This window comes from Roseobacter sp. AzwK-3b, assembly GCF_000170875.1.
In the GTDB taxonomy this organism is placed as follows: Bacteria; Pseudomonadota; Alphaproteobacteria; order Rhodobacterales; family Rhodobacteraceae; genus Roseovarius; species Roseovarius litoreus.
Window position 1 is genome coordinate 55,750 of sequence record NZ_ABCR01000003.1, and the last position, 55,006, is coordinate 110,755.

55 protein-coding genes, 1 tRNA gene and 2 pseudogenes (1 of these 58 cut by a window edge) are annotated in these 55,006 nt (G+C 63.8%); 35 read left to right on the forward strand and 23 right to left on the reverse strand.

The features are described from left to right. Positions 1-48 precede the first annotated feature (48 nt). On the forward strand, positions 49-222 hold the full coding sequence (locus RAZWK3B_RS21110; protein ID WP_007813419.1) for a hypothetical protein: 174 nt from the start codon (positions 49-51) through the stop codon (positions 220-222). A gap of 30 nt (positions 223-252) precedes the next feature. Here the strand turns inward: RAZWK3B_RS21110 and RAZWK3B_RS06545 are convergent, their stop codons facing one another. From RAZWK3B_RS06545 to RAZWK3B_RS20145, 3 genes are all read right to left on the reverse strand, one after another. Next, complete coding sequence (locus tag RAZWK3B_RS06545) at positions 253-840, reverse strand: transglutaminase-like cysteine peptidase (protein ID WP_157132184.1); 588 nt, start codon at positions 838-840, stop codon at positions 253-255. A gap of 447 nt (positions 841-1,287) precedes the next feature. After that, a tRNA-Val gene (locus RAZWK3B_RS06550) sits at positions 1,288-1,362 on the reverse strand. Between the two features lie 19 nt (positions 1,363-1,381). Then, a complete protein-coding gene (locus tag RAZWK3B_RS20145; RefSeq protein WP_007813421.1) occupies positions 1,382-1,882 on the reverse strand; it encodes an HU family DNA-binding protein in 501 nt (166 codons plus the stop codon). A gap of 128 nt (positions 1,883-2,010) precedes the next feature. Between RAZWK3B_RS20145 and RAZWK3B_RS06560 the strand changes: the two genes are divergently transcribed. Beyond that, positions 2,011-2,202, forward strand: a complete 192-nt coding sequence (locus RAZWK3B_RS06560; RefSeq protein ID WP_007813422.1) for a hypothetical protein — start codon at positions 2,011-2,013, stop codon at positions 2,200-2,202. Between the two features lie 243 nt (positions 2,203-2,445). Here the strand turns inward: RAZWK3B_RS06560 and lon are convergent, their stop codons facing one another. Together lon and tgt are read right to left on the reverse strand one after the other, a co-directional pair. Then, positions 2,446-4,857 (reverse strand): endopeptidase La, encoded by a 2,412-nt coding sequence (lon, locus tag RAZWK3B_RS06565; RefSeq protein WP_007813423.1) that lies wholly within the window; start codon positions 4,855-4,857, stop codon positions 2,446-2,448. Between the two features lie 243 nt (positions 4,858-5,100). After that, entirely contained in the window at positions 5,101-6,240 is a 1,140-nt protein-coding gene (gene tgt, locus RAZWK3B_RS06570; protein ID WP_037295227.1) for a tRNA guanosine(34) transglycosylase Tgt, read from the reverse strand. A 153-nt stretch (positions 6,241-6,393) separates the two neighbouring features. Between tgt and rimK the strand changes: the two genes are divergently transcribed. The 4 genes from rimK (at position 6,394) to tpiA (ending at position 9,534) form a co-directional block, all read left to right on the forward strand. Continuing rightward, positions 6,394-7,812, forward strand: a complete 1,419-nt coding sequence (rimK, locus tag RAZWK3B_RS06575) for a 30S ribosomal protein S6--L-glutamate ligase (protein ID WP_007813426.1) — start codon at positions 6,394-6,396, stop codon at positions 7,810-7,812. A 178-nt stretch (positions 7,813-7,990) separates the two neighbouring features. Continuing rightward, a complete protein-coding gene (locus tag RAZWK3B_RS06580; RefSeq protein WP_007813427.1) occupies positions 7,991-8,353 on the forward strand; it encodes an SUF system Fe-S cluster assembly protein in 363 nt (120 codons plus the stop codon). Positions 8,354-8,382: 29 nt separating this feature from the next. Then, positions 8,383-8,733 carry a HesB/IscA family protein gene (locus RAZWK3B_RS06585; protein WP_007813428.1) on the forward strand — a complete coding sequence of 117 codons (351 nt, stop codon included), beginning with the start codon at positions 8,383-8,385 and terminating at the stop codon, positions 8,731-8,733. Between the two features lie 54 nt (positions 8,734-8,787). After that, positions 8,788-9,534, forward strand: a complete 747-nt coding sequence (gene tpiA / locus RAZWK3B_RS06590; protein WP_007813429.1) for a triose-phosphate isomerase — start codon at positions 8,788-8,790, stop codon at positions 9,532-9,534. Between the two features lie 4 nt (positions 9,535-9,538). Here the strand turns inward: tpiA and RAZWK3B_RS06595 are convergent, their stop codons facing one another. Continuing rightward, a complete protein-coding gene (locus tag RAZWK3B_RS06595) occupies positions 9,539-10,000 on the reverse strand; it encodes an Lrp/AsnC family transcriptional regulator (RefSeq protein WP_007813430.1) in 462 nt (153 codons plus the stop codon). Between the two features lie 145 nt (positions 10,001-10,145). Here RAZWK3B_RS06595 and cysG point away from each other — a divergent pair, with 145 nt between their 5' ends. The 6 genes from cysG (at position 10,146) to RAZWK3B_RS06625 (ending at position 15,560) form a co-directional block, all read left to right on the forward strand. After that, a complete protein-coding gene (gene cysG / locus RAZWK3B_RS06600; protein WP_007813431.1) occupies positions 10,146-11,540 on the forward strand; it encodes a siroheme synthase CysG in 1,395 nt (464 codons plus the stop codon). Position 11,541: 1 nt separating this feature from the next. Continuing rightward, entirely contained in the window at positions 11,542-11,850 is a 309-nt protein-coding gene (locus RAZWK3B_RS06605; protein ID WP_007813432.1) for a DUF2849 domain-containing protein, read from the forward strand. After that, on the forward strand, positions 11,843-13,516 hold the full coding sequence (locus tag RAZWK3B_RS06610; protein WP_007813433.1) for a nitrite/sulfite reductase: 1,674 nt from the start codon (positions 11,843-11,845) through the stop codon (positions 13,514-13,516). Before RAZWK3B_RS06605 ends, RAZWK3B_RS06610 begins: the two co-directional genes overlap by 8 nt. Next, complete coding sequence (locus tag RAZWK3B_RS06615) at positions 13,503-14,237, forward strand: phosphoadenylyl-sulfate reductase (RefSeq protein ID WP_007813434.1); 735 nt, start codon at positions 13,503-13,505, stop codon at positions 14,235-14,237. Before RAZWK3B_RS06610 ends, RAZWK3B_RS06615 begins: the two co-directional genes overlap by 14 nt. Next, positions 14,234-14,638 (forward strand): DUF934 domain-containing protein, encoded by a 405-nt coding sequence (locus RAZWK3B_RS06620; RefSeq protein ID WP_007813435.1) that lies wholly within the window; start codon positions 14,234-14,236, stop codon positions 14,636-14,638. The genes RAZWK3B_RS06615 and RAZWK3B_RS06620 overlap by 4 nt, the downstream gene beginning before the upstream one ends. 70 nt (positions 14,639-14,708) lie before the next feature. Next, positions 14,709-15,560, forward strand: coding sequence for a ferredoxin--NADP reductase (locus tag RAZWK3B_RS06625; RefSeq protein ID WP_007813436.1), 852 nt, complete (start codon positions 14,709-14,711; stop codon positions 15,558-15,560). A 95-nt stretch (positions 15,561-15,655) separates the two neighbouring features. Here RAZWK3B_RS06625 and RAZWK3B_RS06630 read toward each other — a convergent pair whose 3' ends face one another. Next, on the reverse strand, positions 15,656-16,423 hold the full coding sequence (locus RAZWK3B_RS06630) for a hypothetical protein (RefSeq protein ID WP_007813437.1): 768 nt from the start codon (positions 16,421-16,423) through the stop codon (positions 15,656-15,658). A 254-nt stretch (positions 16,424-16,677) separates the two neighbouring features. Between RAZWK3B_RS06630 and infC the strand changes: the two genes are divergently transcribed. From infC to RAZWK3B_RS06645, 3 genes are all read left to right on the forward strand, one after another. Continuing rightward, positions 16,678-17,172, forward strand: a complete 495-nt coding sequence (infC, locus tag RAZWK3B_RS06635) for a translation initiation factor IF-3 (protein WP_502685145.1) — start codon at positions 16,678-16,680, stop codon at positions 17,170-17,172. A gap of 197 nt (positions 17,173-17,369) precedes the next feature. After that, a complete protein-coding gene (locus RAZWK3B_RS06640) occupies positions 17,370-17,972 on the forward strand; it encodes an SAM-dependent methyltransferase (RefSeq protein WP_037295295.1) in 603 nt (200 codons plus the stop codon). Between the two features lie 263 nt (positions 17,973-18,235). Continuing rightward, complete coding sequence (locus RAZWK3B_RS06645; RefSeq protein WP_157132185.1) at positions 18,236-18,589, forward strand: dienelactone hydrolase family protein; 354 nt, start codon at positions 18,236-18,238, stop codon at positions 18,587-18,589. 3 nt (positions 18,590-18,592) lie between these two features. On the opposite strand, the pseudogene RAZWK3B_RS06650 reads toward RAZWK3B_RS06645, so the two are convergent. Beyond that, a pseudogene (locus tag RAZWK3B_RS06650) lies at positions 18,593-18,886 on the reverse strand (integrase core domain-containing protein); the annotation flags it as partial. 135 nt (positions 18,887-19,021) lie between these two features. Here RAZWK3B_RS06650 and RAZWK3B_RS06655 point away from each other — a divergent pair. Then, complete coding sequence (locus RAZWK3B_RS06655) at positions 19,022-20,278, forward strand: IS110 family RNA-guided transposase (RefSeq protein ID WP_007813445.1); 1,257 nt, start codon at positions 19,022-19,024, stop codon at positions 20,276-20,278. Positions 20,279-20,514: 236 nt separating this feature from the next. Here RAZWK3B_RS06655 and RAZWK3B_RS20520 read toward each other — a convergent pair. Next, positions 20,515-21,347 (reverse strand): annotated as a pseudogene (locus RAZWK3B_RS20520) (IS3 family transposase); the annotation flags it as partial. Between the two features lie 16 nt (positions 21,348-21,363). Between RAZWK3B_RS20520 and RAZWK3B_RS06670 the strand changes: the two are divergent. Further along, entirely contained in the window at positions 21,364-21,627 is a 264-nt protein-coding gene (locus RAZWK3B_RS06670; RefSeq protein WP_198133260.1) for an alpha/beta hydrolase, read from the forward strand. A gap of 34 nt (positions 21,628-21,661) precedes the next feature. Here the strand turns inward: RAZWK3B_RS06670 and RAZWK3B_RS06675 are convergent, their stop codons facing one another. Next, the gene (locus RAZWK3B_RS06675; RefSeq protein ID WP_007813450.1) at positions 21,662-24,139 is read right to left on the reverse strand and encodes a penicillin acylase family protein; all 2,478 of its coding nucleotides are present in this window, start codon (positions 24,137-24,139) and stop codon (positions 21,662-21,664) included. Between the two features lie 61 nt (positions 24,140-24,200). On the opposite strand from RAZWK3B_RS06675, the gene RAZWK3B_RS06680 reads away from it, so the two are divergent. Next, complete coding sequence (locus RAZWK3B_RS06680) at positions 24,201-25,094, forward strand: NAD(P)-dependent oxidoreductase (RefSeq protein WP_286131799.1); 894 nt, start codon at positions 24,201-24,203, stop codon at positions 25,092-25,094. Positions 25,095-25,245: 151 nt separating this feature from the next. Here the strand turns inward: RAZWK3B_RS06680 and RAZWK3B_RS06685 are convergent, their stop codons facing one another. The 11 genes from RAZWK3B_RS06685 to RAZWK3B_RS06735 form a co-directional block, all read right to left on the reverse strand. Further along, positions 25,246-26,106 carry a sulfite exporter TauE/SafE family protein gene (locus RAZWK3B_RS06685; protein ID WP_353611284.1) on the reverse strand — a complete coding sequence of 287 codons (861 nt, stop codon included), beginning with the start codon at positions 26,104-26,106 and terminating at the stop codon, positions 25,246-25,248. Between the two features lie 154 nt (positions 26,107-26,260). After that, on the reverse strand, positions 26,261-26,779 hold the full coding sequence (locus tag RAZWK3B_RS06690; protein WP_502685142.1) for a YqaA family protein: 519 nt from the start codon (positions 26,777-26,779) through the stop codon (positions 26,261-26,263). Positions 26,780-26,885: 106 nt separating this feature from the next. Beyond that, positions 26,886-27,677, reverse strand: coding sequence for an FAD binding domain-containing protein (locus tag RAZWK3B_RS06695; protein ID WP_007813458.1), 792 nt, complete (start codon positions 27,675-27,677; stop codon positions 26,886-26,888). 13 nt (positions 27,678-27,690) lie between these two features. Further along, the gene (locus tag RAZWK3B_RS06700) at positions 27,691-30,060 is read right to left on the reverse strand and encodes a xanthine dehydrogenase family protein molybdopterin-binding subunit (RefSeq protein WP_007813459.1); all 2,370 of its coding nucleotides are present in this window, start codon (positions 30,058-30,060) and stop codon (positions 27,691-27,693) included. 55 nt (positions 30,061-30,115) lie between these two features. Beyond that, positions 30,116-30,601: a (2Fe-2S)-binding protein gene (locus RAZWK3B_RS06705; RefSeq protein WP_007813460.1), complete on the reverse strand. Its 486-nt coding sequence runs from the start codon at positions 30,599-30,601 to the stop codon at positions 30,116-30,118. A 78-nt stretch (positions 30,602-30,679) separates the two neighbouring features. After that, positions 30,680-31,699, reverse strand: coding sequence for a molybdopterin-binding protein (locus RAZWK3B_RS06710; RefSeq protein WP_007813461.1), 1,020 nt, complete (start codon positions 31,697-31,699; stop codon positions 30,680-30,682). After that, positions 31,696-32,697: an XdhC family protein gene (locus tag RAZWK3B_RS06715; protein WP_007813462.1), complete on the reverse strand. Its 1,002-nt coding sequence runs from the start codon at positions 32,695-32,697 to the stop codon at positions 31,696-31,698. The genes RAZWK3B_RS06710 and RAZWK3B_RS06715 overlap by 4 nt, the downstream gene beginning before the upstream one ends. A 113-nt stretch (positions 32,698-32,810) precedes the next feature. Beyond that, the gene (locus tag RAZWK3B_RS06720; RefSeq protein WP_007813463.1) at positions 32,811-33,392 is read right to left on the reverse strand and encodes a YeeE/YedE thiosulfate transporter family protein; all 582 of its coding nucleotides are present in this window, start codon (positions 33,390-33,392) and stop codon (positions 32,811-32,813) included. Positions 33,393-33,395: 3 nt separating this feature from the next. Further along, positions 33,396-33,947 carry a YeeE/YedE thiosulfate transporter family protein gene (locus tag RAZWK3B_RS06725; RefSeq protein WP_007813465.1) on the reverse strand — a complete coding sequence of 184 codons (552 nt, stop codon included), beginning with the start codon at positions 33,945-33,947 and terminating at the stop codon, positions 33,396-33,398. Positions 33,948-34,175: 228 nt separating this feature from the next. After that, positions 34,176-35,438, reverse strand: coding sequence for a vWA domain-containing protein (locus RAZWK3B_RS06730; RefSeq protein WP_007813467.1), 1,263 nt, complete (start codon positions 35,436-35,438; stop codon positions 34,176-34,178). Between the two features lie 57 nt (positions 35,439-35,495). Further along, the gene (locus RAZWK3B_RS06735; protein WP_007813469.1) at positions 35,496-36,416 is read right to left on the reverse strand and encodes an AAA family ATPase; all 921 of its coding nucleotides are present in this window, start codon (positions 36,414-36,416) and stop codon (positions 35,496-35,498) included. A 197-nt stretch (positions 36,417-36,613) separates the two neighbouring features. Between RAZWK3B_RS06735 and RAZWK3B_RS06740 the strand changes: the two genes are divergently transcribed. From RAZWK3B_RS06740 to RAZWK3B_RS06820, 17 genes are all read left to right on the forward strand, one after another. After that, positions 36,614-37,576, forward strand: coding sequence for a hypothetical protein (locus RAZWK3B_RS06740; protein ID WP_007813476.1), 963 nt, complete (start codon positions 36,614-36,616; stop codon positions 37,574-37,576). Between the two features lie 78 nt (positions 37,577-37,654). Then, on the forward strand, positions 37,655-38,698 hold the full coding sequence (pyrC, locus tag RAZWK3B_RS06745) for a dihydroorotase (protein ID WP_007813478.1): 1,044 nt from the start codon (positions 37,655-37,657) through the stop codon (positions 38,696-38,698). Positions 38,699-38,755: 57 nt separating this feature from the next. Continuing rightward, positions 38,756-39,430 carry an orotate phosphoribosyltransferase gene (locus RAZWK3B_RS06750; RefSeq protein ID WP_007813480.1) on the forward strand — a complete coding sequence of 225 codons (675 nt, stop codon included), beginning with the start codon at positions 38,756-38,758 and terminating at the stop codon, positions 39,428-39,430. 259 nt (positions 39,431-39,689) lie between these two features. Then, on the forward strand, positions 39,690-41,183 hold the full coding sequence (locus tag RAZWK3B_RS06755) for a replicative DNA helicase (RefSeq protein ID WP_007813481.1): 1,494 nt from the start codon (positions 39,690-39,692) through the stop codon (positions 41,181-41,183). A 179-nt stretch (positions 41,184-41,362) separates the two neighbouring features. Further along, positions 41,363-42,403, forward strand: coding sequence for an alanine racemase (gene alr, locus RAZWK3B_RS06760; protein ID WP_007813483.1), 1,041 nt, complete (start codon positions 41,363-41,365; stop codon positions 42,401-42,403). After that, positions 42,400-43,185 (forward strand): MlaE family ABC transporter permease, encoded by a 786-nt coding sequence (locus RAZWK3B_RS06765; RefSeq protein WP_007813485.1) that lies wholly within the window; start codon positions 42,400-42,402, stop codon positions 43,183-43,185. Before alr ends, RAZWK3B_RS06765 begins: the two co-directional genes overlap by 4 nt. Further along, positions 43,182-43,928, forward strand: a complete 747-nt coding sequence (locus RAZWK3B_RS06770; protein ID WP_007813486.1) for an ABC transporter ATP-binding protein — start codon at positions 43,182-43,184, stop codon at positions 43,926-43,928. The genes RAZWK3B_RS06765 and RAZWK3B_RS06770 overlap by 4 nt, the downstream gene beginning before the upstream one ends. Positions 43,929-43,951: 23 nt before the next feature. Then, on the forward strand, positions 43,952-44,410 hold the full coding sequence (locus RAZWK3B_RS06775) for a paraquat-inducible protein A (protein ID WP_007813488.1): 459 nt from the start codon (positions 43,952-43,954) through the stop codon (positions 44,408-44,410). Between the two features lie 144 nt (positions 44,411-44,554). Further along, positions 44,555-45,307, forward strand: coding sequence for a hypothetical protein (locus tag RAZWK3B_RS06780; protein ID WP_007813491.1), 753 nt, complete (start codon positions 44,555-44,557; stop codon positions 45,305-45,307). Positions 45,308-45,358: 51 nt separating this feature from the next. Beyond that, positions 45,359-46,723 carry a DNA repair protein RadA gene (radA, locus tag RAZWK3B_RS06785; RefSeq protein WP_007813493.1) on the forward strand — a complete coding sequence of 455 codons (1,365 nt, stop codon included), beginning with the start codon at positions 45,359-45,361 and terminating at the stop codon, positions 46,721-46,723. Positions 46,724-46,751: 28 nt separating this feature from the next. Beyond that, on the forward strand, positions 46,752-47,363 hold the full coding sequence (locus RAZWK3B_RS06790) for a CvpA family protein (RefSeq protein ID WP_007813494.1): 612 nt from the start codon (positions 46,752-46,754) through the stop codon (positions 47,361-47,363). Between the two features lie 35 nt (positions 47,364-47,398). Next, complete coding sequence (locus tag RAZWK3B_RS06795; RefSeq protein ID WP_007813495.1) at positions 47,399-47,845, forward strand: DMT family transporter; 447 nt, start codon at positions 47,399-47,401, stop codon at positions 47,843-47,845. A gap of 270 nt (positions 47,846-48,115) precedes the next feature. Further along, the gene (gene purF / locus RAZWK3B_RS06800; RefSeq protein ID WP_007813496.1) at positions 48,116-49,570 is read left to right on the forward strand and encodes an amidophosphoribosyltransferase; all 1,455 of its coding nucleotides are present in this window, start codon (positions 48,116-48,118) and stop codon (positions 49,568-49,570) included. A gap of 75 nt (positions 49,571-49,645) precedes the next feature. Continuing rightward, positions 49,646-50,290 carry an SDR family NAD(P)-dependent oxidoreductase gene (locus tag RAZWK3B_RS06805; protein WP_007813497.1) on the forward strand — a complete coding sequence of 215 codons (645 nt, stop codon included), beginning with the start codon at positions 49,646-49,648 and terminating at the stop codon, positions 50,288-50,290. Positions 50,291-50,381: 91 nt separating this feature from the next. After that, positions 50,382-51,164 carry a 5'/3'-nucleotidase SurE gene (gene surE / locus RAZWK3B_RS06810; RefSeq protein WP_007813498.1) on the forward strand — a complete coding sequence of 261 codons (783 nt, stop codon included), beginning with the start codon at positions 50,382-50,384 and terminating at the stop codon, positions 51,162-51,164. Next, positions 51,161-51,817 carry a protein-L-isoaspartate(D-aspartate) O-methyltransferase gene (locus tag RAZWK3B_RS06815; protein ID WP_007813499.1) on the forward strand — a complete coding sequence of 219 codons (657 nt, stop codon included), beginning with the start codon at positions 51,161-51,163 and terminating at the stop codon, positions 51,815-51,817. The genes surE and RAZWK3B_RS06815 overlap by 4 nt, the downstream gene beginning before the upstream one ends. A gap of 16 nt (positions 51,818-51,833) precedes the next feature. Continuing rightward, the gene (locus tag RAZWK3B_RS06820) at positions 51,834-53,036 is read left to right on the forward strand and encodes a LysM peptidoglycan-binding domain-containing M23 family metallopeptidase (RefSeq protein ID WP_007813500.1); all 1,203 of its coding nucleotides are present in this window, start codon (positions 51,834-51,836) and stop codon (positions 53,034-53,036) included. Positions 53,037-53,144: 108 nt separating this feature from the next. Here the strand turns inward: RAZWK3B_RS06820 and RAZWK3B_RS06825 are convergent, their stop codons facing one another. Together RAZWK3B_RS06825 and tatC are read right to left on the reverse strand one after the other, a co-directional pair. Next, positions 53,145-53,981: an ATP-binding protein gene (locus RAZWK3B_RS06825; protein ID WP_007813501.1), complete on the reverse strand. Its 837-nt coding sequence runs from the start codon at positions 53,979-53,981 to the stop codon at positions 53,145-53,147. Continuing rightward, positions 53,978-55,006: the 3' portion of a twin-arginine translocase subunit TatC gene (gene tatC, locus RAZWK3B_RS06830; protein ID WP_007813503.1), read on the reverse strand. The gene runs 36 nt beyond the window's last position; only the last 1,029 of its 1,065 coding nucleotides appear in the window; its start codon lies beyond the right edge, outside the window; the stop codon is at positions 53,978-53,980. The genes RAZWK3B_RS06825 and tatC overlap by 4 nt, the downstream gene beginning before the upstream one ends.

Sequence of the window (55,006 nt, forward strand, 5' to 3'; positions counted from 1 at the left end):
TGAGCCTCAGGCCCGCGTCGCGACGCCCTGTATGGGGCATGGCGCGCTATGACCGAAAAGATGCTGCTGCTGTTGCTTGTGGCCACGCTCGCAACCGGCCTCTACCTCGTCTCCTCGCCCTACGAGAATTGCAAACGCACCTTTGCCCAGGAAACGCGGGACACCCATGGTATTTTTATTCTGCATTACAAGCGGCTCTGCAAGGAACATATGCGGTGGTAGTGCGGCATTGCGGACAGGCAGCGCCTCGCCTCAGCGCGGCCGAAACCCACCGACCCAACGGCGCGGATCCTCGGGATTCTGCATCCTGAGGAAAATATACGCAGAGGCGCGCCAATCGATGACATCATCGGTCAGGTTATCCAGCAGGACATCCCCCTTGGGCGATCTGTAAATCAGAACCGCATGCGGTATGCGGCGCCGGTCAAGCACCGTCGCAAGCAACAGGGTCTTGGGGTCAAGCCCATGCCGGATCAGCTCTTTTTTCTTCAAGAGCGCGTAATCCTCGCAATCCCCGCCCGCTGTCGTCGGCAATGACCAATGATCCGTCCGCCCGTATTGCTGGCGGTCGGATACGGCCCGCACGGCGCGGTTCACCTCGCGGTTGACCATCGCGATCAGCGCCAGTTGCTCGGCCTCGGACGGACCCGCGCCAGCCCTTCGGTCCGTGCAGGCCCAGTCATAGCGCGCGCAAAGCTCTCGTGCCGCATTGGGCGGGTCCATCTGCAATGTGGCTTCAAGATAGGCGTTTGCCGTGGCCCCGGCAGACGCCGTGACAGGTATCGCCGCCAGCAACAGGGCGCATATGCCCGACAGGCGTTTTGACAGACGGAATGGCATCGCAAGACCCATGGAAAGACCCCCATTCGCCCGGCGAAATCCATGGTCCCCGTCGCAATGTCATGCCACGACAGGGGCCATTCCGGGCGCGCCCTCTGCCGTGATTGGCCGGGGGCGCAAGTGCCGAGCAAGGCCGATCCATAACCGGCCCCTCGACTGGAGGTGTCCCTAGCACGGCCCGCGCCGCGCCTCGTGTGCGCCAAAGACATGCAGCTTGAAATATCGCTTCGCCGCTCGCGATCTGGAGACATTTGACGAGGACGCGTGCGGTTTTCACCCTTTGATAGAGCGAAAGCGCCGAAAGTGACCTCTTGCGCCGATCAAAAGAGGAAACAGATCACGCAGCCCAAGCCGTCAGCGAGGCCGCACCTATGAAAGCGCGCAGGCCGCTTTCGAGTCAGAGCATCGCCGGTGTGGCAGGCCATCGGCCTGCCGTCATAGGGGAAATGGTGGGTGATAAGAGATTCGAACTCCTGACATCTTCGATGTGAACGAAGCGCTCTACCACTGAGCTAATCACCCGTTGGCGCGGTGTTTAGCGTCAGTCGTCGTCCTCTGCAACACTCTCTTTCGCTTTATCCTGTCGCGATGCATCGGATTTTCCCTGACGCAGCTTGAGCACGATAATGCGCGCGTTCGGGGTTTCGCGCAGACGCTGATGCTTGATCTTGCCCAGAGGCGGCAGGTTGAGATCGCGCCCCTCGCCGATCAACTCGGCCAGCACGTCGATCACCGCGTCGACAGCCGGTTTGGCGTCCTTTTTCTTCAGCCCCGACCGCTCGACCACAAGGTCGATCAGATCCTTTTTCTTGACCTCGTCCCCGGCGACTTTCGGCTTGGTTTCCGACACGACGCTCAGGCTGGGCTTGGCGGATGCGGGCTCGGCCGTTTGCGTGGCCGGTGCTGCGGCAGGCGCGGGACGCGCTGCCTCTGCGGGCTTCTTGGGCTCGGCTGCCTTTGCGACGGGCTTGCCAGTTGCCGCGCTGCCGCCACCTGTGCCGCCACTGCCTGTTTTAGCGGATGTTTTCTGCTGCGTCGCCATATCGGGCCTCAATTGTTACTCATTCGTTGCGACATTACCCTGATTGTTTACCTTAAGCTAGCTGTCTGTTGACGCAGCATTCACGCTCACCGTAGTATTTACCACAACATATAGACTGGGGGCTTGTTATGAAAACCACACTTACCAGCATCATCTTTGCTGTCGCCATCAGCGGCGCGGCTCTGGCGGGCGGGCTTTCTGACCCGGTCGTGGCACCCGAAGTCGTCGCCGCCGAAGCCGCGGCCGATTCCGACAAGGTGGGCGGGCTGATTGCCGCCCTCGCCGTCATCCTCATCATCGCCGGCAAGGGCGGAATTTAAAGCATTCTGCGAAAAACCCGGCTCACGGATTTTCGCGACATGCCCTGCCCCATTCCATCATTGCACGCGTTTCGCCTTTGGCTGATGCGTGATGGTAAAGACGGAACGCCCTAACCGCAGACAGCGCCGCGCGCTGTCCCTGCCCTGCCCGCACGCACCTCGCCACTGTGCAATCGCACAAGCAAAAGGCCCTGTCGGATCGTCCGACAGGGGCTTCGCCAAAATAAACGCAGACGAACTGGCTTAATGGGCCGTTGCACTCTTGGCCGTGCCTTCGCTCTTCAGCGCGGCTTCGGCTGCGGCGGCCTCTTCGGCCTCTTCGTCCCATTCCACCGGCTCGGGCTGACGCACCAGCGCCAGTTTCAGCACATCGCGCACGTGATCGACGGGGATGATATCCAGCCCCTCTTTCACATTGTCGGGGATCTCGGTCAGGTCCTTCTCGTTCTCACGTGGAATGAGCACCGTCTTGATCCCGCCACGCAGGGCCGCCAGAAGCTTTTCCTTCAGCCCGCCAATGGCCAGCGCATTGCCGCGCAACGTAACCTCGCCGGTCATGGCGATGTCCTTGCGCACCGGAATACCCGTCAGCACCGACACGATCGACGTCACCATCGCCAGACCCGCCGAGGGGCCATCCTTCGGCGTGGCCCCTTCGGGGACGTGCACGTGGATATCCCATTTCTCGAAGCGCGGCGGCTTCACACCGATTTCGGGCGCGATCGACCTGACATAGGAATTGGCCGCATCGATCGATTCCTTCATCACATCGCCAAGCGTGCCGGTGGTCTTCATCCGGCCCTTGCCCGGCAGGCGCACCGCTTCGATGTTCAAAAGCTCGCCACCGACCGACGTATAGGCCAGCCCGGTCACGACACCGACCTGATCCTTCTCTTCGGCCAGACCGTACTTGAACTTCCGCACGCCAAGGAAGTCGTCGATATTCTCCGACGTGACCTTCACCGACTTGGTTTCACCCTTGATGATCTGCGTCACCGCCTTGCGCGCCACCTTGGCGATTTCGCGCTCGAGGTTCCGCACACCGGCCTCGCGGGTGTAGTGCCGGATGATATCGGTCAGCGCATCATCCGCCAGCTCGAACTCGCCCTTGCGCAGACCGTGGTTCTTGATCTGCTTGGCGATGAGATGCTGCTTGGCGATCTCGCGCTTTTCGTCCTCGGTGTAGCCGGCGAGCGGGATGATCTCCATCCGGTCCAGAAGCGGCCCCGGCATGTTGTAGCTGTTGGCCGTGGTCAGGAACATCACGTTCGACAGATCGTATTCCACCTCAAGATAGTGGTCCACGAAGCTGCCGTTCTGTTCAGGGTCCAGAACCTCGAGCATCGCACTGGCGGGATCGCCACGGAAATCCTGACCCATCTTGTCGATCTCATCGAGCAGGATCAGCGGATTGGTCGTCTTGGCCTTTTTCAGCGCCTGAATGATCTTGCCGGGCATCGAGCCGATATAGGTCCGGCGATGGCCACGAATCTCGGATTCGTCGCGCACCCCGCCAAGCGAGATGCGGATAAACTCGCGCCCCGTGGCCTTGGCGACCGATTCCCCAAGCGATGTCTTGCCCACACCCGGCGGGCCGACAAGGCACAGGATCGGGCCTTTCAGCTTTTTCGAGCGTTGCTGCACCGCCAGATACTCGACGATCCGCTCCTTGACCTTCTCAAGCCCGTAATGGTCGGTGTCGAGGATCTTCTCGGCGCGGCCCAGATCCTTCTTCACGCGGGATTTCACACCCCACGGGATCGACAGCATCCAGTCCAGGTAGTTGCGCACCACCGTCGCCTCGGCGCTCATCGGGCTCATGTTCTTGAGCTTTTTCAGCTCGCCCTCGGCCTTGTCGCGCGCCTCCTTGCTCAGCTTGGTCTTGGAGATGCGCTCTTCGAGCTCGGCAATCTCGCCTTCGCCCTCTTCGCCATCGCCCAATTCCTTCTGAATGGCCTTCATCTGCTCATTCAGGTAATATTCGCGCTGCGTGCGCTCCATCTGGGATTTCACGCGCGTCTTGATCTTCTTCTCGACCTGCAGAACGCTCATTTCGCCCTGCATCAGCCCGTAAACCTTTTCCAGACGCTCGCTGATCGACAGCGTCTCCAGAAGCTCCTGCTTTTGGGCTACGTCGATTCCCAAATGCCCGGCGACCAGATCGGCCAGCTTCGCGGGTTCCGCGGTTTCGCTGACAGCGGCCAACGCCTCCTCGGGGATGTTCTTCTTGACCTTGGCATAGCGCTCGAATTCGTCGCTGACCGTGCGCAACAGCGCCTCGATCGTGGCCGGATCGCCCGGCATCTCGCTCAGGTATTCGGCGCGCGCCTCGAAGAAATTCTCGTTCTCAAGATAATCGGTGATCTGCACCCGTGCCACACCTTCGACCAGCACCTTGACGGTGCCATCGGGCAATTTCAGTAGTTGCAGCACATTGGCCAGAACGCCCGAGCGATAAATGCCGTCTTCGGTCGGGTCGTCGATACTGGCGTCGATCTGGCTCGACAGCAGGATCTGCTTGTCGTCCTGCATCACCTCTTCCAGCGCGCGGACCGATTTTTCACGGCCAACGAACAGCGGCACGATCATGTGGGGGAAGACCACGATATCGCGCAGCGGCAGCACCGGATAGGATGAATTGAGAGGCTCTTGCATGCTCGTTTCCTTACTCTTGGCAGACGGTTCAGGCCCCTGCATCAGGCAGCCACACCCGTCTCCACGTTTCCTGCGGATATATCTGGGGCGGACCCGCCCCCGTTTCAACCGAGTTGACCCAGTTTGCCCCTCTCGACGGGGCTTCACAAGGGCTGTTTCAATGGCATTTCCGGCAAATGCGCGCAACCTGCTGTCAGCGCGCGTTTTTTGCCCCAAGCCTTTGCAAGCCCCGTGCCGTGCGCGTCAGAGCGGCTCGATATCGCCGGCCTCGCGCCCCTTGTGGAACGCCGCCTCCCAATCAGCAAATCGCCCCTCGGCGATGGCTTCGCGCATCCCGGCCATGATATCCTGATAATAATGCAGGTTGTGCCATGTCAGCAGCATCGAGCTGATGATTTCCTGACTGCGGAACACATGATGCAGATAGGCCCGGCTATAGCCCCGGCAGGCCGGACAGCCGCATTGATCGTCCAGCGGGCGCGGGTCGTCCTGATGGCGCGCGTTCTTGATGTTGAGCACCCCGTGCCGCGTGAACACCTGCCCGGTCCGCCCCGAGCGTGACGGCAGCACGCAATCCATCATGTCGATGCCGCGCTTGACTGCGCCCACGATGTCATCAGGCTTGCCCACCCCCATCAGGTAGCGCGGCTTGTCGGTCGGCAGATAACCCGGCGCATAATCCAGCACGCCGAACATCGCCTCCTGCCCCTCGCCCACGGCCAGACCGCCCACCGCGTAGCCGTCAAACCCGATATCCACCAGCGCGCGCGCCGATTCCTCGCGCAGCTCTTGTGTCACACCACCCTGCATGATCCCGAAAAGCGCGTGCCCCGGCCTGTCGCCGAACGCGTCCTTGGACCGTTCCGCCCACCGCATGCTCAGCCGCATCGCGCGCGCAACCTCGTCATCGCTGGCGGGCAGCGCCGGGCATTCATCGAAACACATCACGATATCGCTGCCCAGAAGCCGCTGGATCTCCATCGAGCGTTCCGGCGTCAATTCGTGCCGTGATCCGTCGATATGGCTCTTGAAGGTCACCCCCTCTTCGGTCAGCTTGCGCAGCCCCGCAAGGCTCATCACCTGAAAGCCTCCCGAGTCAGTCAAAATGGGCCGCTCCCAGTTCATGAAGCGATGCAACCCGCCCAAGTTCGCGATCCGCTCGGCGCCGGGTCTCAGCATCAGGTGATAGGTATTGCCCAGAAGAATATCCGCCCCCGTCTCGCGCACCGAGCCCGGCAGCATCGCCTTGACGGTGGCCGCCGTGCCCACCGGCATGAAGGCCGGCGTGCGCACCTCGCCGCGCGGCGTGTCGATCACCCCGGTCCTTGCCATCCCGTCCGTCGCCTGAAGTCGAAACCTGAAAGTCACCGGCTGCCCTCGCATCTGTCCTTGCGCGCCTCATAAAGCGGTTCGCCGCCACATGCAAAACCCTCCGCCATCCCGCCGCTGCGCGCGCCGGGCTGTCTTGGCATCGTCATATTAATCAGGGTATGGTCGTCAGTCACATCACCCTGCAGCGTGCGCAAAAGGATCCACATGACCGATACCCCCGACGAACCTCAGCAACTGAATTTCGGCTGGGAGGAGTGGGTGGCGCTGCCGGGCCTCGGCGTTCCGGCGATCCGGGCCAAGGTCGATACCGGCGCGCGCACGTCCGCTCTGCATGCCTTCGACATCGAAACCTTCGGCTCCTCCGCCAAGCCCAAGGTCCGCTTCACCGTGCACCCCATTCCCGGGCGTGACGATCTGGTGATCCCCTGCTCCGCCCCGATCGTGGACCGCCGCGAGGTGACCTCTTCGAACGGTGAAAAGGAACTGCGCTACGTCATCGAATCCAGCCTCGCCGTGAACGGCGACACCTGGCCGATCGAGATCACGCTGACCAACCGCTCCACGATGAATTCCCGGATGCTTCTGGGCCGTCAGGCGCTCAAGGATCACATCACCATCGTCGCGACCGACCGGTTCATGCAGCCCGAACTGAGCTATGATGTCTACCACACCGCCGAGATGCGACAGGCCGCCCCGGCCCGCGCCCTGCGGATCTGCGTGCTCTCGCGTGAAGACAACTATTCCAACCGCCGTCTGGTCGAGGAAGGCGAGAAACGCGGCCATTCGGTCGAGGTCATCAATACCACGCGCTGCTACATGGCGATCAACGCCATGGCCCCCGAGGTGCATTACGACGGCAAACGCCTGCCGCGCTATGACGCGATCATTCCCCGGATCGGTGCCTCGATCACGCCCTATGGCACCGCCATCATCCGCCAGTTCGAAACAATCGGCACCTATTGCGTGAACCCATCGGCGGGGATCACCGCCAGCCGCGACAAGCTTTATGCCCATCAGCTGATGGCGCGCGCCAAGATCGGGATGCCGAACACCGCCTTCGCTGCCTCGCCCAAGGACACCAGCAACCTGATCGGTCTGGTCGGCACAGCGCCGCTGATCGTCAAGCTGCTGGAATCAAGCCAGGGCAAGGGCGTGGTGCTCGCCGAGACCCGCAAGGCGGCCGAGTCGGTGATCGACGCCTTTCGCGGTCTGCGGGCGAATTTCCTCGTGCAGGATTTCGTCAAGGAATCCGCGGGCGAGGATATCCGCTGTCTCGTGATCGGCGGCAAGGTGGTCGCCGCGATGAAGCGCACCGGGGCGGATGGTGATTTCCGCTCGAACCTGCATCGCGGCGGCTCGGCCAAGTCGGTGCGCATCACCAAGCAGGAACGCGAAACCGCGATCCGCGCAGCTCGGGCCTTCGATCTGAACCTCGCGGGCGTCGATCTGCTGCGCTCGGAAACCGGACCGAAAGTGCTCGAGGTGAATTCCTCTCCCGGCTTCGAGGGAATCGAGCAGTCGACCGGCAAGAACATCATCGGCCTGCTCTATGACCAGATCGAATCCCGTGTTCGCCCCGTCCCGATCCGGCGCCGCCGCGCCGGCAGTTCAGAGGTCGAGTGACGCCCGATTGACCCGTTTGATCGGTAATGTGTACGGATGGGACACAACGCGCGCCATCAGCGCGCCGTTTGGTACCAAAGGCGCGTAAGTTTCTTACGAACCCTACACAACACCCCCTCTGGACGTATCCGATCATAAATCTTATATGTTTAATCAGGAACACCGCAGGACGCAGGACATGACCCACAGCCCCGAACCTCTTGAAGGCGCGCCACTCATCGCCCCGTCAAGCACGGATCACCCGCTCTACGACCAGTTGGTCGAAGCGTGCAGGACCGTCTATGACCCTGAAATTCCAGTGAATATCTATGATCTGGGACTCATATACACGATCGAGATCGACGCCGAGAATGCTGTGCGTGTCATCATGACGCTCACCGCTCCCGGCTGTCCTGTCGCCGGTGAGATGCCCGGTTGGGTCGCCGAAGCGATCGAGCCGGTCGCCGGTGTCAAACAGGTCGATGTAGAGCTCGTCTGGGATCCGCCATGGGGCATGGACATGATGAGCGACGAAGCCCGCCTTGAACTTGGTTTCATGTAATAAAATCAATCGGCTAAAAGGAAGTTCTCATGTTTGGAATTCCCGGAAAACAGGCCGTCAGCATGACGACCGACGCCGCCTCCCAGATCGCCAAACTGATGGACCGTGACGGACATCAGGGGTTGCGCATCGGGGTCAAGAAGGGCGGCTGCGCCGGCATGGAATACACCATGGAGTATGTGACCGAGGTTGATCCTCACGATGAGGTGGTCGAGCAGAATGGCGCGCGCGTGATGATCGCGCCCATGGCGCAGATGTTCCTCTTCGGCACCGAGATCGACTACAAGACATCACTTCTGGAATCCGGATTCGTGTTCAACAATCCCAACGTGACCGAAGCCTGCGGTTGCGGCGAATCCATCAAGTTTGAAGGCATGTGAACGTCGCGTTCCAAGTCACTGAATAATCAAGAATAAAAGAACGGACCTTCGGGCATGCGCAAACTGGTTGCCGGAAATTGGAAGATGAACGGAACCAGCGCGGCGCTTGCCGAATTGCAAGCCATCGTCAAGGTGCATCCCTCCCCTGGCGTCGATATCCTGATCTGTCCGCCCGCGACCTTGCTGTTTCAAGCCAGCCAGATGGTGACCGGACATGCACCAGATATAGGGGCGCAAGACTGCCACAGCGCCGCCTCCGGCGCCCATACCGGTGACATCTCGGCGCCGATGATCGCTGACACGGGCGCCACCGCTGTCATTGTCGGGCATTCGGAACGCCGCGAAACTTACAATGAAACCAATGATTTGGTCCGCGCCAAAGCGTCGGCAGCCCATGCCAGCGGGCTGATTGCGATCATCTGTATCGGCGAAACCCTGACTGAGCGCGATACCGGACAGACCCTGAAGGTGATCGGCGCGCAATTGGCAGGCTCGGTCCCGGACAGTGCGACCAGCGCCAACACCGTGATCGCCTATGAACCCGTCTGGGCCATCGGAACCGGCAAGATCCCGACCCTGGAACAGATCGGCGAAGTCCATGATTTCATTCGGGAAAACCTGACGTCTCGCTTCGGCCCCGCCATGGCCGAGATGCGCATTCTCTATGGTGGGTCCGTCAAGCCGACCAACGCCGCCGAGATTTTCGCCGTGCCAAACGTGGACGGCGCCCTTGTCGGCGGCGCAAGCCTGCGTGAAGCTGATTTCACACCTATAATCAATGTGTTGGAGCGTACTGTTTAGGCTCTCACAGTGGCAGCATCGTGGTCGATTTGATCTCTTCCATCGACAAAAGTGCGGTGACGTTATGCACCTTCACCTCTGAAATCAGCGCCTGATAAAACGTGTCATAAGCCCGCGCATTGGCCACCCGGACCTTCAGGATATAGTCGATATCCCCCGCCAGCCGATGCGCCTCCTGCACTTCGGGCCGGTCCCGTAATGCTTGCAGGAACTTCGCCTGCCATACCGCATCATGCTCCGACGTGCGGATCAGAACGAAGAAACATGCTTCAAAACCAAGGGCTTCGGCATCCAGCAGAAAGGTCTGCTGTTTGATGATGCCCGCCTCGCGCATCTTGCGAATCCGGTTCCAGACCGGCGTCTTGGAGCTGCCGACGATCTTGGCGATATCGTCTAGCGACTGCCCGCCGTCCTGCTGCAGCTGCACAAGTATTTTCCGATCCAGATCATCCAGGCGAACACTCATTTCACATTTCCCTTTTTCTTGGAACAGCCCCGGCAAGGCCCACATGATTTGGAACATATGTTCTTAATTATGCCGGGCTATGGCGTTTATATGGGAATATTTTCTATATTGACGGAGAAGTCAAACAGTTCACCGGGGACATCCCATGAAACATTTTCCTGTTTTCCTCGCGGTCGAAGGTCGCCGGATCGTCCTGTCGGGTGGCGGCGATGCCGCGCTTGCAAAGCTCCGCCTGCTGCTCAAGACCGAAGCCCATCTGACCGTCTTCGCCCCCAGCCCCGCCCCCGAGATCACCGGCTGGGCCGCCGAAGGCCGTCTGACCCTGCATCGTCGCGCAATGGAGCCCGGTGACGCGCTCTGCGCCGTGCTGTTCTACGCCGCCGACGAGGACGAGTACGAAGACGCCCGCACCAGCGCCATCGCCCGCGCGGACGGGGCGCTGACCAACATCGTCGACAACCTCGCCGACAGCCAGTTCATCACCCCCGCCATCGTCGACCGCGACCCGGTGACAGTAGCGATCGGCACCGAAGGCGCCGCCCCCGTTCTGGCCCGTGCCATCAAGGCCGATCTGGAGGCCCGCCTGCCTGCAACCCTTGGCCCGCTGGCGCGGATCGGCAAGGCGTTTCGCAGGATGGCCGAAACTCTGCCGGTGGGCCGCGCACGGCGTGATTTCTGGGCGGATTACTACTTCACCGCAGGACCACGCGCCATGGATCACGGCGGGCAAGAGGCGGCGCAGACCATGCTGGACGGGCTTTTGCGCCGCCATCACAGCGCGGCGGAACGCCCCGGGCACGTGGCTTTTGTCGGCGCGGGTCCGGGCGATCCCGAGCTTCTGACCCTCAAGGCGCGCAAGGCGCTCGATACGGCGGATGTGGTCATTCATGACCGGCTCGTCACACCCGAGATCCTTGAGCTTGCCCGCCGCGAAGCCACGCTGATCGACGCCGGCAAAGAAGGGTTCGGACCTTCGATGACGCAGGACGACGTCAACCGGCTGATCACGGAACATGCGACCCAAGGCGCGCAGGTCGTGCGCCTGAAAGGCGGAGACCCTACCGTTTTCGGCCGTCTTGACGAAGAAATCGACGCAGTGGATGCAGCTGGCATAGGCTGGCACATCGTTCCCGGCATCACCGCAGCCTCGGCCAGCGTTGCCGCCATCGGCCAGAGCCTGACGCAGCGGCGTCGCAATGCCTCGGTTCGGTTCCTGACGGGGCATGACATGGCCGGCTTTGCCGATCACGACTGGTCCGCATTGGCCCGCCCCGGAGAGGTTGCCGCAATCTACATGGGCAAAAAATCCGCCCGCTTCATTCAAGGACGTCTCATCATGCACGGTGCCGATCGGACCACGCCGGTCACGGTGGTCGAGAACGCCTCGCGGCCCGATCAACGCATCCTCGGCACCACGCTTGACCGGCTGCCGCAGGATCTGAACGAAGCTGCTGTCACCGGGCCTGCGCTGACATTCTACGGGCTGGCGCCGCGCGCCACCCAGGTTGAACTTTCCGCTTTAGAACAGGAGCTTGCCTGAAATGCCCCGCGACTTCACCCCCAAAGTCGTCACCGCCAACGCGCTGATCGAAGGCGATGTCGTTTACCTGACCCGCGATGACCGATGGACCCGGCACATGTCCGAAGCCGAGTTGATCACCGACGAGGCAGAATCCCAGTTGCGGCTTCTGATGGCACAGGCGCAAACCGAGACGGTCGTGGGTGTTTACCTTGCCGAGGCCAAAGCAGGTGCCAACGGCCCCGAACCCGTCCATTTCCGCGAGGCATTCCGCCGCACCGGCCCCTCGAATTACCGCCACGGCAAACAAGCGGAGTTGACCGATGTATGACTATACCGAATTCGACGCGGCCTTCGTGGCCGAGCGCAACCGCCAGTTCCGCCAGCAGGTCGAACGCCGTCTGAGCGGCGCATTGACCGAGGATGAATTCAAGCCACTGCGCCTGATGAACGGGCTTTATCTGCAACTGCACGCCTATATGCTGCGCGTGGCGATCCCCTATGGCACGCTCAACAGCCGTCAGATGCGCCAGCTGGCCTATATCGCCGAGCGTTGGGACAAGGGCTATGGCCACTTCACCACGCGCCAGAACATCCAGTACAACTGGCCCAAATTGCGCGACGTGCCCGACATGCTGGATGCGCTGGCCGAGGTGGGCATGCACGCCATCCAGACCAGCGGCAACACCATCCGCAACGTGACCGCCGACCATTTCGCCGGTGCCGCAGCAGATGAGATCACCGATCCCCGCCCGGTGGCCGAGCTGATCCGGCAATGGTCCACCGATCACCCCGAGTTCCAGTTCCTGCCGCGCAAGTTCAAGATCGCCGTCACCGGGGCCGCCGCCGACCGCGCGGTGACGCGCGCGCATGACATTGGGCTGCAGATCGTCCGCCGCGACGGGCAAACCGGCTATCGTGTGATCGTGGGCGGTGGGCTTGGGCGCACACCGATGATCGGCAAGGTCCTCAATGAGTTCGTAAGCCAGGACGATCTCCTGCCCTATCTGGAGGCGGTGGTCAGCGTCTGGAACCTGCTCGGTCGGCGCGACAACAAGTATAAATCACGTATCAAGATCACCGTACACGAACACGGGATCGACGACATCCGCGCCCGCGTGGAGGATCGTTTCCACCTGATCCGGCCCACATTCACGGGCGTCGATCTGGCGCTTTTCGCGCAGATCAAAAGCGCTTTCACCCCGCCCGCCTTTCGCACCGACAGCACTGCGGTCTTCGACACAAGCTACAGGACCGATCCGATCTTCCGGTCCTGGGCCGATACGAACCTCGCGGCACATCGCGCGCCGGGCTATGCCATCGTGCAGATCAGCCTCAAGGCGCATGGCGCCACACCGGGCGACGCAACCGCCGAGCAGATGCGCGTCATGGCCGATCTGGCCGAACGCTATGGTCATGACGAATTGCGCATCAGCCACGAACAGAACGTCATCCTGCCGCATGTGCACAAATCCGATCTGCCGACAGTTCATGCCGCGCTGAAAAAGCACGGGCTGGCCACCGCCAATATCGGACTGATTTCGGATATCATCGCCTGCCCCGGCATGGATTACTGCGCGCTGGCCACGGCCCGTTCGATCCCGATTGCCCAGGATATCGCCCGGCGCTTCGACGACTTGAATCTCGAGCATGAAATCGGCGAGTTGAAGATCAAGATTTCCGGCTGCATCAATGCCTGCGGGCATCATCATGTCGGCCATATCGGGATCCTTGGACTCGACCGGGCCGGGGTGGAGAGTTACCAGATCACGCTTGGCGGCGATCACACCGAGACAGCGAGTCTGGGTGACCGGACCGGTCCCGGCTTCTCGGCCGATGAGATCCTCTCGGCGATCGAAAGGATCGTGCGAACCTATCTCGACTACCGCGACAGCCACGACGAGACGTTCCTGCAGACCTATCGCCGCATCGGGATGGAGCCGTTCAAGACCGCGCTTTATGACAACGCCGGGGCAGATGCCTATGCAGCGCAGTGATCCGACGTTGCGTGTGCAGGCCCTGAATGCGCGCTACCGGCATCATGCGGCCAGTGACGTTCTGGCGCATGCTTTGCGTGACGCCGATGCCGGGCGGCTGGCGCTTGTGTCAAGCTTCGGCGCGGAGTCGGTGGTGTTGCTGCATATGATCGCCGTCCTGAGGCGCGACACCCCGGTGATCTTCGTCGATACCGGCATGCTGTTTGCCGAAACGCTGGTCTATCAGCACGAATTGGCCGAGCGGTTGGATCTGCGCGATCTGCGCATCGTGCGGGCGGGGAAGGCCGATCTGCACAGCGAGGATCCCGCCCGCGTGCTGCACCGCTCGAACCCCGACGCCTGCTGTGACCTGCGCAAGACAAGGCCACTGGCGCGCGCGCTGGAAGGCTTCGATGGCTGGATCACCGGGCGCAAGCGTTACCAGGGGCCGAGCCGCGCCGCGCTGGACTTCTTCGAGGCCGATCCGGGTACCGGGCGCATCAAGGTCAACCCGCTTGCCCATTGGACCCCCGAAGATATCCGCACCTACATGGACGAAAACCGGCTGCCCCGGCATCCCTTGGTGGCGCGCGGCTATCCGTCCATCGGCTGCCAGGTCTGCACCACCCGCGTGGCGGACCATGAAGACCCAAGATCAGGCCGCTGGCGCGGTCACGACAAGACCGAATGCGGCATTCATTTCGAAAACGGGCGGATCATTCGCCAAGGAGAGACAGCATGAGTATCATCGTCACCGACGAAGGGTTTCGCCCCGACGACTGGACAGCCCCGATATCCGCACTGGAAGACGCGCGCACGGATCATGGCATCGACTTGCCCTCGAGCGCCGATCCACAGGAGCTTGCAGGCCGCCTGCCCGGCATCAGGCTCATTCGCGTGGACTTTCCCAGTTTTTCGGATGGGCGCGGCTTCACCATGGCGCGGCACCTGCGCCTGATGGGCTACAAGGGCCGTCTGCGCGCACGGGGTCACGTGATCGCCGATCAATACGCTATGGCGCGGCGTGCCGGGTTCGACGAGATCGAAATCTCGGAGGATCTGGCCGCGCGCCAGCCCGAGGATCAGTGGCTTTTCCGCGCAGATTGGCAGGCGCATGACTATCAGGCGCGCCTGCGCGGATAAACCGCCCTGTACCTGACCTGAATCAAAGATTACTTAAAGGTGTCGGTTTAACGAACCGGCAGACGAGGCAATGAACGAGATCAGCACAGTGACCGAAGCACCCGCCAAGGCCGTCAAGACCCCCACCCTGCCCGACGCGCAGAAAGTCACCCAAGTCACGCATTGGACGGATCGCCTGTTTTCCTTCCGGGTGACGCGGCCCGCGTCGCTCAGGTTCCGCTCGGGCGAGTTCGTGATGATCGGCCTGATGCAGACGGACGAGAAGACCGGCAAGGAAAAGCCGCTTCTGCGCGCCTATTCCATCGCCTCGCCCAGTTGGGATGACGAGTTGGAGTTCTATTCGATCAAGGTGCAGGACGGCCCGCTCACATCGCGGCTCCAGCATATCCAGCCGGGCGACGAGATCATCCTGCGCCCCAAACCTGTAGGCACGCTGGTGCATGATGCGTTGCTGCCGGGCAAACGGATCTGGCTCTTCGCCACCGGCACCGGTTTTGCGCCTTTCGCGTCGCTGCTGCGCGACCCGCAGACCTATACCGATTACGATGAGGTGATCATCACCCACACATGCCGCGAAGTGGGAGAGTTGGCGTATGGCCGCGACCTGATCGACAGCATTCGCAGCGACGAGATGCTCGAAGAGCTGATCGGCGAAGGTTTCCACGAAAAGTTGCGCTACTACCCGACCACAACCCGCGAAGACAGCCCCAAGATGGGGCGCATCACGGATCTGATGCGCTCGGGCGAGGTGTTCGCGGATCTCGGCGTGGCGCCGCTTGCGCCTGAAACGGATCGGGCGATGGTTTGTGGCAATCTGGCATTCAACCTTGAAATCAAGGAGATGCTTGAAAGCTACGGCCTGCGTGAGGGGGCCAATTCCGACCCCAAGGAATATGTTGTCGAAAAAGCGTTTCTGGACTGATGGACGGGCGGTGACGCCCTCCCCAAGCCAATCAGCAGACAAAAAACCCGCGCCCAATGGCGCGGGTTTCTTGTTCAGCGGTTTGACGCGTGGGATTACAGACCAAGCGCCTCGCGGACCGACGACAGCGCCTGGCTTAGAAGATCAGGATTGTTGCGCGCCTGATCCAGAGTGCCTTTCAGCAAGGTTTTCTGCATGTCGCCCAACTGGGACTCGTCGATCATCTGCGCGACCTTATCGAAGTCGAAGCCATCGTCAGTCAGGGCCTCGGGCGTTTGCGCGGCGCTATCGGTTGCGGCCTCTGCCGGTGTCTCGGGTTCTGTCTGGGGGGCTGCATCCGTCGCGGCATCCGTCGCGCTGTCTGTGCTCGGGGTCGCCTCGGGCGCGGCATCAGACGGGCTTTCGGTCGCGGCCGGTGCAGTTTCCTCAGCTGCTTCAGTAGCTTGAGCAGCATCCGACGAGGTGCTTTCGGTTGCGGCATCGGCGGCTGGATCGGCGGCGGTGACCGCTTCTTCAACCGCCTGCTGCGCGGCGTCTACCGTGTCCTGTGCGGCCTCTACGGCACCTTCCACCGCAGAGGTGGCCGCGTCTGCCGCAGAAGATGCGGCGTCCTGCGTGGCGTCAACGGCGTCGCCCGCGGCTTGCGAGGCTGTGTCTGCCGCTTCGCTTGCGGCGTCCTGTGCTGCGTCCACTGCCTGCCCGGCCTCTTCGGCGGCGGTGTCTGCAGCCTCTTGCAAGGGTTCCGGCTGCTCGACCACGCCGGTGACTGCCTCGGCGATCTCATCGACCGATTTGCCGGTGAACAACATGTAGCCACCTGCCAGCACGGCAACGGCCACCAGTATCCAAACAAGGTTTCTCATCACTCTCTTCCCCTCGAAATATAGGCCGACCAACAGCTTGCGGCCTTCTTGTCCTTGCTTTCAGATGTCGACCCAAATGAAAAGCCGCAAGAGGCAATCTTGCTTATTTAGGCTTGGATCAGCCGATTTTGCCGCTTGAAACGCCGTGATGGCGCGGTTACTTTCGCGCATCAAATTACCCCAACAACCAAAGGAACAAAGCCATAGCCCGCAGACCCCACAACGCGCCCCCGACGCGCGAAACAGGCCCCCGCATAAACGAAAAGATCCGCGGCCCGGAAATCCGTCTGATCGGAGCGGACGGAGAAAACGTTGGCGTCGTGACGCCGGAGCGGGCGATGGAGATGGCCGAGGAGGCGGGGTTGGATCTGGTCGAGATCTCGCCCAATGCCGAACCGCCTGTCTGCAAGATCATGGACTTCGGCAAGTTCAAGTACGAACAGCAGAAACGCGAGGCCGAGGCGCGCAAGAAACAGAAGATCATCGAGGTGAAAGAGGTCAAGTTCAGACCCAACACCGACACGCATGACTATGACGTCAAAATGCGTAACGTCTTCAGATTCTTGGAAAATGGCGACAAGGTGAAGATCACGCTGAGGTTCCGCGGCCGCGAAATGGCGCATCAGGATCTGGGCCGCGACCTGCTGCACCGGGTGGCGGAGGACGTCAAGGATCTGGGCAAGGTCGAGAACATGCCCAAGATGGAAGGTCGTCAAATGATCATGGTGATCGGCCCACTTTCGCGCTGAGCGCGGCGGCGCGGACTGCGTACGATCCGTACAAATCCTACACCGGTTTGGGACAAACTTCGGCACTTGCCCCCTGATTTGTGTCCCTTCCGTACACAAACACGCGACAATCACCCGCTTGCACCGCCCGGTGCGAGCGGGTTTTATGATGGTAGGACCAACACTGGATACCCGACACCGAAAGGACATGGATGCTGATGTGGGAAGAGCGCTTCGCGACGCAGGAATACGTGTTCGGTCGGGAGCCTGCGGCCTTTCTGACCGATCACGCCGATCTGCTGGTGCCGGGAGCTACGGCGCTGGCGGTGGCGGATGGCGAGGGGCGCAACTCGGTGTTCATGGCGGAGCGCGGTCTGGAGGTGACGGCGCTGGAGCTCGCGCCCTCGGCCATCGCCAAGGCCCGGGCGCTTGCCGCCGAGAAGGGCGTGACGGTGAGCTTCCGCGAAACCGACGTGCTGGCGCATGACTGGCCCGAGACGTTCGATCTTGTGGTCGGTATCTTCATCCAGTTCGTTGGACCCGATGAGCGCGCCCGTCTGTTCGACGGAATGCGGCGCAGCGTCAAGCCCGGAGGGCTGATTTTGCTGCATGGCTACACGCCCGAGCAGATCGCGCTTGGCACCGGCGGGCCGCCCTATGCGGAAAACATGTATACCGAAGACCTGCTGCGCGCGGCTTTTGGGGACTGGCAGATATTGGAGTGCCGCGCATATGAGCGGGAGATCAGCGAGGGTCGTGGACATTGCGGACGCTCGGCCCTGATCAATCTGGTCGCCCGACGCCCCGAGACGGACGCGTAACACCTGCCGGAGGGTCAGTCTCGCGCCCGAAGCTCAGGCGGCGCCGTGGTGGGTAGTTGTTCCATGTCAAGGCGCTTACAGTCCAGATCGGCTATAGTCGGTGGAATGGAAAACAGCTCACAAATTACGGAATGGAAAACAGCTCACATATTGAGGTTTTTATCACGGTGGCGAAGGGTGCCATGATTCTGTCAGGCACTTTGAGCATGCCGGAAACCCCGTCAGGATTGGTGATCTTCGCCCATGGTAGCGGCAGCAGCAGGATGAGTCCGCGCAACAGATACGTGGCGGATCGGTTGAACGCCGCAGGGCTGGCCACATTGCTGTTCGATCTGCTGACCGAAGAGGAGGCGTTGGACAAACGCAATGTTTTCGACATCGCATTGCTGGCCAATCGCGTGGGGGCGGCGCTGAACTGGTGCACCTGCGAGACCCGCGTCCGCGATTTGCCCTGCGGTCTCTTCGGGGCCAGCACGGGGGCGGCGGCGGCCTTGCGGGCGGCAGCCGATCACCCCCGTGTCGTGAGGGCGGTGGTCTCGCGCGGCGGGCGCCCCGATCTGGCGAAAAGTGCCCTGCCCCGCGTTCTTGAGCTGCCCCCACTAAGTGGTCCAAGTTGATTGTTAGTGCATGACCGGCCTCTGGTCCATCTGAACGATGCTTTCCGGTGCGGGAGGCCGGTATCCAAGGGCGCTGTGAGGCCGAACGGTGTTGTAGTGTCTTCTCCAGTCTTCGATGATGATCCTTGCCTCCTTTATTGAGTAGAAGAGCTCGCCATTGAGCAACTCGTCCCGGAAGCGTGCATTGAAGCTCTCGCAGTATCCATTCTCCCAAGGCGATCCTGGCTCGATGAACGCAGCCTTGGCACCTACTGCGGCGATCCAGTCCCGGACCTTCTGAGCCACGAACTCGGGACCGTAGCACGTCGGGAAGCACGCTGTTTTTGAGGTTATGGCCACGCGCGCAGCCCCCAAATAGCGCAGCGTGTGGCCATAACCGGTCTCAGGTCTCAACAGTGGTTTTGCATAACCACACTGCTGAGGAGACCGGCTATGACCGCCACCGATATTACCGCTTCGACCTTGCTAGTCGCCATCGATATTTCCAAGTATCGCCATGAGGTGCTGATCGGCATCCCTGGCAAAAAGCGCCGTCGCCGAATGACGATCCTGAACACGCTTGACGACTTCCAGCGTTTGTCCGCAACCCTTGCCAGCTACGACCTGCCGGTGCGGATAGGGTTCGAAGCGACCGGCAACTACCACCGAACGTTGGCGCATCATCTCGGGCAGGCCGGGTTCGAGCTGAAGCTCGTCTCGTCCGTCGGCCTGGCTCGAACACGGGAGGCCCTGCACAACAGTTGGGACAAGAATGATCCCAAGGACGCCCAGGTCATCCTTCACATGCTGGAGATCGGCGCCGTGCAGTTCTTTCACGATCCGATGGTGGTCGGGACCGCCGACATCCAGGAACTCTCGAAGACGCACGAGATCGTCTCTCGATCGAAGACCGAGCTGTGGCACCGCATTCTCACCCACTACCTGCCACTGTATTTTCCCGAGGCTGAACGATTTCATCGAAGCTCACGGACGGATTGGTTCCTGGCATTCCTTGAGAAGTACCCATCGCCACATATGATCTCGGCCATGAGCCGCGAGGCCTTCATCGCCGACGCCTGGGATGTCGTTGGCCGAAGGGTTTCGAAAGAGCAATTACTTTCCGATATTTACGCCACTGCGGCCGCTTCGGTCGGCTTGCCAGTTCAGGCAGATTCTGACGCGGTGCGCATGTTCCGCCTTGTTCTTGCCGAGGGGCGTAGCCTCATCCGGCAGCGCGATGTTATCGAGGCACGGGCCGTCGAGTTGTTGTCGGACCTACCCGACTATCAGCTGCTGACCACCATTCCCGGCATCGGCCCAATCAACGCAATGACCATCTTGGCCGAAGCAGGCGACCTGCGTCGGTTCCGACACCATCGACAGTTCTTGAAGTTTTGCGGCATGGACCTCGCCACCGTCCAGTCTGGCATGTTTCGCGGACAGAGCCGGATCTCAAAGTACGGCAATGCCCGGCTGCGGCGCACGCTCTGCATGGCCGGTCAGACCGCCGTTCTAAAGCGGACTAACAGCTTCCGCGACAAGTTCGAACGTTACATCTCCAAGGATCGACACAACGCCCATCTGCGCCGGAAGGCCTACACCGCGATCGCGGCCAAGATGGCGCGCACCGTACACGCCGTGGTCAATCACGGCGAACCCTATCGCCCCTTCTTCGAGGGGGTGAGCCCAGGCGGAAGGACCTCTCTCTGACATGAGCCGTGGAGGCAGACATCTGACCTCGTAGATAATGTTCGGGCCTTCTGCTTGGGATTTGGGATCTCGTATTAAGGACGGTGAGGGCCGCCGAAGCGCGTACCCTGTGTTTGCTATGGAAGAGATCATTTCTTGACGGCAGAGCCCGTCTGGGCAACTTTAACAGGGCATCTGGGACACCAGATGCCCCACGACCTGCTGACCTAAGCGGCCAGATTTTCCCGACATAGGACGTTGTCGGATCGTATGTAGTCCGGCGGGCCGCGGAGGATGAACAGGTCCGTCAGCGCATCAAGCACATCGGTCGAGTTGAGCTTTCGGTCTATGCGGATCATCAGCGCCTCCCTGGTGAACTCGTCTATGATGTTGAGAATGCGATAGGTGCGGCCGTCCGCTGTCCGGTCCTGCATGAAGTCATAGGACCAGACATGGTTTGGACGCTCCGGTCGAAGCCGGATACATGATCCATCGTTCAGCCAGAGCCGGCTTTTCTTCTTTTGCTTCGGTGGAACCTTCAGCCCTTCACGTTTCCAGATGCGCTCAACCCGCTTGTGGTTCACGTGCCAGCCCGACTGGTTGAGCAGCGCGGTCACGGGGCGATAGCCGTAGCGACCGTATTGCCTGGCCAATTCGATGATGTCCTCGGTCAGGCGCTCTTCGTCTGGCCGGCCACGCGGCACCTTGCGCTGCGTGGATCTGTGCTGTCCCAAGGTGCGGCAGGCGCGGCGTTCCGATATGCCGAGCGCCTGCCGCACGTGGTCGATGCATCTGCGGCGACGTGAAGGGCTCAGAAGTTTCCCTTTGCGGCCTCGGTGAGGATCAGCTTGTCCAGCGTCAGATCCGAGACCGCGCGCCTCAGGCGCTGGTTCTCTTTCTCAAGTTCCTTCAGCCGCTTCAGCTGCCCGCGGCTCATTCCGCCATATTGTTTGCGCCACCGATAGAACGTTTGCTCTGTGATGCCGATATGGCGCGACGCGTCCGCGACCGTCATGCCTTGCCCTTGCAACACTTCGATTTGCCGAAGTTTCGATACGATGTCTTCTGGCGTTTCTCGTTTCCCAGCCATTCTCTGGTCCTCCAAATTGCGGGATAATCCTATCCCGGTTGGTGGACCACTTCACTGGGGGCAGCTCATTCTGGCGCCGACCCTGCTGCTTGTCGGCGCGTTGGACAACACGGTGCTGATCCTGAACCGTCATGCGGCACGATCGCTGACCTGCGACACCATGATCGAGGTGGTGCCGGGTGCGACGCATCTTTTCGAGGAACCCGGCGCGCTGGATCAGGTGGTGGCGCATGCGACGGACTGGTTCGGCCGGCATCTGGCACCTGCGAGGGCGGTCTGAGCCGGGAACCTGACGCCCCTTCCCGTTCACGGCCTTATTGCGGCAAGGCAGGCTCGAGCAGGGTGATGCCCACCGCGGCCGCGCGCGCCAGTTCCGGGTCCAGAGACATCGGGATGTATTCGCCCCGCCGCCAGAGCTGTGCCAGATCATCATAGTGACGTGACAGGAAATGCCCCGATTGCCCGGTCGAGATGATGAACACGCTGCTGTCGGGGTCGGCGAAATCATAGACCCCGCGATAGCCCGCGCCATGCACGTTCTGGAACGGCTCGGGGCCAGCGCCACGGGTGCGGCCGCGTTGCAGGGTGTTGTCGCCCCCCGAGGTGGATTGGCGGATATTGACGAAATAGCGCAGCACCGGCACGTCGCCCAGAACCGGGTGATCGTGCGTTGCCTGATGCGCGTCGCCCCATCGCAGGCTTTCGAGCGCCGTGCCATACCGTTCGTTGATCCAGACCAGCGCATCATCCAGCGCCATGCGCGCGATATCGGTGCAGGTTTCCACCGGTGAGGATTGCCGGACATCGCACCAGGCCGAGGCACCGTCGATATCGCGGTAGACCCGTTCGATGAACACCGGATCGGGATGGGCGAATTCGCGCGACAGCGGCCCCAGATCGTCGCGGATCAGCCGATCCTGAAGCGCGCGCATCCAGGCGGCATAGATCAGCGGTTCGGGCAGATGTTCGTTCATCTCGCCGTTCCAGTCGGACAGAAGATCGAGCGCGCGCTGTCGCTGGCGTTCGGGGGTGCCGTCGGGGGCGGCTTCGCCGGTGAACCACAGGTTTGCACCAATCAGCGGCAGGAGCGAGCGGGCGGTGAAGCTGACGGTGTCGAGCTGCGCCTCGATGAAGCTGTCGCGGGTATGCACCTGCCGGCTTTGCATCAGGCGTTGCCAGCGATGGATGCGCTGCGTGTCGCCCCAGACGAAGCTCACATGCAACGGAAAGGGCCGGTCCACGGTCTTGTTGTTGGTGTTGCCCAACACACCGCCCGCAGGGGCGATGAATTCGGGATTGGCCGAATAGGGGCTGATCCCCTGCCAGCGGTTCTGCCGGACCCAGCCCCGCGAGGGCATGCGCCCCTGGCTTTCGTGCTGGGCGTTGCGGCGTGGCATGGCGCCAAGGGTTTTCATGGCGATCGTGTCGCTGTCCACCAGCAGGACGTTTTGGGATGGCGCGATGTAAAGCTCGCCCGCCGAGAGCGCCTCGGAGACCGAGGCGGCCCCCATCAGGGCAATCGCCGCGCTCATCGTGGTGTCGGCGGGATCGAGTGCCGTCCAGGACAGCGAGGCCACATGCCCCGCCGGCGTGACCGTGCCCAGATCGGCGTGCGAGCCGGGCAGCACCGGGCCATTGTCGGTCCACCGCAGGGTCAGGGTGACGGGCTCGGCATCCTTGATGCGGATGATTGAGCGCGCGGTGCGGAAGGGTTTGTAGCCTTCGGGCGTCAGGTATTCCCCGGGATTTTCGGGGTTGAGCCGTTCGATATGCACATCCTGATCGTCGAGATAGGACGAGGTCAGCCCCCAGCCCAGATCGTTGCTGCGCCCGCTCAGGATGGCGGGCATGCCGGGGATCGTGCCGCCGATCACGCCGCCGCGTTCAAGTTCGAGCCGCGCGAGATACCAGATTGCCGGTGCGGAAAAGCCCAAGTGAGGATCATTGGCCAGAAGCGTCCCCGAGCTTGCCGAGCGCGCCGGTGCCGCGGCCCAGGCGTTCGAGGCCCCTGCAAAGGCCCGCGGATTGAAGGGCGAGAGCGGATCGCGCGGCGGCTGTGGCAGCGCGGCATGGCGCAGCGTTTCGGCGCCGGGCATGAGGCTTGCGTAATCGGGAAGGGCCGCCAGCCCGCTGCCGGGGGCGAGCGGCAGGATATCGTCGAGCCGTATGGCCTCGTCGAGCGCGAGGGAGGTGCGCGCACGCAGCACCTCATGTTCGAGATGCGAGGAGAGTTGCACCGCCATCAGCTTGAGAATGGCCAGCGAATCCGCCGGTTGCCAGGGCGCCATGGGCGCGTTGAAGAGGAACATCTCGGGCGCGCCCCGGCCAAGCGCGTCGGCGTTGATCTCGGTCAGGCGGGCGTTGACGCCCGCGGCATAGGCCTCGAGCGCGCGGCGGGTCTCGGGGGTTTGGGCGGCCACCGAGCTGCGGGCCAGATCATGCAGATCGAAGCGGCGCATGACCTTGTCGATCTCGAGCGTGCGGGGGCCGAACACCTCGGAGAGGCGGCCTTGGGCGGTGCGGCGCAGCATCACCATCTGCCATAGGCGGTCCTGCGCATGGGTATAGCCCAGGCCGAAGAACGTGTCGGCGTCCCCCTGCCCGAAGATATGCGGCACATTGGCGTGATCGCGCACGATCTCGACCGGGGCGGAGAGGCCCGCGACGGTGAGGGACTTGTCGTAATCGGGCAGCGAGCGCGACAAGAGATAATACAGGCCCAGCACGGCCACCAGTACCAGCAGGATGGCGCCGCCGGTCAGCCTGAGAAGCCATTTGAAGATCGACGCCATGCACGCACCCGGTTTTCCCTTGCATTCCGCCATGGGATAGTCAGAAATCCCCCCCGAGACAATGGGAAGGGAGACGATGATGACGAAACTGGCATTCCTTGGCCTTGGCGTGATGGGCTACCCGATGGCGGGGCATCTGCAGGCGGCGGGACATGACGTCTGCGTCTACAACCGGACCGCGGCGAAAGCGGAAAAATGGGCCGCCGAACATGGCGGGCGCCATGCCGCCACCCCGCGCGAGGCCGCCGAAGGGGCGGCGTTCGTGATGGCATGCGTCGGCAATGACGACGATCTGCGCAGCGTGTGCACCGGCCCGGATGGCGCCTTTGCCGGTATGGGCAAAGGGGCGGTTTTCGTCGATCACACGACGGTCTCGGCCAAGGTCACGCAGGAGCTTTACGCGCTGGCGAAAGAGGCCGGGCTGAACTACGTCGACGCGCCCATTTCGGGCGGTCAGGCGGGGGCCGAGAACGGCCAGCTGTCGATCATGTGCGGCGGCGATCAGGGTGCCTATGACGCGGCCGAGCCGGTGATGACCACCTATGCCAAGCTGTGCCGCCGGATCGGCGAGAGCGGGGCGGGACAAATGACCAAGATGTGCAACCAGATCGCCATCGCCGGTCTGGTGCAGGGTCTGAGCGAGGCGCTGCATTTCGCCGAAGAGGCAGGGCTTGACGGGCGCGCGGTGGTCGAGGTGATCAGCCAAGGGGCTGCGGGCAGCTGGCAGATGGCGAACCGCTACGAGACGATGCTGGACGACAAGTTCGAGCATGGCTTCGCGGTGGACTGGATGCGCAAGGACCTGAATATCTGCCTGTCGACGGGCGACGAGATCGGCGCCTCCTTGCCGGTGACCGCACTGGTCGATCAGTTCTACAAGGATGTGCAGAACATGGGCGGCGGCCGGTGGGACACATCGAGCCTCTTTAAGCGGCTGCGCAAGCTGTCAGGCTGAGCGCAAGAGGCGTCCGGGGGTATGGGGGCCAGCCCCCGCCGTTGAAATCCCATGGGATTTCAACGACTCCCCCGGGATATTTCAGGCCAGAAGAAACCTGTGGGTCGGGGGGTGTGGCTGCAGATACGCGGCGCGGCGGCTGCCACCGGCCTCAACGGGGCCAGACCTTGATCGCAGACAGAACCAGCAGAGCCGCGAGGGCCGGGATCAGCACGGTTTGCGGGGCAAGTGCCAGCATCAGACCACCCAGGAACACGCCCAGGATGGAGCCGGCCGCCATCACCAGCAGAAAGGATCGGTTCTGCGCGAGCACTTTGAAACTCTGATCGCGGCTGTATCTGGCAAATCCGATCATCACTGTCGGCAAGCTGATCACGAGAGACATCGAGCCGGCCAGCTTGATATCGACCCCGAACATCACGACGAGGGTCGGGATCAGCAATTCCCCCCCTGCAACGCCCATCAACGATGCCACACTGCCAATCAAGAAGCCCGCGCATATGCCGGCGAGCACGCGGGCGGTCTCATTCATCGGCACATGTGAAGCGGAAACGTCATGACCGACAAGCAGCACCGCAGCGATGCCCACCATCAGGACGGCCAGCACCTTGTGGAGGGTTCGAGATTGCAGCCGCGTCGCCCAACCCGCACCGATCCAGGCACCGAGCAGACTGCCGGCCAGCAGATTCAGAATGATGGGCCAATGCGCGACGATATCCGCGAAGGGAACCGTGGCCGCGCGGAACGGCAAGGCAGATGCGATGACAACCAGGCTGATGGCCTTGTTCAGGATTATCGCCTGCAAGGCCCTAAAGCGAAACAGACCGATCAGAAGCGGCAAGCGGAACTCCGCGCCACCCAGACCGATCAACCCTCCAAGCGTGCCGATGATGGCCCCCCCGCCGAAGGCGGCTGGCAGATTGCGGTTTGTGCCACGGGGGGTGTCTGCCGTCATACCGATATGTACGCCGAAACATTTCGGTATGGCCAGTGGTAAAATCCGCTGGATCATCCGGGCGGGGATATCCACGCGTCCGAAATTCTGATGCGGATCTGGAGGGAACAGCGCCCGGGACGCTGTCGCCCGCCGCTATCACCCCCCACCGCCACGGGTGGAGAGAGAGAGGCAGGCAAGCCCTGTAATCGGGGCGCAGGCGGCGGGCCCGTCAGAGCCACGCCAATGTCGCGGCGGCCAGAAGGATGTAGCGCGCGCCCTTGGCGATCGTGACCAGCAAAAGGAAGGACGGGAGCGGCTCGCGCATCAGCCCTGCGACCACGGTCAGCGGATCGCCGATGACCGGAAGCCAGCTGCCCAGAAGCGACCAGCGCCCGTAGCGGCCATACCACGCCTGGGCGCGATCAAGTTGTGAGGCGGAGGCGGGGAACCAGCGCCTGTCGCGGAAGGCCAGAAGATAGCGCCCAAGAACCCAGTTCACCACGCTGCCCAGCACATTGCCCAAGGTGGCGACCGCGATCAGCAGGGTGGCGGGATGGGTGGCGGCCACGAGAAGCCCGGCGAGCACTGCTTCGGACTGGAACGGAAAGATCGTGGCGGCGGCGAAGGCCGCGAGGAACAGACCCGAGAGCGCGATCATTGTCGGGGGGGTGCCTGATACGGGTGGCACGTCCACAGGAGGGTCATGGGGGCGCTCATGCGACGCGGCATAGAGGGGTAACGGGGGCACGTAAAGCCCCTGCCCTGTCGGGTGCGAGGAACACGCGGCACGGGGCCAAGAAAAACCCCCACCATCGCGAGGATGGCGGGGGCATTTGGGGTAAAGCGCTGCAGCGTCAGCCCGCAGCGGTCACGGCGCGGCGGGTCATCACCGCCACGAGGTGCGCGCGGTAGTCGCCCGATCCGTGCATGTCCGAGATCATGCCGTCGCCCGGCAGCGACAGCCCGTCAAGCGCAGCGGCGGAGAAGTCCGACGACAGCGCCGCCTCGGCCTCGGACCAGCGGAACACGCCCTCTTCGGAGGCGCCGGTCACTGCGACGCGCACGCCACCTTCGTATTGCGCGACGAACACGCCGACGAGGGCGAAGCGCGAGGCGGGTTGCTCGAACTTCATGTAGGCGGCTTTTTGCGGCACCGGGAATTTCACTTCGGTGATGATCTCGCCCTCGTCCAGGGCGGTGGCGAACATGCCCTGGAAATAGTCATCAGCGGGGATATCGCGGCTGTTGGTCACGATCACGGCACCCGAGCCGAGGGCTGCGGCCGGATAGCAGGCCGAGGGATCGTTATTGGCAAGGCTGCCGCCGATCGTTCCGCGATTGCGCACCGCCGGGTCACCGATATGCGAGGCCAGCGCCGCCAGCGCGGGGTATTTGCCCGCGCCGGAGGCCACTTCGGCATGGGTGGTGGCGGCACCGATGCAGATGCGGCCGGAATCATCCTCGCAGATGCCCTTGATCTCATCGATGCCGGTCAGGCTGATGAGGGTCTCGGGACTGGCAAGGCGCTGCTTGAGGGTGGGAATCAGCGTCTGTCCGCCGGACAGGGGCTGATTTTCATCGGAGGCGGCGAGCAGCTTGATCGCGTCGGCCACTGTCGTGGGGCGTTCTATGTCGAATGCATACATGGTCTGGTCCTCCTCAACCTGCTGCCTGGATCGCCTGCCACACCCGCGAGGGCGAGACGGGCATATCGACGTGGTCCACCTTGATGCCGCCCGATTGCAGCGCGTCGACCACCGCGTTGACCACCGTGGGCGTGGAGCCGATGGCCCCCGCCTCGCCGCAGCCTTTCACCCCAAGGGGGTTATGCGTGCAGGGCGTGCCGTTGGAATGGTCGATCGAGAAGAACGGCACGTCATCGGCGCGCGGCATGGCGTAATCCATGTAGCTCGCCGACAGAAGCTGACCGTTCTCGTCATAGGTGCAGTTTTCCAACAATGCCTGGCCGATCCCTTGCGTCAGGCCGCCATGCACCTGACCATCGACGATCATCGGGTTGATGACATTGCCGAAATCATCCGCCGTGGTGAAGCGGGCGATGGTGACCTTGCCGGTGTCCGGATCAACCTCGACCTCGCAGGCATAGGCGCCGGCGGGATAGGTGAAGTTGTTGGGATCGTAGAAGGCGGTTTCCTCGAGACCGGGTTCCAGATCCTCGAGCGGGTAGTTGTGCGGAACGTAAGCCGCCAGCGTCACATCCCCCCAGGCCAGCGACTTGTCGGTGCCTGCGACGGTGAACTGGCCATCCTTCAGCTCGATATCCGCCTCGGAGGCTTCGAGCATGTGAGAGGCGATCTTCTTGGCCTTGGCGATGATCTTTTCGGTCGCACGCACCATCGCCGAGCCGCCCACCGCGATAGAGCGAGAGCCATAGGTGCCCATGCCCATCGGCGTGTTGGCCGTGTCGCCATGTTCGATCTCGACCAGCGAAGCGTCGATGCCCAGCATATCGGCCACCACTTGCGGGAACACGGTTTCGTGGCCCTGCCCGTGGCTGTGGCTGCCGGTCATCACGGTGATGCCGCCTGTGGCGTTGACCCGAACGGTGGCGGATTCGTAAAGACCCGCCCGCGCGCCAAGCTGCCCCACGAGGTTCGAGGGCGCGATGCCACAAGCCTCGATGAAGCAATTGATGCCGAGCCCACGCAGCTTGCCGTTCTTTTCGCTTTCGGCGCGGCGGGCGGCGAAGCCGGCGAAATCGGCGCGCGATTCAAGCTTGTCCATCAGCCGGTGGAAATCACCCGAATCGTATTCCACGGCGACCGGCGTCGCATAGGGGAATTCGGTGATGAAGTTCTGCCGGCGCAGCGCGATCGGATCGACGCCCAATTCGCGCGCGGCCTTGTCGATCACGCGTTCGAGCTGATAGGTCGCCTCGGGGCGGCCGGCGCCACGATAGGCATCGACCGGCACGGTGTTGGTGAACACCGCCTTGACGTTCACATAGACCAGCGGCGTCTTGTAGTTGCCGGCCATCAGCGTGCCATGCAGCCATGTGGGGATCGAGGGCGCGAAGGTCGACAGATACGCGCCCATATTGGCATAGGTCATGGTGCGCACTGCGGTGAAATTGTTGTCCGCATCCAGCGCCAGTTCGATCTTGGTCAAGTGGTCACGGGCCTGCGCGTCGCTCAGGAACGCCTCGGAGCGGGTGCAGGTCCATTTGACGGGACGGTTGAGTTCCTTTGCAGCATAGGTGCAGAACGCCTCTTCGGCGTAGTGGTAGATCTTCGAGCCGAAGCCGCCGCCCACATCGGGGGCGACCACGCGCAGCTTGTGTTCGGGGATGCCCAGAACGAAAGCGCCCATCAGAAGCCGGATCACGTGCGGGTTCTGCGAGGTGGTATAAAGCGTATGCTCGCCGGTGCCGCGATTGAAATCGCCAACGGCCACGCGCGGTTCCATCGCGTTGGGCACGAGACGGTTGTTGATCAGCTCGACCGTGGTGACATGCGCCGCGTTGCGGATCGCCTCGTCGACGGCGTCCTTGTTTTCCTCGACGAAGCCCCAGTCGAAACACAGGTTGTCATCGAGATCGTCATGGACCTTGGTGCTGCCTTCGGCCAGTGCCGCCTTCATGTCGATCACGGCGGGCAGCTCTTCGATGTCGAGATCGATCGCCTCGGCCGCGTCGCGTGCCTGTTCGCGGGTTTCGGCCACGATGGCGCAGATCGGATCGCCCACATGGCGCACCTTGCCTTCGGCCAGAACCGGGTGGCGGGGTTCCTTCATCGGGTTGCCGAAACGGTCGGTGACCTGCCAGCCGCAGGGGATGCTGCCGGCGGTTTCGAAATCCTTGCCGGTGAAGATCCGAACGACGCCCGGCATCGCCTCGGCGGCGCTGGTGTCGATGTTGTTGATCCGGCCATGGGCCACATCCGAGCGCAGGAAATGCACATAGGCCTGTCCGCGCAGGTTGATGTCGTCGGTGTAGTTGCCGGTTCCGGTCAGGAACCGGGCGTCCTCGCGGCGCTTTGTGCTGGCGCCGATGCCTCCGTCCTTGGGCATGAGGTGTCCTCCCTGTTGGTGGGTCGCGGCGGTGCGCCCGCCGAGCGTTTGTTCGTTATTCGGCGGCGATCTTGCTCACATCCTGCCCGGATGCGGCCATGATCGCCTTCACGATGTTGTGATAGCCGGTGCAGCGGCAGATATTGCCTTCGAGATAGTCGCGAATCTCGGCCTCGGTCGGGGTCGGGTTTTCGGCCAGAAGGGCCTTGGCCGACATCACCATGCCCGGCGTGCAGAAGCCGCATTGCAGGCCGTGATGCTCATGAAAGGCCTGCTGCACGGTGTCGAGCGTGCCATCAGGAGCAGCGACCCCTTCGATGGTCAGAACCTCGGCGCCTTCGGCCTCGGCTGCGAACATCGTGCAGGATTTCACGGCCTTACCGTTCACATGCACAACGCAGGCGCCGCATTGGCTGGTGTCGCAGCCGACATGCGTTCCGGTCAGGTTGAGTGTCTCGCGGATGAAGTCGACAAGCAGCGTGCGGCCTTCGATTTGGCCGGTCGCGGGCTTACCGTTCACGGTCATGCTGACCTGTGGCATAGAGTCCTCCCATTTGGCTAGTCATTCGTTAGCTGAGATGAGTTAAGCACTTGTCCGCGCGGTTGAGAACCCGGTTTTTCAACTATCGTCGCCGGGCAGCTGCGACGGCGCCGTGCGGGGGCGGCGTGGCTGGGGCCGGGTCGGGATTTCCTTGAGCAGACCGCCCACGCCCATGCGCGCGATCACCGCGCTGTCGACCGGCAGACCGCAGGCCACACGCGCCAGAACCCAGTCGGCGCCATGCAGCACCGGCGAGCGCGCGCTGCCGGGAAGCCCGATCACCGGACGGCTGTCGATGCTGCCCAGAAACAGCAGGTTTCCGGGATCGACCGGCAGGCCGAAGCGGGTCACCTGCCCGCCTGCGCGGCGCAGCGCCTGAGGCGCGGTGTCTTGCGGGTCGGAGGTGGCGGATGCGGTAAGGATCAGCACGATCTCGCCGGTGGCACGGGAAATGGCCTCGGCCAGGGCTGCCTCGTCATGGCCGCAGCGCAGGGTCTCGGTGAGCCGCATGCCCAGCCCGGTCAGGCGGTTTTCCACCGCCTCCACGCCTTTGTCGCCCGGCCCGCCGGGAATTTCGGTCAGGATCAGGCTGGCATCGGCATGGACCGGCACCGCCAGCCGAATCGCGCCGCGCGCCAGATCGGCGGCCCGCGCCAGCGCCGCGCCCTCCACCCCGTAGGAGATGATCTTGACCGTCGCCACCATGCCGCCTGCCCGCAGCTGGTGATGGGGGGGCACCGTGGCCACAGTAATCATCGGATCCACGGCATTGGCGGCATCGATCCTGTCCGCGTCGATCAGCACAACGCCGGGGGCGTCGGCGATCAGGTTCACGCGACCGGTAAAGGGCTGGGTCAGGTGGATGTTCGCGGCGTGGTCGAGCAGCGCCGATGCCAGCGTGTCGGCGGCGGCATCCTCGTGAATATCGTCAGGGCCAAGGCGGGCGACGGTTACCTCATGAATGTCTGCCGCGCGCAGATCGTCCAGATGCGCCGCTTGCAGCACCACACCCTTGCGCAACCGCCCGGAGGGCAGTTTCAGCGAATGGGCGAGGATCGCGCCCTCGGCCTCGGCCAGCGGGACGGGGCCGAATTTCATGCCCCGCGCCTCAGCACCGCGATGATCTGCGCGAGGATGCTGACGGCGATCTCGGAGGGGCTGGCGGCGCCGATATCAAGCCCGACGGGGCCATGAATGCGGGCGATCCGGGCCTCGTCATAGCCCGCCGCGCGGAACCGCTCGACCCGCTTGGCATGGGTCCGGGTGGAGCCGAGCGCGCCGATATAGAACACGTCCGAGGCAAGCGCCTGTTGCAGGGCGGGATCGTCAAGCTTGGGGTCATGGGTCAGCAGCACAAGCGCCGTGCGGGTATCGAGACCGAAGGCCTGCACGCCCTCGTCGGGCCAGTCGTTGAGGATCGTCTCGCCGGGAAAGCGCGCCGCATTGCCGAAACTTTCGCGCGGATCGATCAGCAACGGATCGAAGCCCGCGATCCGCGCCATCGGCACCAGCGCCTGCGCGATATGCACCGCCCCCACGATAATCAGGCGCAAGGGCGGGTTGTGAATGGCCACGAAGGTCGCGCCATCCGCCTCGAAGCCCGACCGGTCCATGCGGAACCGCTCGGCATGGCCGTCCCTTTCGAGCCGCCGCTCGGCGGTCAGCCCCGTGACATAGGCCACCGGCACGCGGGATTGGCGGGCCAGCACCAGATCTTCCAGCAGTGCCACCGGCATCACCGGGCCAATGGGCTCCACCAGCACCCGGATCGTGCCGCCACAGGCCAGCCCCACCGCGAAGGCGTCGCCGTCGCTGACGCCGTATTCCAGCATGACGGGCTTGCCCGCCTCGATCGCGTCCAGAGCCTCGGCCACCACGGCGCCTTCGACGCAGCCGCCCGAGACCGAGCCTGCGATTTCGCCCGCGCCCGAGATGGCCAGCTGACTGCCCACGCGGCGCGGAGCGCTGCCCCATGTCTCGACCACCGTGGCCAGCGCCGCGCCCTTGCCTGCGCGATGCCACGCGAGGGCGGTTTCGGGGATGTCGTCAAATCTGTCGGTCGTCCTCTGATCGGTCGTCATCTGGTCGGTCGTCATCGCGGGCCTCCTTGGGGCGCACTATGGGATGCGCGCTTGTGGGGCACAAACGAAAAAGGCCGCCCCCCGGGACAGGAGGGCGGCCCATCGGGCGCGCGCTCAAGCCTTGGGGGTCACTCGGCTGGCGCGACCGCCTGTCCCGCGCCTCGCAGACGCTCGGGCAGGACAAAGGCCACGGCGATGAACATCGCCCCCATCACGATCCCGACGATATCGCCGGAAATACTCGTCAAGGCAGGGTAATCCGCACCGGGAATTGCACCAAGGGTCAACTTGTCGCCCTCCAGAAGGCCCGCCGCCTTCCACATCGGGTAGCTGACCATATAGGCCGCAGCGCCCAAGAGGCCGCCCGCGATGAAGAACCACGCGTCCTTGCGCCCGGTGGCCGCGGCGCAGACGCCAGTGCCGGGGCAATAGCCCGACGCGGCCCAGCCCACGCCCAGCATCAGCCCACCGATGAACACGCCCGCATAAGCGGTCTTGACGCTCATGTGGCCGACATCGACAAGCCCCGCCATCTGGCCTGCGAACATCAGCACCGAGGCGGTGCCGATCGCCAGAAGGATGGTCTTCATCAGGTGCAGATTGGTCAGGGACAGCATCTTGCCGATCCAGTTGGGATTGGTGGCGCCGATGCGGTCAAGCACCGCACCGAACGCGGCGCCGATCACAAGTGCGAGCAGAATGGATGTCATGGCTCAGCCCTCTCTTTGATACATCATGATGGCGACGGGCACCGCAGCCGCAAAGGCGCCGGCGGCGAAGACATAGCCGGAGACGGCGGTCTGCATCATGCCGGACATCATGTGCCCCGAGGTGCAGCCCCCTGCCAGACGCGCGCCGTAGAGCACGATGAAGCCGCCCAGAAAGGCCATGCCATAGCGTTTCCAGGGCGTGTCACCGTAATTGGCATACCAGATCGCGGGCAGGCGCCGTTCCTCGCGCCCCACCCCGCCGCGCGCCATCGCCGAGGCGAACGCCCCGAGCGCCATGGCCAGCACGAAGACGAAGCTGTAATTGAGCGGGTTCATCGCGTTCTTGGCATAGGCGCCACCGGATTTGGCGAGATAGGCATTGGTCGAGGTAAAGCCCTCGTCGGTGGCGGTGATGAAGCCGGGATTGGCCGCGTCCGCGATGATAGCATCTAGGATCACGAATTGCGTCGAGACGCCAATCGGCTTGACCAGCAGGACCGCGGCGAAGAACACCAGCCCCAGCAGGACACCGCCGGATTTCCAGTTCAGAACCATGGGAGTTCCTTTCATCATGGCGTGACCGCAGTCACATTCTGGATTACGAATATATCAGAAAGTGAATGTATGCAATGACCCATGTCAATGCCCGTGCATCGGCGTGCATCGGCGTGCATCGGCGTGCATCGGCGTGCATCGGCGCGTAGCGATGCGGGCTTGCCCCGGATGCGGACCCGGACAGAGTGAAGGACAGCGTCAGCTGGACCGGATCAGGTGGGGGCCGGATCAATCGGAGAGCTGCGCCATGAGACGGGCCTTTTCGCCCGCATCATCGGGCCGCGAAATGGCTGCGGCCAGCTCTTCGAGCGTGGCGATGGAATGGCCTGCACGGAACGAATCCACATGCGGCAGCATCGCGCGGATGCCGCTGGCGCGCGGCGCGAAGCCTTCCCAGCGGAGCAGAGGATTGAGCCAGATCAGCCGCCGGGCGCTCAGATGCAGGCGCTCCATCTCCTTGTCGAGCGCCTCGGGGGCGCCGCGATCCAGACCGTCGGTGATAAGCAGCACCACCGCCCCCTGCCCCATGACCCGGCGCGACCAGTCGCGATTGAAGGCGTGCAGACAGTCGCCGATCCGCGTGCCACCTTCCCAGTCCTGCGCCTCCTGGCCTGCCGCCGCGAGCGCCGCATCGACATCGCGGGTGGCCAGATGCCGGGTGATGTTGGTGAGCCGCGTGCCGAAGGTGAAGGCATGGACCCTGGCCCAGCCCTGCCCCTTTTCATTGGCGACGGCATGGAGAAAATGCAAAACCATGCGGCTGTATTGGCTCATGGAACCGGAAATATCGCAAATCACCACCAGGTTGGGATAGCGCGGACGCGGCTTGAGCCGGTGGATGCGGTCCAGCTCGCCGCCGCGGCGCATGGCGGCGCGCAAGGTGCGGCGCGCGTCGATGCGGGTGCCTTGCGCATGGGCCATCCCGCGCCGCGAGGCCAGCGGTTTGACCGGCAGGCTGAGACGGGCCAGCATGCGCTTGGCGGCGGCCACCTCGGCGGTGGACATCTGTTCGAAATCGAGCCTGCGCAGCCGCTCCTCGGCGGACATCGTGGCCGAGGCGTCGATCTCGATCACGGTGTTCTCGTCGTCCTCATTGTCCTCTGACGCGGGCATCTCGGGCTCGATCCCGTCGAGCAGGGCTTCGGCGGCGCGCTTCTCGGCGGCCTGGGCCGTGCGATCCTCCTGCACGCCGCGAATGGCCGGCAGCATCATCGCCATCATGTGTTCCATGTAGCGCGGGTCGCGCCAATAAAGGCGGAAAATCTGCGCAAACACCGCGCGATGTTCGGGCCGCGTGACGAGGCAGGCGCGCAGGGTGTAGAAGAAATCGGTCTTCGAGGTGAAGCCCGCCGCCTCGACCGCGCGGATCGCGTCGATCACCCGGCCCGTGCCCACCGGCAGCCCGGCCTTGCGCAGCGCCCGGGTGAAATGGACGATGTTATGGGTCAGCCGGGGATTGTCCGGCAGATCGAGCGCGGGATATTCAGGCATGACGCGGATCGGGGGCCAGCCCCCGAACCCCCGGGATATTTGCGGCCAGAAGAAACCTCATGCGGGACCAAGGCTGGCGCGGGCCTCGTCCAGAAGGCGCTTGGCTTCGGAGCCCTGGAGTTTCTGGATGTCGTCCTGGTATTTCAGGATCGCGCCCAGAGTGTCGGCGATCACCTCGGGGCTGAGCGAAATCACGTCGAGCGCCAGCAGGCATTTGGCCCAGTCGATGGTTTCCGCGACGCCGGGTTTCTTGAACAGATCCTCGGTGCGCAGGCGCTGCACGAAGGCCACCACCTCGCGGCTGAGGCTGTCGGCGGCTTCCGGCGCGCGGGCCTGAAGGATCTCGATCTCGCGGTCGAAGGACGGGTAGTCGACCCAGTGATAGAGGCAGCGGCGCTTGAGCGCGTCATGCACTTCGCGGGTGCGGTTGGAGGTCAGGATCACGATTGGCGGGGCGGGTGCCGCAATGGTGCCAAGCTCGGGGATGGTGACCTGAAAATCCGAAAGCGCCTCGAGCAGGAACGCCTCGAACGGCTCGTCGGTGCGGTCGAGCTCGTCGATGAGCAGCACCGGCGGGCCGCCATCCTGAGGGCGCATGGCCTGCAGGAGCGGGCGTTCGATGAGATAGTCTTCGGTGAAAAGCTCGTCCTTGAGGGCGATGCGGTCGGCGCCCGCCCCCTCGAACCCCATCGCCTCGGCGGTGCGGATGGCGATCATCTGTTCGGCGAAATTCCATTCATAGACCGCACTGGCGGAATCGAGCCCCTCGTAGCATTGCAGGCGAATGAGGCGCCGGCCGAGACCTGCGGCGATGGCCTTGGCGATCTCGGTCTTGCCGACCCCGGCCTCGCCCTCGAGAAAGAGCGGCCGGCCCAGGGTCAGCGCCAGGAACACCACCGTGCCGAGGGCGCGGTCGCAGACATAGCCCTGACCGGTCAGCATCGCCTGCACCTCGTCGATCGATTCCGGTGTGTTCATCTGCGCCTCCGCCCGTCCCTTGCACTTTGTCCATGAAGTGCATGGTGGGCGGGGACACGTCAAGGTGCCGCACTTGGGGAAGGGTCAAAGAGGCGCCACAAAGCCCTTGGAATTTCCAAACTTTCGCCCAGATTGAAGCCTATCCCAACGGCAACAGAGCCGTTGTCAGCGGCCAGCCGCCTTGAGGATCAGACCCGATGCAGGACAGCCCGAACGCCTTCGACACCGCCTTGACCGGGCTCGAGTGGTCGCCCTGGCTGGAGGCGGCGGAGGATATGGTGGGCGAGGATGGCTATGTGGAGCGCCTCGGGCAGCGACATGCGGCGATTTTCCTCGAGCAGAAACCCACCCTGCTGGTCAGTTTCGAGAGCCGCCAGTCATTGGCCGGCCTGTCGCGCAGCGGGCACCCGATGGGCTGGAGCATGGTCCGGGCGCTTGGCTGGTCGCATCTGTGCCTGCTCAGCGATGGCGAGACCTGGTTCCGGGACAGGACGGTCTATGGCTATTTCGACCGGCTGGTGGATGACGGGTTTTTCGACGAGTTCGAGCAGGTGATCTTTTATGGCGAGGGGGCCTGCGGCTATGCGGCGGCGGCGTTTTCGGTGGCTGCCCCCGGCGCCAAGGTGGTGGCGCTGCGCCCGCAGGCCACTCTTGATCCGCGCATTTCGGAATGGGACGACCGCTATGCCGAGATGCGCCGGGTGGCCTTTGATGATCGCTATGGATATGCGCCCGACATGCTGGATGCGGCCGAACAGGCCTTTGTGATCTATGATCCCGAGATCGCGCTTGATGCGATGCATGCGGCACTGTTCACCCGCGCCAATGTCACGCAGTTCCGGGTGCGTTTCCTGGGCTCCAAGCTCGAGCAGGCGCTTTGGGAGATGGATGTGCTCTTGCGCATTCTGGCGCAGGCCAGTTCCGGCAAGCTGAACCGGCTGAGCCTTGCGGGGCTGTTTCGGGCGCGGCGCGGCTATCTGCCCTATCTCAAGAGGGTGCTGGCACGTCTCGAGCGCGAGAACCGGCTTTACCTGGTTGCGCTCTGGAGCCAGGCGGTGATGCGCGAAATGCCGGGGCCGAGATTCCGCCGCGCGATGCGCAACGCCTTTGCAGCGGCCGAAACCAAGGGCCTGCCGATGCCGCCGCGCGAAATCGAGTAACGCCACAAGCCCGGGCGCGAGCCGGTCACGCATTCGCACTCTGGCGGTGCGCCGCGCGATTGTGTAAAGCCTCGCCTCATGAGCGAGACCCTGACCCTGACCCGCCCCGATGACTGGCACCTGCATCTGCGCGATGGCGCGATGCTGCGCGCTGTGCTGCCTGAAACCACCCGCCATTTCGCGCGGGCCATCGTGATGCCCAATCTGGTGCCTCCGGTGGTGACCGCCGCCGATGCGCGCGCCTATCGCGACCGGATCCTTGCGGCCCTGCCCGAGGGGGCGGAGTTCACGCCGCTGATGACGCTTTACCTCACCGAAGAGACCGATCCCGCCGATCTGCTGCGCGCCCATGCCGAAGGGCTGATCACGGCGGTCAAGCTCTACCCCGCCGGGGCCACCACCAATTCGGCCAGCGGCGTGCGCGATTTCGACAAGGTGCGCGGCGTGCTCGAGGCCATGGCCGAGGCCGGCTGCCCGTTGTGTGTGCATGGCGAGGTGACCGATCCTGCGGTCGACATCTTTGATCGCGAGGCGGTGTTCATCGACCGCGTGCTCGATCCGCTGCGCCGCGCCACACCCGGTCTGCGCGTGATCATGGAGCATATCACGACGCGCGACGGGGTCGACTATGTCCGCTCGCAAGAGCGCGATCTGGGCGCCACGATCACCACGCATCACCTCATCATCAATCGCAACCATATCCTCGTGGGGGGGATCAAGCCGCATTACTATTGCCTGCCGGTCGCCAAGCGCGAAGACCACCGGCTGGCCCTGCGCGAGGCCGCCACATCGGGCGACGCGCGGTTCTTTCTGGGGACCGACAGCGCCCCCCATACCGATGACGCCAAGGAAAGCGCCTGTGGCTGCGCGGGCTGTTTCACCGCCTCCAATACGATGGCGCTTCTGGCGCATGTCTTCGAGGAAGATGGCGCGCTCGACCGGCTGGAGGGCTTCGCCTCGCGGCACGGGCCGGGCTTTTACGGCCTGCCGGTGAACAGCGATACGATCACGCTGGTGAAATCCACCACGCCCACGCCGTTTCCTGCGCGGATCGAGACGGGCGATGGCCCGGTCACGGTGTTCGACCCCGGATTTCCCGTCCATTGGTCGGTCGCCGACTGAGCCGCGGACCCTCGCACAGACATAGACACGGCCCCAGACAACAGGAGCAGATCCCGCATGATCCCCACAGCCTACCCCCCGCGCGAAGAGATCGCCCGCCTGACCGCCCGTATGCTGCTGGAAATCGGCGCGGTGCATTTCAACGCCGACGAGCCGTTCACGCTGGCCTCGGGGCTGCCCTCGCCCACCTATATCGATTGTCGCAAGCTGATCTCTTATCCGCGGATTCGCGCCACGCTGATGGATTTCCTGACCGTCACGGTGATGCGCGATGCGGGGCTCGAGGCGTTCGACAATATCGCCGGCGGCGAGACGGCGGGCATTCCCTTTGCCGCGCTGGTGGCCGAGCGCATGGCGCTGCCGATGAGCTATGTGCGCAAGAAACCCAAAGGGTATGGGCGCAACGCCCGGATCGAGGGCGTGATGGGGGATGGCGACCGGGTGCTTCTGGTCGAGGATCTGACCACCGATGGCGGCTCGAAACTGAGCTTTGTGGATGCGATCCGCGAGACGGGTGCAAGCTGCGGGCATACGGCGGTGATCTTCTATTACGGGATCTTCCCCGACACCGAAAAGACCCTTGCCGATCATGGCGTGGCGCTGCACCACCTGTGCACATGGTGGGATGTGCTGGCCGAGGCGCGCGCGCAAGGCGCGTTCGATGCCGCGACCCTGTCGGCGGTCGAGGCGTTTCTGGGCGATCCGCGCGCCTGGCAGGAGGCGCGCCGCTGAGGCGATTCGGCTCAGGTCACGCGGCGGCGATGCGCCGCTGACCGCGCGCCGGGGCGCAAAAAACGTCCGGATGCGTCCTATCTGTCACGCTGGCGCCGATCCGCCGGCAGCGCCACACAATATGTTGACGCCAAGCCGCCTGACACGTCAATATGATGCGTGACAAGGATATCCACAGGCTATCCACAGCTTTGTTCCACGTTGCCGGCACGCCCGCCCCGGGTTTATGACCGTCGGACAGCCAAATCGGGGGGAGAGCATGAACGAGGTCACACGGTTCAACGCGACAGGCGCCCGGATCGACGACGCGGAGACGATGCCGCATTCGATCGAGGCCGAACAGCAATTGCTGGGCGCGCTGCTGACCAATAACGAGGTCTATGACCGCGTTGCCTCGATCATCAAGCCGCAGCATTTCTACGATCCCGTGCATCAGCGCATCTACGAGACCGCGGTGGCGCGGATCTCCAAGGGCAATCTGGCCTCTCCGGTGACGCTGCGCGCCTTTCTCGAGGATGACGAAGGGCTCAAGGAACTGGGCGGCCCGGCTTATCTCGCGCGCCTTGCAGGCGCCGCGATCAGCGCCTTTGCGGTGCGCGACTACGCGCAGATGATCCATGACATGGCGGTGCGCCGCGAATTGATCGCTTTGGGTCAGGAAATCGCGGGAAAGGCGGCGCGCGCCGATGTCGAAAGCGAACCGCGCGACCAGATCGTCGAGGCCGAACAGAAGCTCTACCAGCTGTCGGAACAGGGTCAGACCGAAAGCGGATTTCAAAGCTTTCTCAAGGCGGTAACCGACGCTGTTAATGTTGCCAACGCCGCCTATCAGCGCGATGGCGGGCTGGCGGGCATCTCGACCGGGCTGATCGACATGGACCGCAAGCTCGGCGGTCTGCACAAATCCGACCTGCTGATTCTCGCCGGGCGCCCCTCGATGGGCAAGACCTCGCTGGCCACCAACATCGCCTTCAACATCGCCAAGGCCTACAAGCGCGGGCTGCGGACCGACGGCACCGAAGGCACGATCGAAGGTGGCGTGGTGGGCTTTTACAGCCTCGAGATGAGCGCCGAACAGCTGGCCGCCCGGATCCTCTCCGAGGCCGCCGAGGTGCCCTCCGAACAGATCCGCCGCGGCGACATGACCGAACAGGAATTCCGCCGCTTCGTCGATGCCGCCAAATCGCTGGAATCCTGCCCGCTCTATATCGACGACACCGCCGCCCTGCCGATCAGCCAGCTGGCCGCCCGCGCCCGCCGCCTCAAGCGCACCCATGGGCTCGATGTGCTGATGGTCGACTACCTGCAGCTGGTGCGCCCGGCCTCGGCCAAGGACAGCCGCGTCAACGAGGTGAGCGAGATCACCCAAGGCCTAAAGGCCATCGCCAAGGAGCTCGACATCCCCGTGATCGCCCTCAGCCAGCTGTCGCGCCAGGTCGAATCGCGCGAGGACAAGCGCCCGCAGCTCAGCGATCTGCGCGAATCCGGTTCGATCGAACAGGATGCGGATGTGGTGATGTTCGTCTTCCGCGAGGAATATTACGCCGAACGCGAAAAACCCTCGGATGACCGGCTCGATGAAATCGCCTCCTGGCAGGAGCGCATGGAAAAGCTGCATGGCAAGGCCGAGGTCATCATCGGCAAGCAACGCCACGGCCCGATCGGCTCGGTCGAGCTCAGCTTCGAGGGCCAGTTCACGCGCTTCGGCAACCTGGTCAAACCCTGGCAGCAGGGCGGTGACAGCGAATTCTGATCGCCACGGCGCTTTCTTCTGGCCCAAAGTATCCCGGGGGAGTCGTTGAAATCCCCTATCCGGATTTCAACGACGGGGGCTGGCCCCCTGCCCGTCCCGCCCGGAACGCGCCGCACCTGCCCGACCCGTGGCCCCTTTGCCACTTGACCCTGCCCCGTCCTGTGTCAAAACCCCTGAGCATGAGCACAGCACTCCTCACGATTGATCTCGATGCGATCCGCGCCAATTGGCGCGCGCTTGACGCGCTTGGCACATCGCAGACCGCCGCGGTGGTCAAGGCCGACGCCTATGGGCTGGACGCCGGCCGCGTGGCCCCCGTGCTGGCCGCGGCGGGCGCGCGGAGTTTCTTCGTGGCCGTGGCCGAGGAAGGTGCCGCCCTGCGCAAGGTGCTCGGACCGGATGTGGCGATCCACGTGTTTTCCGGGCATATGGCGGGCGATGCCGAGCTGATCGGCGGCGCGGGGCTGATCCCGATGCTCAATTCGGTCGATCAGATGATCCGCCACGCCGAGGCGCTGCCGGGCCATGCCTTCGGGGTGCAGCTCGACAGCGGGATGAACCGTCTGGGCATGGAGCCTTCGGAATGGGCGGCGGTGCGCGACGTGGCCCTCAGCCAGTCCCCCACCCTCGTGATGAGCCATCTGGCCTGCGCCGACGAGCCGGATCATCCGATGAACCTCCAGCAATTGCAGGCGTTTCGCGAGATGACCGACGGGGTCACAGCGCCGCTCTGTCTGGCCAATACGGGCGGCATATTGATGGGGCCGGAGTATCATTTCGATCTGACGCGCCCCGGCATCGGGCTTTATGGTGGCCGCCCCTTCGAGGGCGCGCGCCCCGTGGTTACGCTGGATATTCCGGTGATCCAGTGCCGCGATCTGACGCCTCGGGAAACCGTGGGCTATGCCAACAGCTTCACCGCCACGCGCCCCACCCGCATCGCCACGATCGGCGCGGGCTATGCCGACGGGATCATCCGCGCCATGGGGCCGCGCAGCCATGTTCTGGCCGATGGCGTGCCCTGCCCGATTGCGGGGCGTATCTCGATGGACCTGATCGGCGTGGACATCACCGATCTGGGCCATGATCCCGAGCATCTGCAGCTTCTGGGGCCGACGCAAACGGTGGATGATCTGGCCGACAATGCCGGGACCATCGGCTATGAAATCCTGACCTCTCTGGGGGCGCGCTACGTGCGGCGCTATGTGGGCGGCGCATGAGGCTGATCCTCTCGCTTCTGGGGCGCTTGGGCGCGCAGGTGCTGGCGATGCTGGGCGCGGTGGGGCGTGTCACGCTCTTTGCGCTCGAGACGGTGACGCATCTGATGCGCCCGCCCTTTTATGCGCGCGAATTCGGCCATGCGCTGGTACAGATCGGCTGGCTGTCACTGCCCGTGGTGGGCATGACGGCGCTGTTCACCGGCGGCGCGCTGGCGCTGCAGATCTATGCGGGCGGCGCCCGGTTCAACGCCGAAACGGTGGTGCCCTCGATCGTGGCCATCGGCCTCACCCGCGAGCTTGGCCCGGTGCTGGGCGGGCTGATGGTGGCGGCGCGCGTGGCCTCGTCCATCGCCGCCGAGATAGGCACGATGAAAGTCACCGAACAGATCGATGCGCTCACCACGCTCTCGACCAACCCGATGAAATACCTGACGCTGCCGCGCGTGCTGGCCGCGACGCTCGCCGTGCCGCTGCTGGTGGGTGTGGGCGATGTGATTGGGATCATGGGCGGGTTTCTGGTGGGCGTGGGGCGGCTCGATTTCGGGGCCGGCACCTATCTGCACAACACGCTTGATTTTCTCGAGACATGGGATGTCGTGTCGGGCATGATCAAGGGTGCCGTCTTCGGCTTCATCGTGGCACTGATGGGCTGCTATTACGGCATGAATTCGGGGCGCGGCGCCCAAGGCGTGGGGCGCGCCACCAAGGCGGCGGTGGTCGCGGCCTCGGTGCTGATCCTGGCATCCAATTATATCCTGACGGAGCTGTTCTTTTCCGCATGATCGAGCTTAGGGACGTTCATAAGGCCTTCGGGTCCAACCAGGTGTTGCGGGGGGTCGACCTGACCATTCCGTCGGGCACGTCCATGGTCATCATCGGCGGCTCGGGCACCGGCAAATCCGTGGCGCTGAAATGCGTGCTCGGCCTGATCCGGCATGACAGCGGGCAGATCCTTCTGGATGGTCAGGACGTGACACGCGCTGACCGCGATGCGTTCCTTGCGCGCTTCGGGATGCTGTTCCAGGGCGGCGCGCTGTTCGATTCGCTGCCCGTCTGGCAGAACGTGGCCTTCCGCCTGCTGCGCGGCTCGCTCAAGCGCCCCAAGGCCGAAGCCCGCGAGATCGCCATCGAGAAACTGCGCCGCGTGGGGCTGACGCCCGAACAGGCCGACAAGTTCCCGGCCGAGCTGTCGGGGGGCATGCAAAAGCGCGTGGGGCTGGCCCGCGCGATCTGCGCCGAGCCCGAGATCATCTTCTTCGACGAGCCGACCACCGGGCTCGACCCGATCATGTCGGGCGTCATCAACGACCTCATTCGCGAGATCGTGACCGAGATGGGCGCCACCGCCATGACCATCACCCATGACATGACCTCGGTGCGCGCCATTGCCGACAATGTGGCGATGCTGCATGACGGGGTGATTAAATGGACCGGCCCGGTATCCCAGATGGACGACAGCGGCGATCCCTATCTGGATCAGTTCATCCACGGCCGCGCCACCGGCCCGATCGCGGCGGTCCGGTGAGCGCCGAGCCCCGCGCCGGACGCATGCTCAAAGCCATCAATCTTGCCCTGCTGATCGCCTATCCCGTGGCATGGGCCGCCCCCCTGATGCGCGCGGGGCTGGACCTGCCGCTGTTCGGCCCGTCGGAAATCAGTGTCCTGTCGGGCCTGCGCAGCCTGTGGCAGACCGATATGGCGCTGGCGGCGGTGGTGACGCTCTTTGCGCTGGTGGCGCCTTACGTCAAGACGCTGGGGCTGGCGCTGGTGCATTTCGGGCGGTTGCCGCGCCGGAGGCTGGCGGTGCTGCAGGTCATGGGCAAGCTGGCGATGGCGGATATCTTCCTGATCGCGCTCTATATCACCGTGGTCAAGGGCATCGGGCTGGCGCGGATCGAGACGGCTTGGGGGCTGTACCTTTTTTCGGGCTGTGTCATCGCCTCGCTCATCATCGGCTGGCGGACGGAAGAACCCGGCGCGCGCACCGGCCATTTTCGCGCCAAATAAGCCGCGATAACGCGGCGATCACGCAACATGTGCGAAAAAGTCATCATTTTCCGGGCCTGCTCTTCCGGAAATTGACGACACTCGGCGCCATTCCGCCTATTGTGGTTCTCATGTCTTTCTGGGGGGAAGGTCGTGTTTAACCAGGTGCACTCGTTTCTTGGTGTCGTTCAGGTCGTGCTGCACCGGCTTTCGATGCTGGTATTCCTTCTGTCGGCGCTGACACTTACCGCGCTCACGGTATTGGCCGCACTGGGCCATGCGCCCTGGCTGGAATTTATCGTCCATATCGGCGGCACGCCTTACGATCAGGCCGGTCACGTGGCGCAGATCGCCATCACCGGGCTGGCGGTGCTGCTCTGTGTCTACCTGCCCTCCAACTGGCGCATCCTGCGGCTGGAAAGCTCGCACCGGCGATTCGAGATCGGGATGCGCGATGTGGCCCGCGCCTATGCCATGGCCCATGCCGCCGACCGCGACGGGCTGTTTCAGCTCAGCTCCGAGTTCGACGCCGTGCGCGAACGGCTCGCCTATCTGCGCGATCATCCTGATCTGGGCGCGCTGGAACCCGCCCTGCTCGAGGTGGCAGCGCAAATGTCGCATATCAGCCGCGAGCTGGCCGAGGTCTATTCCGACGACCGCGTGGCGCGCGCCCGCGCCTTCCTGACCCAACGCCAGCAAGAGGTCGAGGCGTTCAATGCACGGCTCGAGCAGGCCAAACAGACCTGCCGCGAACTGAAACACTGGGCGCATCAGGTCGAGCTGGAGGAAAGCGTCGCGGTCAGCCAGTTGACCCGCCTCCGGGACGAGCTGCAGGCCATCCTGCCCGAAATGGGGCTCGAGGATACCGTGGGTCCCGATGGCAGGATCGTGGATATCGCCAAGAAGGCCGCCGAATAGCCGCTGCAATAGGGGTTTGACGGCCCCTGCCCCTTGGGGCATGACGGATCCATGGCGAAAACCACCTCCTTTTCCTGCACGGCTTGCGGCGCGTCCTTTTCCAAGTGGTCGGGGCGATGCGATGCCTGCGGCGAATGGAACTGCATCGTGGAAGAGGCGCCGCTGTCCACCGGCCCTGCCTCGAAGTCGCTTGGCGCCAAGCGCGGCACGCCGATCACCCTGAGCGATCTTTCGTCGGAAGAGGCGCCGCCGCCCCGCACCGTCTCGGGGCTGGGAGAGCTGGACCGCGTTCTGGGGGGCGGGCTGGTGCCGGCCAGTGCGATCCTTGTGGGCGGCGATCCCGGCATCGGCAAATCCACGCTGCTCTTGCAGGCCGCCGCGCGCTTTGCGCAGGCAGGGCTCAAGACGATCTATGTCTCGGGCGAAGAGGCCAGCGCCCAGGTGCGGATGCGGGCGCAGCGGCTGGGTCTGGCGCAGGCGCCGGTCAAGCTGGCCGCGGCCACCTCGTTGCGCGACATCCTGACCACGCTCGAGGCCGAGGCGCCGGACCTCGTGATCATCGACTCGATCCAGACCGTCTGGGCCGATCACGTCGACAGCGCCCCGGGCAGCGTGTCTCAGGTGCGCGCGGCGGCCCATGAGCTGACCAGCTTCGCCAAGCGCAAGGGCGCGTCGGTGGTGCTGGTGGGCCATGTCACCAAGGAAGGCCAGATCGCAGGCCCCCGCGTGGTCGAGCATATGGTCGATACGGTGCTCTATTTCGAAGGTGAGCGCGGCCACCAGTTCCGCATCCTGCGCAGCGTCAAGAACCGCTTCGGCCCCGCCGACGAGATCGGCGTCTTCGAGATGACGGGCGGCGGGCTGGCCGAGGTGGCCAACCCCTCCGAGCTGTTCCTGTCGGGGCGCGGCGATCCGGCCCCCGGCTCGGTGGTCTTTGCCGGGATCGAGGGCACCCGCCCCGTGCTGGTCGAGATGCAGGCGCTGGTGGCCCCCACCCCGCATTCGCAACCCCGCCGCGCGGTCGTGGGCTGGGATGGTGGGCGGCTGGCGATGATCCTCGCGGTGCTCGAGGCGCGCTGCGGCATCCCCTTTGCGGGCCTCGATGTCTATCTCAACGTCGCGGGTGGCATCAAGATTTCCGAACCCGCCGCAGATCTGGCCGTCGCCGCCGCCCTGCTGAGCGCGCGCGAGGATACCAGCCTGCCCGCGGAAACGGTGATTTTCGGTGAAATCAGCCTGTCGGGCGCGCTGCGCCCGGTGGGTCAGATGGAAAACAGGTTGAAAGAAGCGCGAAAACTTGGTTTCACGTCTGCAATCCTGCCATCCGGGGGAAAACCCGGCGGCAGTGGCGGACTTGCGCTTACCCGCATGGGTGATCTGACCGCCTTTGTGGGTGAGGTATTCGGCGCAGGGTAAGTGCCGCAAAAGACAGGACGGAAGATACATGGACGGTTTTACCATCATCGACGGCGTCGTGGCGCTGGTCATCGTCTTGTCGGCTTTGCTGGCCTATTCGCGCGGCCTTGTCCGCGAGTCGCTGGCCATCGCGGGCTGGATCGTCGCGGGCATTCTGGCCTTCATGTTCGCCCCGCAAGTCGAACCGCTGGTCAAGGAAGTCCCCGTGGTGGGCGATTTCATCGCCGACAGCTGCGAATTGTCGATGATCGGCGCGTTCGCGGTGGTGTTTGCCGTGGCTCTCATCGCGGCCTCGCTCATCACACCGGTGTTTTCGTCGCTCGTGCAACGCTCGGCGCTTGGCGGGCTGGATCAGGGGCTTGGCTTTCTCTTCGGGGTGGCGCGCGGCGTGTTGCTGGTGGCCATCGCCTATTTCGTCTATGAAACCGTCATCACAAGCCAAAGCATCGCGATCGTAGATGACAGTCGCTCAGCGCGGGTGTTCAGCCAGATGACCGGCAAGATCGAGGACGGCAATCCCGAACGCGCGCTTGGCTGGATCACCCTGCAATACGAAGAGCTTGTGGGCGCCTGCGACGCGCCCGCAAACCCGGCCCCCGCCACGGACACCTCGACAACCGCCCCCGCCCCGACCGAGTGACGCGGCCCGGCGCGGCAAGAGCCACAGGACAGATCATGCCCCAGACCCCTGCCCTTGCCATGATCCTCGTCGCGGTCGCCGGGGCGGCGATCGCGCTGCAATCGCCGATCAATGCCGCCCTTGGCCGCCAGATCGGCAGCACGCTTGGCGCGGCCACGATTTCCTTCGGCGTGGGCTTTGTCCTGTTGCTGGCGATCACGGTGATCTATGGCGACGGCGCGCGGCTCGCCCACGCGCTGCAAGCCCCGCTCGTCTTGCTGACGGGCGGTATCCTCGGGGCGTTTCTGGTTTGGGCCACGCTCTGGTCGGTGCCGGTGCTGGGGGTGCTGACCCTGACGGCGGTTCTGATCCTCGGTCAGATCGTGGCGGCTCTGGTGATCGACCACTTGGGGCTTTTCGGGCTGGTGGCGCGCGATATTTCCCTCACCCGTGTGCTGGCGGCGGGTCTGGTGGGCGCGGGTGTGATCCTGTCGCGCTTCTGATCCCCGCGCTTAACGCTTCGTAAAAGCGTGTCGCGAAAAACCTGACCCGCAGATGTTCGCGACATGCAGTGCTCCGTTCAATCGTTGCGCGCATTGCGCCTTTGGCTGATGCCTCAGGTTAAAGGCGGAACGCTTTAACCAAAGCACAGGCCGGATGATCGTCGATCCAATCGAAAGATGATGTGATAGTTTCGTGACAAGTGCGATCACAGCCCTTATCTAGGGGGCGACCGCGTGACCGGGATTCGGAGCTGCACCTTGTCCAAGCACATGCCACCCGCCCATCCTTTCGACGATGACAAGCTGAAGGAAGAGTGCGGAATTTACGGTGTGATCGGGTTGACCGACGCATCGAACTTCGTGGCCCTCGGGCTGCATGCCTTGCAACATCGCGGACAGGAAGCAGGCGGGATCGTCTGTTACCATCCCGACCACGGGTTCAATTCGGCCCGGCGGTTCGGCTATGTGCGCGACAATTTCACCAAACAATCGCTGATGGAAACCCTGCCCGGCCCGCTGGCCATCGGGCATGTGCGCTATTCCACCGCCGGCTCCAAGGGGCAGACGCAGATCCGCGACGTGCAACCCTTCTTCGGCGAGTTTGCCATGGGTGGTGCGGCGATCGCGCATAACGGCAACATCACCAATGCCGAAGCCCTGCGCCGCGAATTGATCGAGCGCGGCTCGATCTTCCAGTCCAGCTCGGACAGCGAATGCATCATCCACCTGATGGCCCGCTCGCTGCAGCGCACCATCCCCGAACGCATGGAAGACGCGCTGCGCCGGGTCGAAGGCGCGTTCTCGGTCGTGGCGATGACACGCACCAAGCTGATCGGGGTGCGCGATCCTCTGGGGGTGCGCCCGCTTGTGCTGGGTCAGCTGGGCGATGGCTGGGTGCTGTCGTCGGAAACCTGCGCGCTCGACATCATAGGCGCCAAGTTCGTCCGCGAAATCGAGCCCGGTGAAATGGTCGTGATCTCGGATAGCGGCGTCGACAGCCGCTTCCCGTTCCGTCCGCAGAAATCGCGCTTCTGCATTTTCGAGCATGTGTATTTCTCGCGTCCCGATTCGATCATCGGCGGGCGCTCGGTCTATGAGACGCGCCGCCAGATCGGTGTGGAACTGGCCAAGGAAAGCCCGGTGGACGCCGATCTGGTCTGTCCCGTTCCCGACAGCGGCACGCCCGCCGCCATCGGCTTCAGCCAGCAATCGGGCATTCCCTATGCGATGGGGATCATCCGCAACCAGTATATGGGCCGGACCTTCATCGAACCCACCGAGCAGATCCGCAACATGGGTGTGCGGCTCAAGCTGAACGTGAACCGCGCCCTGATCCAAGGCAAGCGCGTGATCCTTGTGGATGACAGCGTGGTGCGCGGCACCACCAGCCGCAAGATCAAGGAGATGATCCTCGATGCCGGCGCCGCCGAGGTGCATTTCCGCATCGCCTCGCCGCCGACCGCGTGGCCCTGTTTTTACGGCGTGGACACTCCACAGCGCGAAAAGCTCTTGGCCGCCACCATGTCCGAAGAGGAAATGCGCGAGCATCTGGCCGTGGACAGCCTCAAGTTCATCTCGCTCGACGGGCTGTACCGCGCCGTGGGCGAGGCTTCGGGGCGCAACAAGGCCTGCCCGCAATATTGCGATGCCTGTTTCTCGGGGGATTACCCCGTGGCCCCGTCGGACCAGATCAAGAACGGGTTCGAGTTTAAAGCCGCGGAATAAGCCGATGGCGCGCTTTGCCACCCCGGTCCCCGGTTTGCGCTTGACCTCGGGCCGATTTGTGACAAACCCCGTGCCATGACAGAGCAGATCGCCCTTATCACCGGCGCGTCGCGCGGCCTTGGCTTCGCCATGGCCGAGGCGCTGGCCGACAGCTATCACATCGTCGCCGTCGGGCGCACCACCGGTGCGCTCGAAGAGCTGGACGACCGCATTCAGGCCAAGGGCGGCTCGGCCACCCTCGCGCCGATGGATATCACCAAGACCGATGCCATGCGCCAGCTCTGCCGCTCGATCCATGACCGTTGGGGCAGCCTTGCGCTTTGGGTGCATACGGCGGTTTACGCCTCGCCGATGATGCCAGCCGCGCATCTCGACGAAAAGGACTGGGCGAAATCGGTGGATGTCAACGTGACCGCCATGGGCCAGCTCATTCCCTTCATCGCGCCGCTTCTGGGCACCACCGGGCAGGCCGTGTTCTTCGAGGATGACCGCGCCGGGCAAAAATTCTTCGGCCCCTATGGCGCCACCAAGGCCGCGCAGATCGCGCTTGCGCGCAGTTGGGCCGCCGAAACGGTGCGCACCGGACCGCTTGTGCATGTGCTCCAGCCCGCGCCGATGTCCACCGCCGTGCGCGCCCGCTTCTTCCCCGGCGAGGATCGCGCGCCGCTGGCCTCGGCCACCGATGAGGCGCATCGCCTGCTGGCTGCGCTGCGCGGCTGACACACCTGCCCCACGCGACTTTCGCAAACGCTTGCCGCAGGCAAGGCCCCCGGATACACAGGGTCCGACAGGGCAACAAGGGGCAGATGTTTTGCGCATTCTCATCACCAATGACGACGGTATCAACGCACCCGGGCTGAAGGTGCTCGACGAGATCGCGACCGAACTTGCCGGACCCGATGGCGAGGTCTGGACCGTTGCCCCCGCCTTCGAGCAATCGGGTGTGGGCCATGCGATTTCCTATACCCGTCCGATGATGATCTCGCAGATGGACGAGCGCCGCTTCGCCGCCGAAGGCAGCCCCGCCGACTGCGTGCTGGCGGCCCTGCATGACGTGATGGCCGACAAGCGCCCCGATCTGGTGCTCTCGGGCGTCAATCGCGGCAACAACTCGGCCGAGAACGCGCTCTATTCCGGCACGATCGGTGGTGCCATGGAAGCGGCCCTCCAAGGCGTGCGCGCCGTGGCGCTGAGCCAGTATTACGGCCCCGCCATCAAGGACGCCCCGGACCCGTTCGAAGCCTCACGGGTGCACGGGCTTTCGACGATGCGCGCCCTGCTCGAGCGCGGCGTCTGGACCGAAGATGATTACGGCATCTTCTACAACATCAATTTCCCGCCCGTCGCCGCCGCCGATGTGAAGGGCCTGCGCGCCTGTCCGCAAGGCTTCCGGCGGGACATGGGCTTTGGCGTGCAGCCGGTGCATTCGCCCTCGGGGCGGCGCTTCTTGTGGGTCACCGGCGCACCCCAGCAGCAGCCCACCAGCCCCGGCACCGATGCCGATCTGAACCTCAAAGGGTATATCTCGGTCACGCCGATGCGCGCGGACCTCACCGCCCATGACGCATTGGAGGCGCTCAAAGCCATCGAATGACCGAGGACGCCACCGATATCGCCGAACGCAAGATGCAGTTCCTCTTCGCGCTGCGCTCCAAGGGCGTGACGGATATGCGTGTGCTCAACGCGATGGAAAAGATCGACCGCGGCCCGTTCATCCGCGGCTATTTCGCCCATCGCGCCTATGAGGACATGCCGCTGCCCATCGCCTGCGGGCAGACGATCAGCCAGCCTTCGGTGGTCGGGCTGATGACCCAGGCCCTCAAGATCAGCGCGCGCGACAAGGTGCTCGAGGTGGGCACCGGCTCGGGCTATCAGGCGGCGATCCTCAGCCAATTGGCGCGGCGGGTCTATACCGTGGACCGCCACAAGCGGCTGGTGGCCGAGGCCTCCGAGATCTTCCGCGAGCTCGACCTCACCAATATCACCGCCGTCACGGGCGATGGCAGCTTCGGTCTGCCCGATCAGGCGCCGTTCGACCGCATTCTGGTCACCGCCGCCGCCGAGGATCCGCCCGGCCCGCTCTTGGCGCAATTGAAAATCGGCGGTATCATGGTTCTGCCGGTCGGACAGTCCGACACGGTGCAAAGCCTGATCCGCGTCACCCGGCACGAGAACGGCTTCGACTATGACGAACTGCGCCCGGTGCGTTTCGTGCCGTTGGTCGAAGGGCTGGGGCGCGACAATTGACGACGACACGAGTTTCATGACGCAGCCCCGGACAACAGGGGCGCATACCGAGGACCTGATCGAGATGACCAAATCCCTCCGCTCTGCGCCATTTCTGGCGGGCACCGCGTTTCTGGCTCTGGCCGCCTGCAGCGATCAACCGCTGGATTTCGACCTTCGCGGCAATTTCGGCAATGCGCCCAGCACGGCGCAGGCCGCCGTCAACGCGACCGCAGCGCGCCCGCAACCGGATGCGCGCGGGATCATTTCCTATCCCGGCTATCAGGTGGCGGTGGCACGGCGCGGCGACACGCTGGCCAGCCTCGCCACACGCATCGGCGCCGATCCGCAGGCGCTGGCGCGGTTCAACGGCATCCAGACCGGCGACACGCTGCGCGATGGCGAGATCATCGCCCTGCCTAGCCGCGTGGCCGAAGCCCCCGGCGCAGAGGTGGATATCGCAACGCTTGCAGGCGACGCGATCAATTCCGCCTCAGACCCCGCATCGGTGCAGACCACCGCGCTCGCGCCTGCCGCCTCGTCTGGACCCGGCGGGGTCGAGCCGGTGCGCCACAAGGTCGAACGCGGCGAGACCGCCTATACCATCGCGCGGCTTTATGACGTGTCGGTGCGCAGCCTTGCGGACTGGAACGGGCTTGGCCCCGATTTCTCGGTGCGCGAAGGGCAATATCTGCTGATCCCGGTGACGCTGCGCGAAAGCCGCGCGACCGAGGCGGACGCAGCCCCCCCGCCTCCCGGCGCAGGCTCGCCCACGCCCGAGCCGCCCTCGGCCTCGCGCCCGCTGCCGCGCGAAACCACCGTGCCCGTGGCCCAACCCGTCGAGAACAAGGCCCCCGATCTCGGCGCCAGCCAGACCGCCAGCGCCAGTTCCGCCCGAATGAGCTTTCCGGTGCGCGGCGACATCATCCGCGATTACGTCAAGGATGAATATGACGGCATCAGCATCGCCGCCAGCCCCGGCACCCCCGTGGGCGCCGCTGCAAGCGGCGTCGTGGCGGCGATCACCGAAGACACCAACGGCATACCGATCATCGTGGTCAAGCATCCCGACAACCTGCTGACGGTCTATTCCAATATCAGCGGTGTCGTGGTGAAAAAGGGCGACCAGGTCAGCCGTGGCCAGAAACTGGCCGAGATCCGCAGAGACGGCACCGCAGCACTGCATTTCGAGGTGCGCGACGGGTTCGACAGCGTGGATCCCACGGATTTCCTGAGCTGATCTTCAGGGGCTGATAATCAGGGCTGAGCGCGGATGCCGGGCGGCGCATTGGGGGCCCTGCCCCCAAACCCCGGGGATATTTGAGGCCAGAAGAAACCCCAGACGCGTTCAGAGAGCGACGCCGCGCCGGCCCGCGAGATCGGTGAAATATTGCCAGGCGACGCGCCCCGAGCGCGCCCCGCGCGTGGCCTGCCATTCGATCGCCTCGGCGCGCAGGGTGGCATCGTCGATCTCAATCCCGTAGGCGTCGCAATAGCCCCGGATCATCGCCAGGTACTCGTCCTGACCGCAGGGGTGGAAGCCCAGCCACAGGCCGAAGCGATCGGAGAGCGAGATCTTTTCCTCGGCCGCTTCGGAGGGGTTGATCGCCAAGGAGCGTTCGTTCTCGATCATGTCGCGCGGCATCAGGTGGCGGCGGTTCGAGGTGGCGTAGAACACCACATTGTCGGGCCGGCCTTCGATGCCGCCATCCAGAACCGCCTTGAGCGATTTGTAATGCTGGTCGTCATGGCTGAACGACAGGTCATCGCAAAACAGGATGAAGCGCGCGCGGCTTGCGCGCAGATGGTTGAGCAGGCGGCTGACCGTGGGCAGGTCTTCGCGCTGCAATTCGACGATTTTCAGAGGATGGCCCTCGGCCCGCAGAGCGGCATGCACGGCCTTGACGAGGCTCGATTTGCCCATGCCGCGCGCGCCCCACAAAAGCGCATTATTGGCCGGCAGGCCGCGCGCGAAGTGGCGGGTGTTGTCCAGCAGCGTGTCGCGCGAGCGGTCGATGCCCACCAGCAGGTCCATCTCGACGCGGGCGACATGCGGCACCGGTTCGAGCCGGTCCGGCTCCACATGCCACACGAAGGCGTCGGCGGCATCGAAATCGGGGGCGCTCAGCGGCGCGGGCGCCATACGCTCCAGCGCCGCCGCGATACGGTCCAGCGGATCGCTCACTTGGGTTTGTCCTCGTCTTTTCCGTCCGTGTCCTTGCGGTCGGTGTCCTTGCGGCCTGTGTCCTTGCCGTCCGTGTCCTTGCGGTCGGTATTGCCGTCCGCGTCACGGTCGAACGCCTCGAGCAGCGGATCGTCGTCGAACGCCTCTTCGCCGTAAGGATCGCGGGCGGCATCGGGGGTGCTGTCCTTGCTGTCGGACGCCTCATCCTGCCCGTCCTCGTCCTCGTCCTCGTCGAACCACAGACCTTCGGCGCGCAGCTTTGCCTCGCGCTTGGCCTCGACACGGCGCACGAGGAAGATCGAGATCTCGTAAAGCCCGTAGACCACCACGAAGAGGATGATCTGGGTGATCACGTCAGGCGGTGTCACCAGTGCTGCCAGCAAGAGGATGCCCACCACCGCGTATTTGCGCACATTGCCCAGGCCTTCGGCGCTGACCAGCCCGGCCTTGCCCATCAGCGTCAGGAGCACCGGCAACTGGAAGCACAGCCCGAAGGCCACGATGAACTTGATCGTGAGGTTCAGATATTCCTGCGCCGAGCCCTGGAACACCACGCTGAGCGGTGCCGCGGTCTGCGGATCGCCTGGCAGCGCCTCGCCGCCCGAGCCGAATTGCTGGAAGCCGAGGAAGAAGTCATAGGCCAGCGGCGTCACGACATAGAAGGCAAAGGACGCGCCCAGAAAGAACATGAAGGGCGAGGCCACCAGAAACGGCAGGAACGCGCCTTTTTCGGATTTGTAGAGCCCCGGCGCCACGAAACGCCACATCTGGTTGGCGATGAACGGAAAGGCCAGGATGAAGCCGCCCAGAAGCGACACCTTGATCGCAACGAAGAAGCCTTCCTGCGGGCTGATGAAGATCAGGTCGCAATCCTGTCCGCGGCTGGCCAGTACCGAGCACAGCGGATCGGTCAGGAAGTTGAAGATCGGCGTGGCCACCGTGAAGCAGATGATCATGCCGATGAGGAAAGCCACCACCGATTTGATCAGGCGGTTGCGCAACTCGGCCAAGTGTTCGATCAGCGG

What these genes read in the sequence shown, in the direction of transcription:
- RAZWK3B_RS06820 (WP_007813500.1), top strand. Translation starts at nt 51,834, where the DNA reads ATGACGCAGCCCCGGACAACAGGGGCGCATACCGAGGACCTGATCGAG.
- RAZWK3B_RS21110 (WP_007813419.1), top strand. Translation starts at nt 49, where the DNA reads ATGACCGAAAAGATGCTGCTGCTGTTGCTTGTGGCCACGCTCGCAACC.
- rimK (WP_007813426.1), top strand. Translation starts at nt 6,394, where the DNA reads ATGACCGATACCCCCGACGAACCTCAGCAACTGAATTTCGGCTGGGAG.
- RAZWK3B_RS06655 (WP_007813445.1), top strand. Translation starts at nt 19,022, where the DNA reads ATGACCGCCACCGATATTACCGCTTCGACCTTGCTAGTCGCCATCGAT.
- RAZWK3B_RS06815 (WP_007813499.1), top strand. Translation starts at nt 51,161, where the DNA reads ATGACCGAGGACGCCACCGATATCGCCGAACGCAAGATGCAGTTCCTC.
- RAZWK3B_RS06615 (WP_007813434.1), top strand. Translation starts at nt 13,503, where the DNA reads ATGCAGCGCAGTGATCCGACGTTGCGTGTGCAGGCCCTGAATGCGCGC.
- RAZWK3B_RS06755 (WP_007813481.1), top strand. Translation starts at nt 39,690, where the DNA reads ATGAACGAGGTCACACGGTTCAACGCGACAGGCGCCCGGATCGACGAC.
- RAZWK3B_RS20145 (WP_007813421.1), bottom strand. Translation starts at nt 1,882, where the DNA reads ATGGCGACGCAGCAGAAAACATCCGCTAAAACAGGCAGTGGCGGCACA.
- alr (WP_007813483.1), top strand. Translation starts at nt 41,363, where the DNA reads ATGAGCACAGCACTCCTCACGATTGATCTCGATGCGATCCGCGCCAAT.
- RAZWK3B_RS06640 (WP_037295295.1), top strand. Translation starts at nt 17,370, where the DNA reads ATGTGGGAAGAGCGCTTCGCGACGCAGGAATACGTGTTCGGTCGGGAG.
- RAZWK3B_RS06700 (WP_007813459.1), bottom strand. Translation starts at nt 30,060, where the DNA reads ATGCCCAAGGACGGAGGCATCGGCGCCAGCACAAAGCGCCGCGAGGAC.
- RAZWK3B_RS06580 (WP_007813427.1), top strand. Translation starts at nt 7,991, where the DNA reads ATGACCCACAGCCCCGAACCTCTTGAAGGCGCGCCACTCATCGCCCCG.
- RAZWK3B_RS06730 (WP_007813467.1), bottom strand. Translation starts at nt 35,438, where the DNA reads ATGCCTGAATATCCCGCGCTCGATCTGCCGGACAATCCCCGGCTGACC.
- radA (WP_007813493.1), top strand. Translation starts at nt 45,359, where the DNA reads ATGGCGAAAACCACCTCCTTTTCCTGCACGGCTTGCGGCGCGTCCTTT.
- RAZWK3B_RS06680 (WP_286131799.1), top strand. Translation starts at nt 24,201, where the DNA reads ATGGGAAGGGAGACGATGATGACGAAACTGGCATTCCTTGGCCTTGGC.
- RAZWK3B_RS06605 (WP_007813432.1), top strand. Translation starts at nt 11,542, where the DNA reads ATGCCCCGCGACTTCACCCCCAAAGTCGTCACCGCCAACGCGCTGATC.
- RAZWK3B_RS06740 (WP_007813476.1), top strand. Translation starts at nt 36,614, where the DNA reads ATGCAGGACAGCCCGAACGCCTTCGACACCGCCTTGACCGGGCTCGAG.
- RAZWK3B_RS06695 (WP_007813458.1), bottom strand. Translation starts at nt 27,677, where the DNA reads ATGTATGCATTCGACATAGAACGCCCCACGACAGTGGCCGACGCGATC.
- RAZWK3B_RS06620 (WP_007813435.1), top strand. Translation starts at nt 14,234, where the DNA reads ATGAGTATCATCGTCACCGACGAAGGGTTTCGCCCCGACGACTGGACA.
- RAZWK3B_RS06750 (WP_007813480.1), top strand. Translation starts at nt 38,756, where the DNA reads ATGATCCCCACAGCCTACCCCCCGCGCGAAGAGATCGCCCGCCTGACC.
- RAZWK3B_RS06720 (WP_007813463.1), bottom strand. Translation starts at nt 33,392, where the DNA reads ATGACATCCATTCTGCTCGCACTTGTGATCGGCGCCGCGTTCGGTGCG.
- purF (WP_007813496.1), top strand. Translation starts at nt 48,116, where the DNA reads ATGCCACCCGCCCATCCTTTCGACGATGACAAGCTGAAGGAAGAGTGC.
- RAZWK3B_RS06725 (WP_007813465.1), bottom strand. Translation starts at nt 33,947, where the DNA reads ATGGTTCTGAACTGGAAATCCGGCGGTGTCCTGCTGGGGCTGGTGTTC.
- pyrC (WP_007813478.1), top strand. Translation starts at nt 37,655, where the DNA reads ATGAGCGAGACCCTGACCCTGACCCGCCCCGATGACTGGCACCTGCAT.
- tpiA (WP_007813429.1), top strand. Translation starts at nt 8,788, where the DNA reads ATGCGCAAACTGGTTGCCGGAAATTGGAAGATGAACGGAACCAGCGCG.
- RAZWK3B_RS06735 (WP_007813469.1), bottom strand. Translation starts at nt 36,416, where the DNA reads ATGAACACACCGGAATCGATCGACGAGGTGCAGGCGATGCTGACCGGT.
- RAZWK3B_RS06775 (WP_007813488.1), top strand. Translation starts at nt 43,952, where the DNA reads ATGCTCAAAGCCATCAATCTTGCCCTGCTGATCGCCTATCCCGTGGCA.
- RAZWK3B_RS06645 (WP_157132185.1), top strand. Translation starts at nt 18,236, where the DNA reads ATGAGTCCGCGCAACAGATACGTGGCGGATCGGTTGAACGCCGCAGGG.
- RAZWK3B_RS06560 (WP_007813422.1), top strand. Translation starts at nt 2,011, where the DNA reads ATGAAAACCACACTTACCAGCATCATCTTTGCTGTCGCCATCAGCGGC.
- tgt (WP_037295227.1), bottom strand. Translation starts at nt 6,240, where the DNA reads ATGCGAGGGCAGCCGGTGACTTTCAGGTTTCGACTTCAGGCGACGGAC.
- RAZWK3B_RS06705 (WP_007813460.1), bottom strand. Translation starts at nt 30,601, where the DNA reads ATGCCACAGGTCAGCATGACCGTGAACGGTAAGCCCGCGACCGGCCAA.
- RAZWK3B_RS06770 (WP_007813486.1), top strand. Translation starts at nt 43,182, where the DNA reads ATGATCGAGCTTAGGGACGTTCATAAGGCCTTCGGGTCCAACCAGGTG.
- RAZWK3B_RS06710 (WP_007813461.1), bottom strand. Translation starts at nt 31,699, where the DNA reads ATGAAATTCGGCCCCGTCCCGCTGGCCGAGGCCGAGGGCGCGATCCTC.
- RAZWK3B_RS06805 (WP_007813497.1), top strand. Translation starts at nt 49,646, where the DNA reads ATGACAGAGCAGATCGCCCTTATCACCGGCGCGTCGCGCGGCCTTGGC.
- RAZWK3B_RS06625 (WP_007813436.1), top strand. Translation starts at nt 14,709, where the DNA reads ATGAACGAGATCAGCACAGTGACCGAAGCACCCGCCAAGGCCGTCAAG.
- RAZWK3B_RS06630 (WP_007813437.1), bottom strand. Translation starts at nt 16,423, where the DNA reads ATGAGAAACCTTGTTTGGATACTGGTGGCCGTTGCCGTGCTGGCAGGT.
- RAZWK3B_RS06715 (WP_007813462.1), bottom strand. Translation starts at nt 32,697, where the DNA reads ATGACGACCGACCAGATGACGACCGATCAGAGGACGACCGACAGATTT.
- cysG (WP_007813431.1), top strand. Translation starts at nt 10,146, where the DNA reads ATGAAACATTTTCCTGTTTTCCTCGCGGTCGAAGGTCGCCGGATCGTC.
- RAZWK3B_RS06765 (WP_007813485.1), top strand. Translation starts at nt 42,400, where the DNA reads ATGAGGCTGATCCTCTCGCTTCTGGGGCGCTTGGGCGCGCAGGTGCTG.
- RAZWK3B_RS06795 (WP_007813495.1), top strand. Translation starts at nt 47,399, where the DNA reads ATGCCCCAGACCCCTGCCCTTGCCATGATCCTCGTCGCGGTCGCCGGG.
- RAZWK3B_RS06685 (WP_353611284.1), bottom strand. Translation starts at nt 26,106, where the DNA reads ATGATCCAGCGGATTTTACCACTGGCCATACCGAAATGTTTCGGCGTA.
- RAZWK3B_RS06585 (WP_007813428.1), top strand. Translation starts at nt 8,383, where the DNA reads ATGTTTGGAATTCCCGGAAAACAGGCCGTCAGCATGACGACCGACGCC.
- lon (WP_007813423.1), bottom strand. Translation starts at nt 4,857, where the DNA reads ATGCAAGAGCCTCTCAATTCATCCTATCCGGTGCTGCCGCTGCGCGAT.
- RAZWK3B_RS06595 (WP_007813430.1), bottom strand. Translation starts at nt 10,000, where the DNA reads ATGAGTGTTCGCCTGGATGATCTGGATCGGAAAATACTTGTGCAGCTG.
- RAZWK3B_RS06545 (WP_157132184.1), bottom strand. Translation starts at nt 840, where the DNA reads ATGCCATTCCGTCTGTCAAAACGCCTGTCGGGCATATGCGCCCTGTTG.
- RAZWK3B_RS06675 (WP_007813450.1), bottom strand. Translation starts at nt 24,139, where the DNA reads ATGGCGTCGATCTTCAAATGGCTTCTCAGGCTGACCGGCGGCGCCATC.
- RAZWK3B_RS06790 (WP_007813494.1), top strand. Translation starts at nt 46,752, where the DNA reads ATGGACGGTTTTACCATCATCGACGGCGTCGTGGCGCTGGTCATCGTC.
- RAZWK3B_RS06610 (WP_007813433.1), top strand. Translation starts at nt 11,843, where the DNA reads ATGTATGACTATACCGAATTCGACGCGGCCTTCGTGGCCGAGCGCAAC.